The organism is Thalassolituus oleivorans MIL-1 (assembly GCF_000355675.1).
Lineage (GTDB): Bacteria > Pseudomonadota > Gammaproteobacteria > Pseudomonadales > Oceanobacteraceae > Thalassolituus > Thalassolituus oleivorans.
In genome coordinates this window covers 2,478,850-2,536,520 of record NC_020888.1, presented here as the reverse complement: position 1 = coordinate 2,536,520, position 57,671 = coordinate 2,478,850, and the positions used below count along the sequence as shown (strand labels likewise).

The 57,671-nt window shown below is 44.8% G+C and carries 60 protein-coding genes (2 of these 60 only partly in view); 36 read left to right on the top strand and 24 right to left on the bottom strand.

The window, feature by feature from the left end; all coding sequences use genetic code 11:
• From TOL_RS11655 to nikR, 6 genes are all read left to right on the top strand, one after another.
• Positions 1-497, top strand: the 3' portion of a protein-coding gene (locus tag TOL_RS11655; protein ID WP_015487535.1) for an ABC transporter substrate-binding protein. The gene continues 478 nt to the left of window position 1, outside the view; the window shows 497 of its 975 coding nt (coding positions 479-975); its start codon lies off the left edge, out of view; it ends in the stop codon at positions 495-497.
• Between the two features lie 148 nt (positions 498-645).
• Positions 646-1,596: an ABC transporter permease gene (locus TOL_RS11650; protein ID WP_015487534.1), complete on the top strand. Its 951-nt coding sequence runs from the start codon at positions 646-648 to the stop codon at positions 1,594-1,596.
• Between the two features lie 37 nt (positions 1,597-1,633).
• Complete coding sequence (locus TOL_RS11645) at positions 1,634-2,542, top strand: ABC transporter ATP-binding protein (protein ID WP_015487533.1); 909 nt, start codon at positions 1,634-1,636, stop codon at positions 2,540-2,542.
• Positions 2,542-3,315, top strand: a complete 774-nt coding sequence (locus TOL_RS11640) for a creatininase family protein (protein WP_015487532.1) — start codon at positions 2,542-2,544, stop codon at positions 3,313-3,315. Before TOL_RS11645 ends, TOL_RS11640 begins: the two co-directional genes overlap by 1 nt.
• Before the next feature lie 38 nt (positions 3,316-3,353).
• Entirely contained in the window at positions 3,354-4,724 is a 1,371-nt protein-coding gene (glnT, locus tag TOL_RS11635; RefSeq protein ID WP_015487531.1) for a type III glutamate--ammonia ligase, read from the top strand.
• 55 nt (positions 4,725-4,779) lie between these two features.
• On the top strand, positions 4,780-5,229 hold the full coding sequence (gene nikR, locus TOL_RS11630) for a nickel-responsive transcriptional regulator NikR (RefSeq protein WP_015487530.1): 450 nt from the start codon (positions 4,780-4,782) through the stop codon (positions 5,227-5,229).
• On the opposite strand, the gene TOL_RS11625 is transcribed toward nikR, so the two are convergent.
• From TOL_RS11625 to TOL_RS11615, 3 genes are all read right to left on the bottom strand, one after another.
• A complete protein-coding gene (locus TOL_RS11625) occupies positions 5,195-6,130 on the bottom strand; it encodes a LysR family transcriptional regulator (protein ID WP_015487529.1) in 936 nt (311 codons plus the stop codon). The two genes, nikR and TOL_RS11625, sit on opposite strands and share 35 nt — an antisense overlap.
• Before the next feature lie 82 nt (positions 6,131-6,212).
• Entirely contained in the window at positions 6,213-7,115 is a 903-nt protein-coding gene (locus tag TOL_RS11620) for a DMT family transporter (protein WP_015487528.1), read from the bottom strand.
• 130 nt (positions 7,116-7,245) lie between these two features.
• The gene (locus TOL_RS11615) at positions 7,246-7,755 is read right to left on the bottom strand and encodes a glycine cleavage system transcriptional repressor (RefSeq protein ID WP_015487527.1); all 510 of its coding nucleotides are present in this window, start codon (positions 7,753-7,755) and stop codon (positions 7,246-7,248) included.
• Between the two features lie 209 nt (positions 7,756-7,964).
• On the opposite strand from TOL_RS11615, the gene alaC reads away from it, so the two are divergent.
• The 5 genes from alaC to rluF all read left to right on the top strand — a co-directional run bounded on the left by alaC (position 7,965) and on the right by rluF (position 13,240).
• Positions 7,965-9,158, top strand: coding sequence for an alanine transaminase (gene alaC / locus TOL_RS11610; protein WP_015487526.1), 1,194 nt, complete (start codon positions 7,965-7,967; stop codon positions 9,156-9,158).
• A 97-nt stretch (positions 9,159-9,255) separates the two neighbouring features.
• Positions 9,256-10,554, top strand: coding sequence for a homoserine dehydrogenase (locus TOL_RS11605; RefSeq protein ID WP_015487525.1), 1,299 nt, complete (start codon positions 9,256-9,258; stop codon positions 10,552-10,554).
• A gap of 173 nt (positions 10,555-10,727) precedes the next feature.
• Positions 10,728-11,663 (top strand): LysR family transcriptional regulator, encoded by a 936-nt coding sequence (locus tag TOL_RS11600; protein WP_015487524.1) that lies wholly within the window; start codon positions 10,728-10,730, stop codon positions 11,661-11,663.
• Positions 11,664-11,751: 88 nt separating this feature from the next.
• Complete coding sequence (locus tag TOL_RS11595; RefSeq protein WP_015487523.1) at positions 11,752-12,159, top strand: bacteriohemerythrin; 408 nt, start codon at positions 11,752-11,754, stop codon at positions 12,157-12,159.
• 91 nt (positions 12,160-12,250) lie between these two features.
• Positions 12,251-13,240: a 23S rRNA pseudouridine(2604) synthase RluF gene (rluF, locus tag TOL_RS11590; RefSeq protein WP_015487522.1), complete on the top strand. Its 990-nt coding sequence runs from the start codon at positions 12,251-12,253 to the stop codon at positions 13,238-13,240.
• Positions 13,241-13,305: 65 nt separating this feature from the next.
• Here rluF and TOL_RS11585 read toward each other — a convergent pair whose 3' ends face one another.
• On the bottom strand, positions 13,306-14,211 hold the full coding sequence (locus TOL_RS11585; RefSeq protein WP_015487521.1) for a D-hexose-6-phosphate mutarotase: 906 nt from the start codon (positions 14,209-14,211) through the stop codon (positions 13,306-13,308).
• A gap of 117 nt (positions 14,212-14,328) precedes the next feature.
• Between TOL_RS11585 and TOL_RS11580 the strand changes: the two genes are divergently transcribed.
• From TOL_RS11580 to TOL_RS11570, 3 genes are all read left to right on the top strand, one after another.
• Positions 14,329-14,808, top strand: coding sequence for a GreA/GreB family elongation factor (locus TOL_RS11580; protein ID WP_015487520.1), 480 nt, complete (start codon positions 14,329-14,331; stop codon positions 14,806-14,808).
• Positions 14,809-14,908: 100 nt separating this feature from the next.
• Complete coding sequence (locus TOL_RS11575; protein WP_015487519.1) at positions 14,909-15,274, top strand: DUF805 domain-containing protein; 366 nt, start codon at positions 14,909-14,911, stop codon at positions 15,272-15,274.
• 9 nt (positions 15,275-15,283) lie between these two features.
• Entirely contained in the window at positions 15,284-15,589 is a 306-nt protein-coding gene (locus tag TOL_RS11570; protein WP_015487518.1) for a DUF1330 domain-containing protein, read from the top strand.
• A gap of 26 nt (positions 15,590-15,615) precedes the next feature.
• Here TOL_RS11570 and TOL_RS11565 read toward each other — a convergent pair whose 3' ends face one another.
• The 3 genes from TOL_RS11565 to pyrC form a co-directional block, all read right to left on the bottom strand.
• Positions 15,616-15,996, bottom strand: coding sequence for a YacL family protein (locus TOL_RS11565; RefSeq protein WP_015487517.1), 381 nt, complete (start codon positions 15,994-15,996; stop codon positions 15,616-15,618).
• Between the two features lie 110 nt (positions 15,997-16,106).
• Entirely contained in the window at positions 16,107-16,772 is a 666-nt protein-coding gene (gene rnt, locus TOL_RS11560; protein ID WP_015487516.1) for a ribonuclease T, read from the bottom strand.
• A gap of 15 nt (positions 16,773-16,787) precedes the next feature.
• Entirely contained in the window at positions 16,788-17,822 is a 1,035-nt protein-coding gene (gene pyrC / locus TOL_RS11555; protein WP_015487515.1) for a dihydroorotase, read from the bottom strand.
• Between the two features lie 166 nt (positions 17,823-17,988).
• On the opposite strand from pyrC, the gene TOL_RS11550 reads away from it, so the two are divergent.
• The 9 genes from TOL_RS11550 (at position 17,989) to TOL_RS11510 (ending at position 27,099) form a co-directional block, all read left to right on the top strand.
• Positions 17,989-18,933 (top strand): flagellar protein MotY, encoded by a 945-nt coding sequence (locus TOL_RS11550; RefSeq protein WP_015487514.1) that lies wholly within the window; start codon positions 17,989-17,991, stop codon positions 18,931-18,933.
• A 152-nt stretch (positions 18,934-19,085) separates the two neighbouring features.
• Complete coding sequence (locus TOL_RS11545; RefSeq protein WP_015487513.1) at positions 19,086-20,306, top strand: argininosuccinate synthase; 1,221 nt, start codon at positions 19,086-19,088, stop codon at positions 20,304-20,306.
• Between the two features lie 185 nt (positions 20,307-20,491).
• Complete coding sequence (locus TOL_RS11540; RefSeq protein ID WP_015487512.1) at positions 20,492-20,752, top strand: type II toxin-antitoxin system RelE family toxin; 261 nt, start codon at positions 20,492-20,494, stop codon at positions 20,750-20,752.
• Entirely contained in the window at positions 20,736-21,089 is a 354-nt protein-coding gene (locus TOL_RS11535; protein WP_015487511.1) for a helix-turn-helix domain-containing protein, read from the top strand. The genes TOL_RS11540 and TOL_RS11535 overlap by 17 nt, the downstream gene beginning before the upstream one ends.
• 341 nt (positions 21,090-21,430) lie before the next feature.
• The gene (locus TOL_RS11530) at positions 21,431-22,432 is read left to right on the top strand and encodes a DUF4917 family protein (RefSeq protein WP_015487510.1); all 1,002 of its coding nucleotides are present in this window, start codon (positions 21,431-21,433) and stop codon (positions 22,430-22,432) included.
• Positions 22,433-22,551: 119 nt separating this feature from the next.
• Positions 22,552-23,499, top strand: coding sequence for a Hachiman antiphage defense system protein HamA (locus TOL_RS11525; RefSeq protein ID WP_015487509.1), 948 nt, complete (start codon positions 22,552-22,554; stop codon positions 23,497-23,499).
• A 5-nt stretch (positions 23,500-23,504) separates the two neighbouring features.
• Complete coding sequence (locus tag TOL_RS11520; RefSeq protein WP_015487508.1) at positions 23,505-26,099, top strand: DEAD/DEAH box helicase; 2,595 nt, start codon at positions 23,505-23,507, stop codon at positions 26,097-26,099.
• 113 nt (positions 26,100-26,212) lie between these two features.
• The gene (locus tag TOL_RS11515; protein WP_015487507.1) at positions 26,213-26,524 is read left to right on the top strand and encodes a hypothetical protein; all 312 of its coding nucleotides are present in this window, start codon (positions 26,213-26,215) and stop codon (positions 26,522-26,524) included.
• 116 nt (positions 26,525-26,640) lie between these two features.
• On the top strand, positions 26,641-27,099 hold the full coding sequence (locus tag TOL_RS11510; protein ID WP_158505921.1) for a YcxB family protein: 459 nt from the start codon (positions 26,641-26,643) through the stop codon (positions 27,097-27,099).
• A 238-nt stretch (positions 27,100-27,337) separates the two neighbouring features.
• Here the strand turns inward: TOL_RS11510 and TOL_RS11505 are convergent, their stop codons facing one another.
• The gene (locus tag TOL_RS11505) at positions 27,338-28,345 is read right to left on the bottom strand and encodes a transposase (protein ID WP_015487504.1); all 1,008 of its coding nucleotides are present in this window, start codon (positions 28,343-28,345) and stop codon (positions 27,338-27,340) included.
• 198 nt (positions 28,346-28,543) lie between these two features.
• On the opposite strand from TOL_RS11505, the gene TOL_RS11500 reads away from it, so the two are divergent.
• The 3 genes from TOL_RS11500 (at position 28,544) to TOL_RS11490 (ending at position 30,518) form a co-directional block, all read left to right on the top strand.
• Positions 28,544-29,143: a hypothetical protein gene (locus TOL_RS11500; RefSeq protein WP_015487503.1), complete on the top strand. Its 600-nt coding sequence runs from the start codon at positions 28,544-28,546 to the stop codon at positions 29,141-29,143.
• A gap of 103 nt (positions 29,144-29,246) precedes the next feature.
• Positions 29,247-29,597, top strand: a complete 351-nt coding sequence (locus tag TOL_RS11495; protein WP_015487502.1) for a hypothetical protein — start codon at positions 29,247-29,249, stop codon at positions 29,595-29,597.
• A gap of 204 nt (positions 29,598-29,801) precedes the next feature.
• Entirely contained in the window at positions 29,802-30,518 is a 717-nt protein-coding gene (locus TOL_RS11490) for an RluA family pseudouridine synthase (protein ID WP_015487501.1), read from the top strand.
• Positions 30,519-30,611: 93 nt separating this feature from the next.
• Here the strand turns inward: TOL_RS11490 and TOL_RS11485 are convergent, their stop codons facing one another.
• Together TOL_RS11485 and TOL_RS11475 are read right to left on the bottom strand one after the other, a co-directional pair.
• Positions 30,612-31,448, bottom strand: a complete 837-nt coding sequence (locus TOL_RS11485; RefSeq protein WP_015487500.1) for a putative solute-binding protein — start codon at positions 31,446-31,448, stop codon at positions 30,612-30,614.
• 662 nt (positions 31,449-32,110) lie between these two features.
• Entirely contained in the window at positions 32,111-33,028 is a 918-nt protein-coding gene (locus tag TOL_RS11475; protein WP_015487498.1) for a TIGR02285 family protein, read from the bottom strand.
• A 207-nt stretch (positions 33,029-33,235) separates the two neighbouring features.
• Here TOL_RS11475 and TOL_RS11470 point away from each other — a divergent pair, with 207 nt between their 5' ends.
• Positions 33,236-33,952 (top strand): hypothetical protein, encoded by a 717-nt coding sequence (locus TOL_RS11470; protein WP_015487497.1) that lies wholly within the window; start codon positions 33,236-33,238, stop codon positions 33,950-33,952.
• A 67-nt stretch (positions 33,953-34,019) separates the two neighbouring features.
• Entirely contained in the window at positions 34,020-34,235 is a 216-nt protein-coding gene (locus tag TOL_RS11465) for a cysteine-rich CWC family protein (protein ID WP_015487496.1), read from the top strand.
• A 4-nt stretch (positions 34,236-34,239) separates the two neighbouring features.
• On the opposite strand, the gene TOL_RS11460 is transcribed toward TOL_RS11465, so the two are convergent.
• From TOL_RS11460 to TOL_RS11445, 4 genes are all read right to left on the bottom strand, one after another.
• Entirely contained in the window at positions 34,240-34,749 is a 510-nt protein-coding gene (locus tag TOL_RS11460; protein ID WP_015487495.1) for a M48 metallopeptidase family protein, read from the bottom strand.
• 90 nt (positions 34,750-34,839) lie between these two features.
• Positions 34,840-35,073: a TIGR02647 family protein gene (locus TOL_RS11455; RefSeq protein WP_015487494.1), complete on the bottom strand. Its 234-nt coding sequence runs from the start codon at positions 35,071-35,073 to the stop codon at positions 34,840-34,842.
• 121 nt (positions 35,074-35,194) lie between these two features.
• Entirely contained in the window at positions 35,195-36,817 is a 1,623-nt protein-coding gene (locus tag TOL_RS11450; RefSeq protein ID WP_015487493.1) for a phytoene desaturase family protein, read from the bottom strand.
• Positions 36,818-36,924: 107 nt separating this feature from the next.
• Positions 36,925-37,818 carry a LysR family transcriptional regulator gene (locus tag TOL_RS11445; protein WP_015487492.1) on the bottom strand — a complete coding sequence of 298 codons (894 nt, stop codon included), beginning with the start codon at positions 37,816-37,818 and terminating at the stop codon, positions 36,925-36,927.
• 138 nt (positions 37,819-37,956) lie between these two features.
• Here TOL_RS11445 and TOL_RS11440 point away from each other — a divergent pair, with 138 nt between their 5' ends.
• A complete protein-coding gene (locus TOL_RS11440; RefSeq protein ID WP_015487491.1) occupies positions 37,957-38,730 on the top strand; it encodes a ferredoxin--NADP reductase in 774 nt (257 codons plus the stop codon).
• 19 nt (positions 38,731-38,749) lie between these two features.
• Here TOL_RS11440 and TOL_RS11435 read toward each other — a convergent pair whose 3' ends face one another.
• Entirely contained in the window at positions 38,750-39,262 is a 513-nt protein-coding gene (locus tag TOL_RS11435) for a MarR family winged helix-turn-helix transcriptional regulator (protein ID WP_015487490.1), read from the bottom strand.
• A 127-nt stretch (positions 39,263-39,389) separates the two neighbouring features.
• On the opposite strand from TOL_RS11435, the gene TOL_RS11430 reads away from it, so the two are divergent.
• The 4 genes from TOL_RS11430 (at position 39,390) to TOL_RS11415 (ending at position 43,095) form a co-directional block, all read left to right on the top strand.
• The gene (locus TOL_RS11430) at positions 39,390-40,241 is read left to right on the top strand and encodes a DMT family transporter (RefSeq protein WP_015487489.1); all 852 of its coding nucleotides are present in this window, start codon (positions 39,390-39,392) and stop codon (positions 40,239-40,241) included.
• Positions 40,242-40,388: 147 nt separating this feature from the next.
• Entirely contained in the window at positions 40,389-40,838 is a 450-nt protein-coding gene (locus TOL_RS11425; protein ID WP_015487488.1) for a hypothetical protein, read from the top strand.
• Between the two features lie 95 nt (positions 40,839-40,933).
• Entirely contained in the window at positions 40,934-41,938 is a 1,005-nt protein-coding gene (locus TOL_RS11420) for a phospholipase A (protein ID WP_015487487.1), read from the top strand.
• A 41-nt stretch (positions 41,939-41,979) separates the two neighbouring features.
• Positions 41,980-43,095 (top strand): ATP-NAD kinase family protein, encoded by a 1,116-nt coding sequence (locus TOL_RS11415; RefSeq protein WP_015487486.1) that lies wholly within the window; start codon positions 41,980-41,982, stop codon positions 43,093-43,095.
• 12 nt (positions 43,096-43,107) lie between these two features.
• On the opposite strand, the gene TOL_RS11410 is transcribed toward TOL_RS11415, so the two are convergent.
• From TOL_RS11410 to nth, 3 genes are all read right to left on the bottom strand, one after another.
• A complete protein-coding gene (locus TOL_RS11410; protein WP_015487485.1) occupies positions 43,108-44,973 on the bottom strand; it encodes a methyl-accepting chemotaxis protein in 1,866 nt (621 codons plus the stop codon).
• 108 nt (positions 44,974-45,081) lie between these two features.
• Positions 45,082-45,486, bottom strand: coding sequence for a lactoylglutathione lyase (gloA, locus tag TOL_RS11405; RefSeq protein WP_015487484.1), 405 nt, complete (start codon positions 45,484-45,486; stop codon positions 45,082-45,084).
• 26 nt (positions 45,487-45,512) lie between these two features.
• On the bottom strand, positions 45,513-46,148 hold the full coding sequence (nth, locus tag TOL_RS11400) for an endonuclease III (protein ID WP_015487483.1): 636 nt from the start codon (positions 46,146-46,148) through the stop codon (positions 45,513-45,515).
• Positions 46,149-46,311: 163 nt separating this feature from the next.
• Here nth and TOL_RS11395 point away from each other — a divergent pair, with 163 nt between their 5' ends.
• Complete coding sequence (locus tag TOL_RS11395; protein ID WP_015487482.1) at positions 46,312-46,710, top strand: thioesterase family protein; 399 nt, start codon at positions 46,312-46,314, stop codon at positions 46,708-46,710.
• Positions 46,711-46,883: 173 nt separating this feature from the next.
• Complete coding sequence (locus TOL_RS18410; RefSeq protein ID WP_015487480.1) at positions 46,884-48,035, top strand: OmpA family protein; 1,152 nt, start codon at positions 46,884-46,886, stop codon at positions 48,033-48,035.
• 499 nt (positions 48,036-48,534) lie between these two features.
• On the opposite strand, the gene dapD is transcribed toward TOL_RS18410, so the two are convergent.
• The 3 genes from dapD to TOL_RS18405 all read right to left on the bottom strand — a co-directional run bounded on the left by dapD (position 48,535) and on the right by TOL_RS18405 (position 53,107).
• Positions 48,535-49,563, bottom strand: coding sequence for a 2,3,4,5-tetrahydropyridine-2,6-dicarboxylate N-succinyltransferase (dapD, locus tag TOL_RS11385; RefSeq protein ID WP_015487479.1), 1,029 nt, complete (start codon positions 49,561-49,563; stop codon positions 48,535-48,537).
• A gap of 14 nt (positions 49,564-49,577) precedes the next feature.
• On the bottom strand, positions 49,578-49,925 hold the full coding sequence (locus TOL_RS11380) for an ArsC family reductase (RefSeq protein WP_015487478.1): 348 nt from the start codon (positions 49,923-49,925) through the stop codon (positions 49,578-49,580).
• 125 nt (positions 49,926-50,050) lie between these two features.
• Positions 50,051-53,107, bottom strand: a complete 3,057-nt coding sequence (locus TOL_RS18405; RefSeq protein ID WP_158505919.1) for an ATP-binding protein — start codon at positions 53,105-53,107, stop codon at positions 50,051-50,053.
• 298 nt (positions 53,108-53,405) lie between these two features.
• On the opposite strand from TOL_RS18405, the gene TOL_RS11370 reads away from it, so the two are divergent.
• Positions 53,406-55,406 carry a methyl-accepting chemotaxis protein gene (locus tag TOL_RS11370; RefSeq protein WP_015487475.1) on the top strand — a complete coding sequence of 667 codons (2,001 nt, stop codon included), beginning with the start codon at positions 53,406-53,408 and terminating at the stop codon, positions 55,404-55,406.
• A gap of 26 nt (positions 55,407-55,432) precedes the next feature.
• Here TOL_RS11370 and TOL_RS11365 read toward each other — a convergent pair whose 3' ends face one another.
• From TOL_RS11365 to sufT, 3 genes are all read right to left on the bottom strand, one after another.
• The gene (locus tag TOL_RS11365) at positions 55,433-56,098 is read right to left on the bottom strand and encodes an alpha/beta hydrolase (RefSeq protein ID WP_025265148.1); all 666 of its coding nucleotides are present in this window, start codon (positions 56,096-56,098) and stop codon (positions 55,433-55,435) included.
• Positions 56,095-57,351, bottom strand: a complete 1,257-nt coding sequence (locus tag TOL_RS11360; protein ID WP_025265149.1) for an alanine racemase — start codon at positions 57,349-57,351, stop codon at positions 56,095-56,097. Before TOL_RS11360 ends, TOL_RS11365 begins: the two co-directional genes overlap by 4 nt.
• Before the next feature lie 124 nt (positions 57,352-57,475).
• Positions 57,476-57,671, bottom strand: the 3' portion of a protein-coding gene (sufT, locus tag TOL_RS11355) for a putative Fe-S cluster assembly protein SufT (protein ID WP_015487472.1). 332 nt of this gene lie beyond the right edge of the window; 196 of the gene's 528 nt are visible here — the last part of the coding sequence; its start codon lies off the right edge, out of view — the gene reads right to left on this strand; its stop codon occupies positions 57,476-57,478.

Here is a 57,671-nt window from a genome sequence, read left to right as displayed (position 1 = left end):
CGAACGAAACTCCTCAAGTTTTAGCGTCAGGTCAGGTAGACGCTATCGTTGCATGGCAGCCAAACTCAGGTCAGGCATTGACCTTAGTACCAGGTTCTACTCGTATTTATTCAAGTAAAGACGAGCCCGGTCTAATCTACGATGTATTGGCCGTGTCTCCATCTAGCCTTGCAGCACACAAAGACGAATGGACCAAAGTTGCAAAAACTTGGTACAAAGCCGTTGCCTACTTGAATGATCCAAAGACTCGTAAAGAAGCGATTAGCATTATGGCTGCCCGCGTTGGTATTCCTGCTGATGATTATACTGCCTTTATTGAAGGCACAAAGATTCTTTCCTTAGATGAAGCTCTGCCGTTTATGAAAAAAGCAGAAGGCTTTAAGTCTTTATATGGTTCTACCAAAATTGCTGACGAATTTAATGTCAACAACAAGGTATATGAGACCAAGCAGGATCTAGATTCTTATATCGATGCCAGCATTATGGAATCTCTATAATCCATATCGAATAATGAATCACCAGAAATGCTATAACTTAGTTATAGCATTTCACTAATATCCAATATGTTTATCGCTTTTGCTAGTGAGTGAATAGCAGAGCAGTTCTCGTTTTTAATATTTGTATCTACCTTTGCGAGACCTTGGTATGACACTATTTGCTGTAAATAAATCAATAGATCCTCAGGCTCGAAAGATAGTTACGCTATTGAGTTTTGCTTGCCCAATCCTACTTTGGTGTGTGGTGAGTTATGTACCCTTTATATGGCATCCGCAAGTAGAGATCACTAACCCAGGTGGTGTCTCATACTTTCGCGAAGGCATGTTAGTGGACCGCGAAGTCTTTGCTGTAGAAACTAGTACCTGTGAAGCATCAGGGTGTGAGCTTCCTCAAGGTGATCCCGCGAATCCCGTATACCTTCCAGCGCCTCACGAAGTTGTTAGAGCGTTTGTAACGGCATTTACTACCGAGCCGCAGCGTAGAAGTGAGATGTGGTTGCATGAAAGTTTGTGGAGCAGTATTCAGGTCATATTTTGGGGGTTCGTGCTGTCGTCGATTATTGGTATTCCGTTAGGGATTCTGGCAGGCACTTATGACTTCTTTTCTAAGTTAATAGAACCTTTTATTGAATTTTTTCGTTATTTGCCCGCGCCAGCGTTCGGTGCTCTAGCCGTTGCTATATTGGGTATTTATCAAGCACCGAAAATTGCCATTATTTTTATTGGTACCTTTTTTCAGCAAGTATTAGTGGTTGCTAATACCACACGCAAGCTGGATCCAGCCTTGCTGGAGGCGGCACAGACCTTAGGAGCAAAGAATCGCTCTATGCTATTTCGTGTAGTAGTGCCCGGCATTCTGCCTGACCTATACCGTGATATTCGTATTTTATTGGGATGGGCTTGGACCTATCTAATCGTTGCCGAGTTGATTGGTACTAGCTCTGGTATCACGTGGTTTATTACCCAGCAAGCGCGTTATAAGAATTTCGACAATGTATTCGCCGCTATCATTATGATCGGCATTATGGGCATTACGATTGATTTGTTGCTTGCATGGTTAGGGCGTCGATTATTTTCTTGGCAGAAACAAGAATCTTAATCCAACTAACACGGCACTAACGACAGCAGAGTATATTATGACTAAGTTAAATCTACCCGACTACAAGCTGCAAAGTGAAGAAGTTAAAGATCGTTTTGAACGTCTAAAGCAACGCCCTGTAACGCTTGAAGTGAAAAACCTATATAAGCATTTTAATAGCCGGAATGGCCAAGTAACTGCACTAAAAGACATTAATTTAAAAATTCATAAGCGTGAGTTCGTGTGTGTGATTGGTCCATCGGGTTGTGGCAAGTCAACTTTAATTCGCATTCTTGCCGGTTTAGAGCAAGCTTCTACGGGCGAAGTATTGCTTAATGGCAACGCGGTGAGTAAGCCCGGCCCTGAGCGTGGCATGGTATTTCAAGGCTATACCTTGTTTCCTTGGCTGACAGTAAAACGCAACGTGATGTTTGGTTTGATTGAGTCAGGTTATGGTGAAGGCGAGGCAGAAGCTGAAGCACTACAGTGGATCGACTTAATCGGTTTAAAACGTTTTGCAGAAAGCTATCCACATCAATTATCAGGTGGTATGAAGCAGCGCGTCGCCATCGCGCGCGCCTTGGCGAATAAACCTAAAGTGTTACTGATGGATGAACCCTTCGGTGCATTGGATGCGCAAACACGCGCGAAAATGCAGGCCTATTTACTCGAAATCTGGAAGAACATTGATATTACCGTGTTCTTTATTACCCATGATCTTGATGAAGCCATTTATCTTGCCGACCGAATCTTGGTATTAAAAGCCAACCCAGGCGAAGTGCAGGAATTGATAGAAGTACCTGTGCCACACCCGAGAAACCCAGATCAATTGCTGTCGCCAGAATTTTTGGCGACCAAAAAGCGCTTAGAAGAATTAATTCATCCACCAACAACGGATACCGACGAAGATCATCTCAACCTTATGCGCATGGTGCATGTAGATGACGACGTTGGGAGTGTTTTTTAATGCTTCAGCTTAGCCATATGACATGGGAAGAAGTAGGGGCCGCTGTTCAAGGCGGGGTTGAAACGGCCATGTTACCGATTGGCGCAACCGAGCAGCACGGCCCTCATTTAGGTTGTGGCATGGATACAGCCATTGCTCACACTCTGTGTTACGACGTTGCTGAACAAGCGGACATATTGTTATTACCGACCTTACCTTATGGCTGTTCGGTTGGTCACTCTAAACGCTGGCCCGGTACATTGGCTTTAAATCCTAAGACCTTAATTGATGTGGTCAGCGATTTAGGCGATTGGGTTGTGTCTTCAGGAATTCGGCGTTTGTTGCTAGTTAATGGACACGTCACTAACGAAGCGCCGCTGCGCTGTGCCTTAGAAATGCTGCGCGCCCGTCACGACGGATTTATGGTGGCTTTAATCAACACTGCGCAACTTTCACCCAGAGTTAAACAAGCGCATTTTGCCGATGCTAACGATTGGCACGCCAACGATGCAGAAACCGCTTTGATGATGCATTTACATCCTGAGATTGTTCGACCAGAAAAACTCGATGAAGCCGATGATCCAGATCGTACTGGCGGCTGTGTTTTTAGCCATCCAGTGAATCGCACCAGTCTTAATGGCGTGACGGGACAACCGTCATTAGCCACCAAAGAAAAAGGACAAATCCTCTATCAATGGATGCAGGAGGATTTACTTGCCATCGTGCAACGGGCAACGGAAGAAGAAGCCCCTCTCAACCACAGCTATCAAAACTCGATATTCGAGCGGCTGTAACTGGATTTATGAAAGACCTATTCATTAGGTGAAATCACATGATCAACATTAAAACTGATAACGAAATCAGCGAAATTCAACAAGACCTAAAAGATAAAGGCGTGAAATATTGCATGGGAAACTATGTTGATATTCACGGTATTCCTAAAGGCAAAGTCGTTCCGATTACGCATTTACACCATATGGCACATGGTTCAGAGCTTTATACTGGCTACGCGCTTGATGGCTTAGGGCAGCAACCAAACGACGATGAAATCGCCTCAGTTCCCGATTTAGATCACATTATTCAGTTACCTTGGCAGCCAGAAATTGCTTGGATGCCAGCGGATAACACTTTGTATGGTCAGCCCTACAAGCTTAATACTCGCGTTTTATTGAAGTCGGTATTAGAGCAAGCAAAAGAAATGGGCTTTGGTATGAACTTAGGTATTGAAGCCGAAGTTTATCTATTGCGCCAAGACGAAAATGGCAAGTTGAGTGTGCCTGATCCTGACGATAAATTGAAAAAACCGTGTTACGACACGCGCGCTTTTCTAAGCAACTTTAGTTGGCTGGATAAAATGGCGACAAGTATTAATGATTTGGGGTGGGGCTTATATTCCTTCGATCATGAAGATGCTAATGGCCAGTTTGAGTTCGATTTTAACTATGCGGACGCGGTTACCAGTTGTGATCGTTTTACGTTCTTGAAATTAATGGCAAAAGAATATGCGAAGCAAGAAGGTTTGTTAGCGACCTTTATGCCAAAGCCATTTTCGAATAAAACCGGTACTGGCGCGCATTTTAATATGTCGCTTTACGATCTCGAAACGAAAGAAAACTTGTTTCAGTGTAAGCCAGTAGATGATCCTCATGGCTTAGGTTTAACGAAATTAGGCTATCAGTTTATTGCGGGTATTTTGAAACACGGGCCAGCTTTGTGTGCGGTATTTGCACCGACAGTGAACTCTTATAAGCGGTTAGTACGTCAGGGCGACATGCCTTACTTTACGTGGGCACCGGTATTTAACTCGTTTGGTTCTAACAACCGCACCAACTCGGTTCGAGTACCTATGGGTGGTGGTCGTTGTGAATCGCGTAATGCTGATGGTGCAACCAATCCTTATCTTGCGGCAGCGCTAGCGCTGGCGGCGGGTTTAGAAGGCATTCGCGAGAATCTTGATCCGGGTTTACCGCAAGAAAAGAACTTGTATGAGCTAACAGAAGAAGAACGTGCAGAAAAAGGCATTGGCTTTTTACCGCGTACTTTGGATGAAGCGATTGATGCGTTTGAAGCTGATCCCTTTGTGGAGCAGGTTTTAGGCTCAGAGTTGCGCAATGAGTTTATTCGCTATAAACGCGCCGAGTGGAATGAATATCATACCGCGGTGAGTGAGTGGGAAATTCAACGCTATAGCCATTTGTTTTAATGTTCTGAAAACGGCGGCGTTAATATTAACGCCGCTTTGCGAGCTAGGAGCCGCTATGGAAACCGGTAAAGACAAAGTGAGTCGTATCAGTATTTCTATGCCAGAAGCTTTGCTGGAAGGCTTAGATTTAATGGTTGCCAAGCGTGGATTTGAAAGTCGGTCGCAAGCCATATGCGATATGATTAGCCACCAGATTAACGAATACAATCAGCAGCAAGGTTCGACTGTTATGACCGGAACAGTAAATCTAGTTTATAACCATTCAACGCCCGGACTAACGAAAAAACTGCATGATTTGCAATACGAATATATCGATGAAGTGATCAGTAATTTAAATGTGAATCTGACTCACACCAATACATTGTCGATTATTTTAGTCCAAGGTCCCGCCGATCGGTTGAATATGATCGCCGATAAAATGACCACGCTACGAGGGGTCGTGCATGGTCGTTTATTATTAAATTCTTATCTTATTCCGCCGATCCATCCATTGCCAAAGGCTTAGCCTTGGTGGCATCGTTTGGGCAAGAAAATTCTTCTTTGCTCGATAGTAATTCATACAAGGCTTGAGCAGCAGGGCCGACACTGTCCGGGTGGGCTTTTATTAAATATAAATCGGCGTAGCGAGTTGCTTCTTCTTCAAAGGGAATGACCGCTAGGTTGCCCGCAGCTATGTCTTGTTCCACCCAGTGCGATGGTAGCCAGGCAAAGGCTAAACCGCGCTTAACAATATTGACACTGGTGCTGACATGAGTAACGGTCCAACGCTGATTCGCCCCTAGCCAGCCAGAATCAACATTGCGTTTTTTACCACTGTCGCGCAGTACCACTTGGCGGTGTTCGATTAAATCATCGTAACTAACGCGACGATTTAAGGTTTGTAGAGGATGATTAACACTCGTCACCGGAATGAATTCACAACGATAAATGTGCTGACCTTGGCGATCGGTAGGCACTTGAGCGGTTATTAATAAATCGACTTTATCGGCATCTAATAAATCATTGCCACCACTAAGAACAAATTCTTCTAGCTCGATACGCGTATGCGGATAGGATCGGGAGAATTTTTCCAATGCACAAAAAAGCTGTTCGCATGGATAAACCATATCTCGGGCGACACGCAGCAACGACTCCGTGCCGCCGCTTAAAGATGCGGCTACGCGGTCGATGCTTTCGGCTTGATCAAGTAAGCGTTCGGCACGCATCAGTAGGGTTTTTCCTTCGGGCGTCAGAAACGCTTTGCGACCTTCCACTTCTAACAGTTGCACGCCAAGTTGCTCTTGCAGCTTGTGTACACCGTAACTAATCGTCGATTGGCTTTTATAAATAGCGTCTGCCGCTTGGGCGTAGCCACCGTGTTCAACAACTGCGCGAAACATACGCCACTGTTCAAGTGTTGTTTTCATTCTCTCATCCCTACACCAAGTTTAACGAGTGTGGCGGCATGTTTCGAAAAAGTCGAATGATTAACGTAGGACGGATTGTTCTCTAGGAGCGTTTTAACCACTTACGCACAGCGTTCCAGCGATTAACGACTAGCGCTGTAAAAATGAGCGAGCACCCGAACAGTTGGCTAGGTTCCATGCGCTCACCAAACCAAGCGGCGGCAAAAAGTGACGTCCATACGGGTTCAATAATCATAATCACCGCTGCGTGACTGGGGCTCGACATACCTTGGGCATAGGTTTGAATAAAGAAGCGAGCTGCCGTGCCTACGGTAATGCTCAGTCCTAGCCACCACCACATATTGCCAGTCCAATGATCTGGCCAAGTCTCAGTCGCGGCTGATAGGGATAGAGCGACGATGCCAACAATCGAAAGCTGAATGGCACTTAGCGCGAGTGCTGGAACATGGCTTGCCGCGCGACCATTTAAAATAAAGGTGAGTGACAGCAGCAGTGCCGAAATAAAGAAAAATAGCTGGCTCGGTTCTGGCTGGAAGCCATGTTGCAAAGACAGTAAGCCCAATCCCGTAAAAGCCAAGGGCAGGGCGATCCAGTTACTGCGGCTAATGCTATCGCGAAATAACAACCAACTTACCAGTGGTACTAACACGACCGACAAACTGGTGATAAACGAGCCTTCGCCTAAATGCTTCGCAGAAAACAAACCAATTATCCAAAATGACATGGCCGCGCCAAATAATACGCCTACGCCAGCGGAGGCCTTCCACTGTTTTTTGGTTAAACGGGTCAGCGGTTTAAAACCAGGGATGGTTAGTAATAATCCGGCGAGTAAGAAGCGCGTGCCAATAAACAGCAAGGGCGGAAACTCGGCTAACGCTTCTTTCGAAAACATCCAGCTAATGGCCGCCAATACGGTTACAAGTAACAGCAGGAGATCGGCTTTAAATAAGTTTAAAGGCTTATGTAACGAGGTAGAGTGGGACACGAAAGCTGGCCATAGTAGGGAGTATTAATACGGCGCGCAGTATTTCATAGCTGACGTGTTTTGTCTGTCAGAACTCAGCCGATTCGCAGGTGCTTTTCGGCCGAATTCGTTGGTGTGTATCGAGCCTTGTTCAAAGGATCTCGACCATTAAATCATCTGAAATAGCTTCCAACGCGTCGGCCAGATCGTGTGAATCAAACCCTTCAGGCACTCGCAGCTGAGCTTCGCTTTTAAAGATAGGCAGGGCCGACATTTCAGCGCTTTCGCAACTGGTGGTGAGTTCCAATACGTTAACGTTTAAGCGCGCTAATACTTGCGATACTTCACGAACGATCCCCGGACGGTCGTTACCGACCACACTGAGTGTTAAATCTTTGGTGTTGTTGGTATCGCCTGCGCTGTTGCTAAGTTCTGCAATAACCGAAATGCCACGACCACCGAGAGCCGATAACGCACCGATTAAACCGTTGCTGCTTTCTTCTTCAATGCCGACGCGCAAAATCCCCGCGAATTTGCCTGCCATCTGCGCCATGCGGCTTTCTAACCAGTTGCCACCATGTTCGGTAATGGTGGCGGCAAGTTGCTCAACAATACCCGGTTTGTCGTCAGCGATGACGGTTAGAACAAGAAAAGTCGACATAAGATGTCCTTACTAAAATTCAATATGTTGTCGTTATTATGGCAAGACGTTACCACAAGCGAGAAAAAATTCGCACCTAGAGTTAGCAGAAGCAAGATAGTTTCCAAACGGAGGCATTTCTCGATTGAATGGCCGTAATGGATACAGTAGCCTGTCTGGCCAACCTGATAGCGGTTGGATAACTTAAATTATTGAATATGGACTGCATCATGGATACCCGCTTCCCTCGTATAGAACGCCTACCTCCCTACGTCTTTAACGTCATCGGTGAGTTGAAAATGGCGGCGCGAGCGAGAGGCGAGGACATCATTGATATGTCCATGGGCAATCCTGATCAAGATACGCCAAAGCATATCGTCGATAAGCTGGTCGAAACCGCTCAGCGCAGCGGTACGCATCGCTACAGCCAATCCAAAGGTATTCCGCGCTTACGTCGTGCTATGGCCAACTGGTATAAGCGCAAGTTCGATGTCGATCTTGATCCCGAAACTGAAGTCATTACCACTATTGGCTCAAAAGAAGGCTTGGCGCATTTAGCATTAGCGACCTTAGGTCCTGGTGACAATGTACTTGTGCCGAACCCGTCGTACCCGATACATCCTTATGGGTTTGTGATTGCGGGTGCCGATATTCGTCATGTGCCGATGACACCGGATACTAACTTTTTTGAAGAGCTGGAAAAGGCGATCAAAACAACCTGGCCTCGCCCGAAAATGTTGGTGCTTAACTTTCCCGGTAACCCGACGGCAGAATGCGTCGAACTCGAGTTCTTCGAAAAAGTCGTTGCTATGTGCAAAGAATACGAAATCTGGCTAGTCCAAGATCTTGCTTACGCCGATATCGTGTTTGACGGTTATCAGCCGCCATCCGTACTGCAAGTGCCGGGAGCCAAGGATATTGCGGTTGAGTTTTACTCGTTATCCAAGAGTTACAACATGCCCGGTTGGCGCGTTGGCTTCTGTTGTGGCAATAAAGACCTAATTTATGCGCTCGCAAGGATTAAGTCTTATTTAGATTATGGTACATTTACACCTGTCCAAGTTGCTGCGATTGCTGCCTTGGAAGGTGACCAGTCGGTAGTGACTGAAATATGCGAGATGTACCGTGAGCGTCGTGACGTTCTCTGTAAGGGGCTGAACGATGCTGGTTGGGCGGTAAAACCTCCGAAAGCAACCATGTTCGTCTGGGCGCAGATTCCCCCAGCGTATCGCGATATGGGTTCCCTTGAATTCAGTAAAAAGCTGCTTATGGAAGCAGGTGTTGCGGTGTCGCCAGGCATAGGCTTCGGTGAATACGGCGATGATCATGTGCGTTTTGCACTGATCGAAAATGAACAACGAACCCGTCAGGCACTTCGAGGCATTCGCCAGATGTTGCGTAAAGACGGCGTTGCACAGGCTTAAAAGCCACGCAACTAACCAATATGAATGGAAGCCTACGCCTTTATGGCTAAGGTAGGCTTTAGAAATAATTGAACGACAATCTCTAGGAGAGACGACCTTGAAACCGGTAAAAGTAGGTATCTGTGGTTTAGGTACTGTAGGTGGTGGCACCTTCAACGTACTTAGCAAAAATGCAAACGACATTGCACGCCGGGCAGGTCGCGAAATTATTATCGCGCAAGTGGCAACACGTCACCCAAACCCAAATGTTGATACCGGTGATGTAGCCGTTACCGATAACGTGATGGATGTTATTAATAATCCAGAAATCGACATCGTTATCGAATTGATTGGTGGTTACACCATCGCCAAAGAAGTGGTTTTGGGTGCCATTGCCAATGGCAAGCACGTCGTTACCGCTAATAAAGCTTTGATTGCAGTACACGGTGCCGAGATTTTTGCTGCTGCGGAAGCGAAGGGCGTTTCTGTAATGTACGAAGCGGCCGTTGCTGGTGGTATTCCCATCATCAAAGCGATTCGCGAAGGTTTAGCGGCAAACCGGATTAACTGGTTGGCAGGTATCATTAACGGTACTGGTAACTTCATTCTGACCGAAATGCGCGACAAAGGTCGTGACTTTGCCGATGTGCTGAAAGAAGCACAAGAACTTGGCTATGCCGAAGCAGACCCAACGTTCGACGTTGAAGGTATTGATGCGGCGCACAAGCTAACGATTTTGGCGTCTATTGCCTACGGTATTCCGTTGCAATTTGAGCGTTGTTACACCGAAGGCATCAGCAAAATCACTCAAGAAGACGTTGAGTACGCTGATGAACTTGGCTACCGCATTAAGCATTTAGGTATCAGCCGTCGTGGTGAAAATGGTATCGACTTGCGCGTTCACCCAACCATGATTCCTGTGGCACGTCCGATTGCTAAAGTAGACGGCGTGTTGAACGCAGTTATGGTCAATGGCGATGCGGTTGGCGACACGCTGTATGTTGGCGCAGGCGCGGGCGCCGGTCCTACTGCTTCTGCTGTGGTCGCTGATGTCATCGACTTAGCACGTACTATGGATGCACCGGCAACTGCAGCGGTTAATCACCTAGCATTCGACACCATCGAAAAGACGTATGTCCTGCCGATTGAAGATGTAGAAACAGCCTATTACTTGCGCATTCAAGTACAAGATAAGACTGGTGTTTTGGCGAGCGTGGCAACTATTTTGAGTGAGCGTGGTATTAATATCGAAGCTATCATTCAGAAAGAACCAAAAGCAGAAGACGACGTTGCGCAGATTATTCTTCTGACGCACCGCATTGTTGAACGCGATATGAACGCTGCAATTCTGGCTATTGAAAGTTTGCCTAGCACGGTCGGGGAAGTGACCCGTATTCGTGTTGAGCAGCTCGACTGACTTCATCGCAGGTTGTAACAAAAACGGAGCCGCTGGCTCCGTTTTTGTTTTTGTCACCTACCGGTTTTAATCCAGCAAATATCATTTTCATTGATTGAAAAATAGATAGTCATAGCCTTGGTGAATGATCGGGTTTTGGGCATAATAGCCGGCTAATCACTTGGATAGACTTCATGAACATTGATCGCATAGATCTTAATCTTCTCGTGTATCTCGATGTATTGCTGCGCGAAGGCAGCGTTACGCGTGCGGCGCAGCAACTCGGTATCACTCAGCCAGCCATGAGTAACGGCTTACGCCGCTTACGCGATGTATTTGGTGATCCTTTGCTGGTGCGTACATCCGATGGCATGACGCCAACGCAAAGGGCGCAAGAGTTACAGCCTGTCATCCGCAAAGCCTTAGGTGAGTTAGAAGCCGCCTTACAGCCGTTAGAAGAATTCGATGCCATGGTTAGCCATCGCGTATTTCGTATCATGGTGAGCGATTACGCTGAATCGACACTTGTGCCTGAGTTAGTTAAGCGCCTGCGTACCGACGCTCCCGATATTATTCTCGACGTGCTCACGCCATCGGATGTGACATTTAAGGATGTAGAGGCCGGTAAAATCGACATGGCAATTAACCGTTTTGATGAAATGCCACAGTCATTTCACCAAATGACATTATGGAAAGATGATTTTGTCTGTCTGGTAAATCCAGATCATCCACTATCTTCGAACTTTAATCTGGAAGCCTATTTGGCTAGCAAGCATATCTGGGTGAGCAAAACGGGTATGGGCGCAGGTGTTGGTATTGATCCAGAAAAAGTTGTGCGGCTAGGTTGGGTAGATAATGCGTTATCGAAGTTGGGCCACAAGCGCAAAATTTCGGTATTTACGCGTCATTATCAAATGCCGGCTTTACTGGCCTTGAATAACGACCTAGTGGCAACTCTACCGCGCAAAGTGGCAGAGATGCAGGCGGAATCCGCCGCCTTATTAGTGAAAGAGCCACCATTTCCCATTCCTGCTTTTGAGCTGAAAATGGCGTGGTCACCGTTATTGCAACATCATCAAGCGCATCGTTGGTTACGCCGCATGATTGTGGATGTTGCCCAGCACTGCTAATGACGAGTACATCTTGATCATTATCAAGATGCCTTGAGGCTGCATTCTTTACACTATGATTCTTTGTCATAGCCCGTGAGGTGCAGCCATGTCGATGATACTGCTTGATTACCCTCAACTCGCCCAAGACTTCATGAACCGTGAACATGAAACCTTTGTTAACCTCATGATCGAAGCGGAAGACGCGCTGCTCATGGGCCGTTTTACCGTGCAACATTTTCGCCGCTTAGTGCAGCATAGCCAAGAGCATTTCGCGCACGAAGAGCGTGAAATGCTTGCCTATCATTTCCCTGCATACCCAATGCATAAGCAAGAACATGAACGCGTGTTGGCGACCATGATTAGCCTACTTGAAGGCTATGAAGATGATCAGAATATTTTACCGTTACTTAACTATGTGCAAGAAGTACTCCCAGATTGGTTTGCGGGGCATATTACCAGCATGGATAAAGTAACTGCTGAGTTTCTAGCTCGCCAGAAGATCTCTGCAGCCTAAGCGCTTCAGCGCGCGTCGCGATTTTTCGTTATAATCTGCGCCAGTAGACAACAGAGCCAGTGTGACACTGGCTCAAGCGCGCAGGTATTGTATGTTCAGTAAAACTTCCATTCGTTTAAATAAATACATCAGCGAAAGCGGCATATGTTCGCGTCGTGACGCCGACCGCTTTATTGAGCAGGGCAGTGTGTTTATTAATGGTCGTCGTGCCACGATTGGGGATCAAGTCGGTACTGGCGACGAAGTGAAAGTAAACGGCCAACTGATTGAACCGCGCGAAGAAGATCAGCTGGTATTTATCGCCTTAAATAAACCCGTAGGCATTGTCAGTACGACTGAAAGTACCGAAGTTAATAATATTGTCGATTTTGTTGCGCACAGCGTGCGGATTTTCCCGATTGGACGCTTAGATAAAGACTCCCAAGGTTTAATTTTTCTGACCAGTAATGGCGACCTAGTTAATAAAATTCTACGCGCCGGTAATAACCATGAAAAAGAATATTTAGTCACGGTTAACCGCCCAATTACCGATGACTTTATTGACGGTATGAGTGCCGGTGTTCCTATCCTTGGTACAAAAACGAAAAAGTGTAAGGTCGTTAAAGAAGCCGCTAACGTATTTCGCATTACATTAGTGCAGGGGCTTAATCGACAAATTCGTCGTATGTGTGAATTTTTTGATTACGATGTGGTTAAGCTTGAGCGTGTCAGTATTATGAATGTCACCCTCAAAGGCTTGCCAGTGGGTGAGTGGCGCGACTTAACAGAAAAGGAACTGGCGGTACTATTTAAAGCCATCGAGAACTCTTCATCTGAGGCGCCTAATCCAAATGCTGCTAAGCGCAAGTCGCCACGCGCTATGCCAAGCGCGCCATCGGATGGAAAACCAAAGCGTGTTGCTGGCAGTGCGAAGAAGCCCCCGGGGGCTAAACCCGTAAGCGCCAAAGAAACCTACGCGAAAACGAAAGCCAAACCAAAAACCCGTAAAGAAGCCAATATGATGGGTGCTAAAGCAGGTGGCTATCAGGGTAAAACCGGAGGGGCGAAAACCTCTCGGCCTAATAAATCAAAAGGGCGCTGAGCATAAACCAAAGGGCGCTGATTGCGCCCTTATTGTTACTCTCTGTTCATCGCCATAGTCGCGATTTAACGCTGACGTAAACTCAACGTTAACGAGTGGCTCTCATTGGGTTGCAGTGTTACGTAGTCATGCAGGGCATTGGCACTTTCCACGCAAAACATACGTTGCCATGCATCATGTGGAAATTGGCTTAAGCGTTTCGATTTTTCTACCCACGGATTCCAAACCACGGCACTCGCACTGTTACAGTTAAGTTCTAGCGTTTGTTCTGGCGTTACCAATGTTTGTAACGGGCCTGCAGTGTAAATGCGATCCGTTTCTTCGCTAAAGTGAATATCGCCTCGTTGTTGCTTCTCTGACCAGTCGTCTAGCGCATCAACATAGGCGAAGCCGTGAAATCCTTGCACGCGGGTTGCGCTAATATCGCTCGTGGGAAAATAGGTATGCAGCGCTTGAGAAAAGCTAACCGCTTGATCACCCGCTAGAGTAATTAAATTCACTGTTAAGCCTGATTTAGTAAAGGTAAATACAATTTTTGCTGTAGCGCCCCCAGACCAAACTTGGCTATCAACTTCTGGTAGCTCTAATGTGAGTTCAACCGCATCGCTTGATTCGTTGACTGCAGTTAGCTGCCAATCAACCGCACGCGCTATGCCGTGTGCAGGAGCTGAGTGCGGATCAAGAATAAACTCTTGAACCTTATCTGGGTTTCTATCTGGATTACCAAACCAAGGCCAGCACACGGGGATGCCGCCACGTACCGATACGCCTTTACGAAATTCTGCTGTTTCACTTAGCCATAACCAGTCGTTCTTATCATTGGGCTTAAAGCTGAGCAGATGTGCGCCTTGTAGCAATAGATCGGCGCTGAAAAATGGGTGTCGAACTTGGATGCAATCGAGCTCTCCGTACTGAACCTTCTTGGTAAACACCGTGCGTTGCAGAGTTTGTGTCAGGTGTGAGGATGTCATTATATGCTCCAGAGTTGGTCGATAGTCGTAGCTTACAGCAAAGGTGTTGGAGCAAGAAACCTGAGTTGATCCAATTATAAATGCGAGTAAGCTACTCGAAAATAGATTGTGGCCAATATGAATAAACACGCTTTAAAAGACGCCTTGCTAGCAGCACTAGACGCAGAGATCAACGCGGCGCTCTCGTCTGCGAGTACCGCGCATGCGACGGCCTCCGATGCTAATAATAAGCCAGAGAATAAGTACGATACCTTGGCTTTAGAGGCTGCCTATCTCGCTCATGGACAGTCGGAGCGCATACTCGAATTGCAGCAGCGTCGTATTCAACTCGCGCGCTGGCCGATTCCTGTTATCGAGCAAGACGACGTCATTCGCTTGGGCGCGTGCATTACTTTAATTGCTGATGATGATACTGAGCGCACCGTATTCATTGCACCGGTCGGTGGCCACCAAATAGAAAGCCATGGCATTAAGATACTTGTGGTAAGTCCTGATACGCCTTTGGCGAAAGTCTTGATCGGGAAGAGTTTAGATGATGAAGCGGCTTTAACCTTGAGTGGTCGTAAGCAAAATTGGCAAATCACAGACATCAATTAGACAGTTTGCATCTTCTTCAAAGTCTGGCATTATCGGACTACATCAAAATAGCACTACAATAGACAGCTATTTATCTTTTATACGGAAGTAAGGAAAGTACATGGAATGGTATATCGAAGCCCTATCAAAATACGCTGATTTTTCTGGTCGTTCACGTCGTAGAGAGTATTGGTATTTTCACTTATTTAATCTAATTATCTCCATTATTCTTTTCGGTATGAGTGTCTCTTTGGTCAATGTTACTGGCATTGCGGTGTTGGGTTTTTTGTATTTCCTTTATAGCTTATTTATTTTCATCCCATCGTTGGCGTTAATAGTACGACGCTTACACGATACCGGTAGAAGTGGTTGGTGGTTTCTTATTTTCCTCGTTCCTATTATTGGCGCGATTATCTTATTGATATTCACGGTTACGGATAGTAACGAAGGTGATAATAAATACGGTGCATCACCTAAATTATATTGAGGACGTAACATGACATACGAACGCATTATGGGTTTGAACGTTATTGATGATGCAGAATATCAAAAATATCGTGCAGGAATGGAACCTATTTTGAATTCGATGGGCGGTGCATTTGGCTTTGATTTTCGGGTATCGGAAGTGCTGCGTTCTAAGTCGGCTGATCCAATTAATCGAGTATTTACCATCGACTTCCCTAGCGAGGAGGTCATGAATCAGTTTTTTTCTCATCCTGATTACTTGATCTTGAAAGAACAGTATTTGGATCATGCGGTTAATAGTCGAACCATTATTTCTATGCATAAAAAAAGCGACTAAAAAGTCGCTTTTTTTATTGAGTGTGATTAGCTAATAAAGCTTTGCCAAGCCAGCAGTAAATCTTCTAGGTCATCTAAGCCACAGCCTGAGATAGACTCATCTTCATAGATGGTAAGTCCTTCTTCAGCATAATCTAGCCCGTCTTCTGTCGTCTGTTCATTGATTCCGTTATGCATTTCGCTGATATCGGCTTCATCGCGATTAAGGACCAACTGAAAGCGACGACTTTTTACTTCGTATTTTTCACGGGTTCCTGCCTTTAACTCGTCGATAATATCCAGTAGCTGCTGCAACTTAATAATATCAGTGCCGATTTCGCTATTAAGCCAGTTGGCGGTTGTTTCTTGGCCCATATCCAAACTTAACGACGGGTGGCCGTGGTCATCATAGGTAAACTCGTAATCCATGCTGTGTGCTCAATAATTCGCGTTGAAAAGGTCTAGCGGGAAGGACTAAGCCCCTTATTTGCTTAGCAAATAAGGGGCTTTAATTAGGTTTAAATACGTATTTCTATTAATCAGTCTTCCGATACGTCTTCGCCACCGGCCAACGGCCAGCCGCCTAAATCTTTATAACGATTGACGATAAAGCAAAATAATTCAGCCGTTTTGAACGTATCGTAAGCAGCGCTATGAGCAGCACTATTATCGAAATCAATGCCTGCAGTAATACAGGATTTAGCCAGTACGGTTTGCCCAAGCGAAATTGCCGCAATAGACGCTGTATCGAACGATGAAAACGGATGAAATGGATCGCGCTTAATATCGTTACGGGCAATCGCTGCGCGCAAGAAACCATGATCGAAATGGGCATTGTGACCTACCAATACGGCACGGTTACAACCGGCGGCTTTTACTTCGCGGCGAATCACCTGGAACATTTCAGTTAGCGCTTCGATTTCGAACTCTGCATCACGTTCAGGGTCGAACGGATCAATACCGGTAAAATCCAATGCTTCCTTTTCTAAGTTAGCACCATCGAACGGGTGAATATTCGCACTTAACGTTTCGTTTGGGTGCAAATAGCCATCATCATCCATGCGCAAGGTCACCATTGCGATTTCCAATAGGGCATCAGTGTCGGCATTAAAACCACCGGTTTCCACATCAACCACCACAGGTAAAAATCCGCGGAAGCGTTGCGCCATCGGTGACTTTTCTTGCTTATCTTCAGTACCGCTCATGTGTTGCCCTTACTATTAGTCGAGTTTCCAGCGCAATGTTTCACCCGCGCGCAGTGGAATAATTACATCATTGCCAAATGGCATTTCAGACGGTGCTAGCCACGATTCTTTTACTAGCGTGATGGTATCTTGGTTTCGAGGCAGACCGTAATAATCGGGGCCGTAATGGCTCGCAAAGCCTTCGAGTTTATCCAGTGCACCTAAGTCTTCAAAAATCTCTGCATACAATTCAATCGCAGCATAGGCACTAAAACAACCGGCGCAGCCGCACGCAGACTCTTTCGCGCCTTTGGCATGTGGAGCGCTGTCTGTACCCAAAAAGAACTTATTGCTACCACTAACAACCGCATCTTGCAGAGCTTGCTGGTGGATGTTGCGCTTCAAAATAGGTAAGCAGAATAGGTGAGGGCGAATACCACCCACTAACATATGGTTGCGGTTATACGCCAAATGCTGCGGCGTAATCGTGGCAGCAACGTTAGTGCCTTGGCTAAGGACAAATTCCGCGGCTTCTTTGGTGGTGATGTGCTCAACCACTACTTTGAGTTTAGGATGACGACTCATCAGTGGCGCCAAAATCGTATCGAGGAATTCTTTTTCGCGATCAAAAATATCAACGTGGTTTTGGGTAACTTCACCATGCACCAGTAAACGGATATCGCATTCGGTGAGCACGTCGGCTAGCTCATCCAGCTTGCCTAAATCAGTAACACCCGACGCTGAGTTGGTGGTTGCGCCAGCGGGATAAAGTTTAACAGCAACAATATGACCAGCCGCTTTGGCTGCGCGAATCATATCGGGTGTGGTTTTATCGGTAAGATACAACACCATCAGCGGATCAAACGTTGAACCTTTTGGCGCCTGCGCCAAGATGCGCGCGCGATACTCCAGCGCTTGCTCGGCGTTCATAACGGGTGGGTTAAGGTTCGGCATAATGATGGCGCGCTGCATTACCCGAGCGGTTGCGGGCACGGTGTGCTGTAACACAGCGCCATCGCGAACATGCAAATGCCAGTCATCGGGGCGGGTAATGGTCAGACGTTCCGTCATAGAGTAGTAACCTTGGCTAGAATGAAAATAGACGCCCAAGTGAATAATGGCTTGCGACGTGTGGATTGAGGGCATTGTACCGAATTTGTGGCGAAAGCACGGCATACCGGTTTAATTTTTCTTAGCTTTGGCCGATAACCTCACTAATAACCGAATACAGGACGCCATGACGTTGAACTTCAATCGGCCATTTCTAGCCATGATCACGCTTATTCTCTGGGCTGCCAAAGTCTCATCTGGCCCAGCGTTGAGCTATGGCGGCAATGTGGATACCACCATGTGGATGCTCAGTGGATCGGTATTCGAATGCCGCTTTGAGCAACCGATTCCTGATTACGGCCGTGCCGTGTTTAATCATACCGCGGGCGAAGACGTCACTTTTCAGCTAGAAACCAATCGTAATCTAATGGCCTATAGTAAGGCGCAAATCAGCTTGAATCCGCCCCCGTGGCAGCCATCAGGACCGAGTGAATCGCTGGGCTCGGCTGCCATTGTGAAAGATCAACCTAACTTAAGCCTAGATGCCGAACGCACCAATCAGTTTTTACACGCCTTACTCGAAGGCAAATGGCCGACCATTACCCACAAAACCTTCTACGACCAAGATCGTTTTGTACAAGTGCATGTGTCAGCGATTCGATTTGATAAATACTATCAAGACTATATTCGCTGCGTTAATCAGCTGTTGCCGATGAATTTTGAGCAAGTCGCACGCTCAAAAGTACACTTTAAAATAGGGCAGAGCGAGATCGATCCGAAAGACACCGACATGCTCAATCGCATTGTGTTTTATATAAAACACGACCCGCGCGTATTTGCCGTGTATCTCGATGGCCACTCCGACAATATTGGTCGCCGCTACGACAACCGCCAAACCTCGAAGCTGCGGGTCGAAAGTGTAGAGCGCTATTTTATTAAGCAGGGTATTAGCCCAGATATGATCACCACCCGTTTTCACGGCGATCGCTACCCTGTAGCCGATAACAGAACCGCCAAAGGTCGTGCCGAAAACCGCCGAGTGACCATTCGTCTAGAGTTGCGCGAAGACATGCCCATCCCCGACGACCTATTGTTCAAACTGCCAGAAGACGCCACCGTTTTGCCACGTTAAGCCAGTAACAGCCCCAGTCAGCGTGCCATTTGAGCCGTATAAATAACGCTCACTTGGCGTAAGGCCTCGCAATCAGTACAATATGCCCCCTTTGAATTCCTCGCGTTGGCCAACTTAGTTGATCAGCGCCGTTAACCATCCTGGAGATACCCATGTCAGACATCAAAAAAGTGGTGCTGGCGTATTCCGGCGGCCTAGACACCTCCGTAATCGCTAAGTGGCTACAAACTGAATACAACTGTGAAGTAGTAACCTTTACGGCAGACTTGGGTCAGGGCGAAGAAGTTGAACCAGCACGCGCAAAAGCTGAAGCACTGGGCATTAAAGAAATCTTCATCGACGACCTACGTGAAGAATTCGCTCGCGACTTCGTATTCCCAATGTTCCGCGCTAACACCATCTATGAAGGTGAGTATCTGCTAGGTACATCGATCGCGCGTCCATTAATCGCCAAGCGTTTGATCGAAATCGCTAACGAAACTGGTGCAGATGCCATTGCTCACGGTGCGACCGGCAAAGGTAACGACCAAGTACGTTTTGAACTGGGTGCCTATGCACTGAAGCCAGGCGTAAAAGTGATTGCTCCTTGGCGCGAGTGGGACTTAACGTCTCGTGAAACCTTGATGGCCTACTGCGCAGAGCACGACATCAAAGTAGAAAACAAAGCCGGTAAGAAATCGCCATACTCAATGGATGCTAACCTGCTGCACATCTCTTACGAAGGCGACATCCTAGAAAACCCATGGAACGAACCAGAAGAAGACATGTGGTTGTGGTCTGTTTCACCTGAGAATGCGCCGGACGAAGCAGCCTACATCACACTAACTTTCAAAAATGGCGACCCTGTAGCCATCGACGGCGTTGATAAATCACCAGCGACCATCATGGAAGAACTGAACAAGCTTGCTGGCGCACACGGCATTGGCCGCGTCGACATCGTAGAAAACCGCTACGTCGGCATGAAAGCCCGTGGCTGTTACGAAACCCCAGCCGGTACGGTATTGCTAAAAGCACACCGTGCGATTGAATCCATTACACTGGATCGCGAAGCAGCTCACCTAAAAGACGAACTGATGCCACGTTACGCTAACCTGATTTACAACGGTTACTGGTGGTCACCAGAGCGCAAAATGCTGCAAGCCGCCATCGACGAAACCCAAGACGTGGTTAACGGCGACGTGCGCGTGAAACTGTATAAAGGCAACGTGATTGTTGTTGGCCGTCGTTCAGACGATACCTTGTTCGACGAAAAAATCGCCACCTTCGAAGACGATGCTGGCGCTTACGACCAGAAAGACGCAGCAGGCTTTATTAAGCTAAACGCATTGCGTTTACGCACTGCCGCGAAAAAAGGCCGTAGCTTTTTGAAGTAAGATTCAAAAGGTTAAAGCATAAAAAAACCCGCTGCGGCGGGTTTTTTTATGGGTGTTGTTTGGAATAGCGAGTTAAGTAGGCGGTTAAATTTGCATTAATATTAGTAAATATAAGTTTTTATCTAATTTTAATTTTTAATATCTATTATTTTGAGTTAGCATGTTTGTAATACATGGAGGTGTTGATGTTCTCGATTGAGTGGACGAAAACAGCTGTAAAGGAACTGCGGAAGATTCAGCCTGAAAAACAACGTACGGCGATCTTCAAGGCTGTAGACGAATTAAGTGAATGCCCAACAACGGCAACAAATGTGAAAGCACTGAAAGGTCATAAGGCTGGTTATCGCCTGAGGGTAGGCCGATATCGCGTTTTGTTCGATCTAGATGAAGGTGTACGAGTCATAACGATTCAAGAGGTGAGAAAACGAGATGAGCGAACATACTGAAGCCAGGATTAAAACCGAAGCTCAGATTATTAGAGATAGTAGTGGTAAACCTTTGTACGCCGTAGTGCCTTATGATGAATACCAAGCACTTGTTGAAGCTGATGCTCACGTCACTGTTCCTCATGAGGTTGTAGGTCTTATGATTGAAAAAGGTCTAAGTCCTATGGCTGCGTGGCGCAAATACCGAGGATTATCTCAAGTGCAGATGTCAGAAAAATTAGGCGTTACTCAAGGAGCCATTGCTCAGGCAGAGAAGTTCGGAAATAAACCTCATATAGAAACTCTAAGAGCCTGGGCTCGTGCGTTAGATTGTGATGTTGCCCAGTTGACGGAATAGGGTCCGAGTTACGATTAAATAATCGATAGATTTGTAGTTTATATACAGTATATTTTTACTAAAGCAGCAATATAGGCACACTTTACAAATTCAGTTGCACGCTTTGACCCTGAGTGCTAGCTTATTTCCCATCAAATCAGCCAGTTACAAACTTGGTTTACAAGTTAGTGTGCCAAGAGAACTGAAATAGTGTGCTGGCACACTTCCACAGAATGGATTGCAGATGTAATGGAGTATTTCCCTTTTAAATCAATAATTTATGATGCTGGTGGAACTTTGTCAAAACCGGCAAAGTGTGCCGGCATACTATTACGCTGTTAAGCGGGAAGGAGTAATAAGCAGTGCAACATAGAATTTTTGAATGGGAAGAAATTGCCCAGAATTATTACAGTGGTTCATTGCTGCTAGGCAATGGCGCCAGTATGGCTGTTGATGGACGCTTTGGATATACGTCTCTTATCGATCATGCACGTGAGCATGGTCTTCTCACTAATGATATTCACCGACTATTTGATTTTTTTCAGACCTCGGACTTCGAGCTTGTGTTGCGCCTAGTATGGCAAGCTTCTAATGTTAATCGCTCTCTAGCTATTCCCGACGAAAGAACACACGCAGCTTATGTAAGGGTGCGTGAGTGCCTTATCCAGTCAGTAAGGAATGTTCATCCTGAGTATCAGGAAATTTCAGAGGATATACCTGCTATCTATGCTTTCTTGAAACATTTCAGGACAGTGGTTTCTCTGAATTATGATCTGATACTTTACTGGGCCATTATGTATGGTATAGACGTGCGTGATCGTCATGCATTAAAAGACTGTTTTGTTAATGGCCAATTTTACGAGGATTGGCGTCGTTTGCGCGATCCAATCTATGGAGATGCATCGACAACTCTTGCGTTTTACCCTCATGGTAGCTTAGTTCTCTCGCGTAATAACATTGAGTCAGAGTACAAAGTAACAGGCAATGGGAATAGCCTGCTTGAAGCAATACTTCAAGCCTGGCAATCCGAATCAGTGGTACCTTTATTCGTTAGTGAAGGTACATCTCAGCAAAAAATAAATTCAATACGCAGTAGTAGTTATCTAAATACAGTTTACAGAGAAGTTCTCACTTCTTTGGAGCCCTCGTTGGTTATATATGGATGGGGTTTTTGGGAGCAAGACCTTTATATTCTTCAGCGTATTGCTTCATCTCAAATTCGCCATGTTGCTGTTTCGGTGCATGGAAATGATCAAGTCTACTGTAATAGGGTGAGTCATACGATCCAGAACACTCTTGGCGCTAATGTTCAAATACGCTTTTTCCGAAGCAACAGTCCTGGCGCATGGAATAATGTCGCTTAACAAGTTGCTGCACTCGGAAAAATTACTCGCTGCGCTCGCAATTTTCCGGTGAGCCGGGCGTTAGATTGTCTGTATTAACTAGGCGGAATCAATTAGGTATTAATATAAAAGCGATCAATATGGACAAATTGAAGGCGATTAACTGGCCAAGCCTCGTAGCAGGCAAGCACTCATGGATTGACGATCATTTCAAAGTCCACTCCGTTCTTGACGACAAGAAAACCGTCTGTCGATTCTTCTCTCTGGACTTTTCAGGTACTCAGCAAGAGATTCTCTCTCTAACCGAGTCACTGAGTGAATCAATCGAACACTATGTTTTTGATGAGAAGCAGCTTGCGAGCTTTCATAAAGAAGGTAAGGTTCCATTCCAAAAAGCAATGAAATTTTTCGGAAAGACAAATCCAGATATGGATGGTAAGTACGGAGAACTACTCCTATACCTTTTAACAGAAAAATTTCTCCAGACACCTCTTGTGAGTCACAAACTATCTCTTATTACAAATACGAACGATCAAGTCAAAGGCGGCGATGGTATTTTTTTTGGTGACTATAAAGGTGAATTGGCTATTTTAATTGGGGAATCCAAGATTCATCAAGGAGCTGCTGGGGCCATGGAAGACGCGTTAGAGTCACTGGATAGATTTTACGACAACTATAGTTCCGGTCAACTAGGACATGAAATGTTCATTGCTCGGTCAAATATTTCAGAGAATTTTTCATCACTAGATGATGCCGAGAGCCTTTATCAAGCATTTACTCCGGGTACTAAACAGTACAAAGGTTGCGTCAAGGCGCACCCTGTTCTTCTTGTTTTCGAATCAAGTAAAATTAGTACTATCGAAGAGAAGGCCAAGAATAAAGACGAAGCAGAGCAGATGTTCAGCGACTGGCTAACTGGCAGGTCAAAAGAGATACAAAAACTTCTAGGTGATAAATTAAACAAATACTCAGAGCTCAAGAAGGTATACATCGATGTATTTCTTATACCATTGACTAATGTATCTAAGTTCAAACACGCGCTCTATAGAGAAATTCACGGCATAGACTATGTATCAAATGAAAAATAAATAATATGACGCAGATATATTCTCAAGCAGCAAATCATGAAGATTTTATTCGAGTGTTTGACAAGCTATTGGAAAAGCTATTTCTCGAGGATAAAGTAGCAGATAATGTACAGGTTGATCTTGATAATGAAGAGATCAAAAAAGCTACCTGGCTCGCTTCGATAGCTGCTCTTAGTGACGATGATAAAGAGCGCAATATGGCAAATGCTTTTGGAGCGCTGCTCCACCTGACCGATAGAGAAAATGAAATATACAAACGTGCGTGCTATATCTTGCAATCAAGAGCTGGAAACCTTATTACCAGCAGCCATATACCCAAACTCTTCCATAAAGAAAACACACTCAGCGATTATGGAACGCTACTAAATTTTGAACTGGCGGCACACAGAGCACTGCTAGAACACGAATTCTCCGATGACACAAAGATCTTTTTCACTGAGTTTCAGAAAAAGCTTTGGGAGTCTCTTAACTCTGGAGAGAACATAGCTATTTCTGCCCCAACATCAGCGGGTAAATCTTTCATAATTAAGAAATATATTCTGGAGCTGGTACAAGGTGGCGCGAAGAATATCGTTTTCATTGTGCCAACAAAAGCGCTGATAAATCAAGTGAGCAACGCGCTAAAGAGCCAGTTCCACGAAAAAGCGCACGTATATACGACCTACATAGCTAATGAAGAAGATGATCTGGCCACTATCTATGTGCTGACGCCAGAGAGATGTTTGAAACTTCTACAAGACAAAAATATAACGCCACCAGAATTAATATTCATGGATGAAGTACATAATATTGAAGCTGGTTCGAGAGGGGTTATATTTGAGAACATCTTATATAGAGTAACCTCTACTTGGGCTTCTACCCAACTTGTCGTCGCAGGGCCATTCATAAGCTCACTTTCAGATAGTATTAAGAAAATCTGTAATATCTCTATTATTGATCATCAAACACTATCCTCTCCAGTGTTTCAGGTTCGGTCGGCACTTACTTTTTTTCCGAGCAAAAAAATAGCCCAATACAAAATATCAAGCCCAACTCAACGAATTATCTCAGGTGAGATTAAGTTGAAAAAATCACTGTATTCGAAGATAAAAACAAACAAAGGGGAGGCGCTAGAGGTTATTGCAGATATGTTTTCTCCTGAGGATCATAATATTTATTATGCTCCGAAGAAAAACCTTTCAGAGAAATGGGCAAGCAAAATCGCTCCTGTTATCGCCTCAAAGAACCCAAAAATTATCGAGGCGGCCGACTCTAGAGTTAAGGATCTAATCGATTTCTTATCTGAAGAAGTGCATCCAGATTACTCACTCATCCGAACTCTTAGGCTTGGAGTTGCATATCACCATGCAGGGCTTCCAGATATTGCAAGGCAAGAAGTAGAGGAGCTATATTCGGAATCTATTATCAAGAATATTGTTTGCACATCCACTTTGCTACAAGGTGTGAACTTGCCAGCAGACAGACTCATTGTCATAAGTCCTAAAGTGAATTCACAGGATATGCCTGCCTTTGACTTTCTTAATCTTCTTGGTCGCGCAGGCAGAGCCAATACTAAACTTTATGGTGAAATCTACTGTATTGATGTTGTTGATGATGAATGGGGAAGCAAGAAACTTGAAGCTGACGTAAACAAAACTGTTGATACATCTTCAAACCTTTTCCTTCAGAAAAATGAAGATTATCTATCAGTTATTGCCGATATGTCAGGAGATCAGATACGCGAAATGACAGGTGATAAAGATATTTACGGCAACCTATCTTACTTAAGGTCAATATTTAAAACTGACAGAAATCACTTCGACAGGATTCTATCAAGCTCAGGGATTTCATCAGAAAACGTCGAAATCTTTTCTAAAAAAATAGAATCTATGTACAACGGTATAACTATACCTCAAGAACTTATAGCCAAAAATCCGTTTATTGATCCTATCTTGCAAAACAAGCTTTTCGAAGCGATTCAATCGGAAGGGGCAGGAAACTGGCTGATAAGCAAGAAGCCCATGACAAAAGGTGGTAGTGATCTAGATTATGTGGCGTTCCAAGAAAAAAGCTATTACTTTCAGCTATGGAGTGTTTTCGATAGGCTCAATGAAATTTTCAATATCGAATATGAGCTCAATAGTAATGGCTATGCGAACGACAATTACATCAACATAGGAAGACTTGTAAGGGATGCACACCGTTGGATGACTGGAAAAAAGCATAAATTCTTCATTCTTGATCTCATTGGTGAAAACAATAATGATGAGGCAGAAGTCGATAAGGCTGCGAGGCGAGTTACTAGTCACATCAGTACTAACCTAACTTTCATTGCCGTTAAGTACCTGATGCTCTGGTCTGACATGATTTCGTACTTTTTGAGCGACGAAAAAATTGAAGAGAATGCCTATATTCTAAACCTGCATTCTATGCTCGAAATGGGGAGCTACGACCCTGTTGTTCTAGAGTTAATGAGCTGCGGAATAAACAGGTCTGTAGCACTTTCAATCTCTAGCAAGGTCAAGATGATCGATGCTTCTGCAGAAAAAGCGCTAGCCATCATCGATAAAGACAAACTTCCGAACATCTTTAAAAGGCACTTGATGAAGGCTGGATATTAGTTGGCCAAATACTGTATTACTCAATCTAACAAAGCCAAGCAGCATCGCGCACTCCGTGCGCTGGACCTCGCTACGCTCGGCCGCTGTTGGCAGCGTTATAAATATTTGAAACTATGAAGTACCTGAAACAAGTTCTATTCTTCGCGACTTTATTGGTGTTTGGCCTATGGGGTTTTGCCTTCCTTGTTGATGCTATCAATAAGCATGTAGACTACGCCGCCACTGGGATTATTGAAGATTCGTTAGCTTCGAATGCTGCATATGACTTGGATACACTAAGTAAAATTAAGGAGTTATTAGCACGCGGAGAGGTTGAAGAGGCAAATGCTATCATCGACCAGCAAGTTGAGCTCAAGATGGAAATGCTAAAAGCTTGTGTGTCGGAAGCCTGTATCAACCTCAGGGATAGTCGAAATGTGCGATGATATTTATAACAAATGGCCGTTGATGCCACTGAAAAGCGTGGCGGGACGCGCAAAAAGCGCGCGCCCTAAGGCCGGGCGTTATGCGCTAAGAGGTACTGATGACCTGTAGTTACAAATTGACAGAATCTGAAGTCGTGAACGCGATGAAGCTAAACGGAAGAGGCTCCGATAAAACATTGGTGGTACTTGTGGTTATTGGGCTGCTGTTGGTTTTAGTTGGTGCTTTTACCGAGTACAAGACAATGGGGTTTGGTGGTGTTGTTGGTGGGGTAATTGGTTATTTTTCTGTTCTGTTCTTATTGATACCTTTCAACGCCAAGAAACAGTATCGCCAACTCAGGGCGCTAAGAACTGAAATCACCATGCATTTATTGGAGCAAGGAATCAATTTCAAAAGTGAATCGGGAGAAAGTAATTTACGTTGGTCTGATATTCACAAATGGAAGTATGGTAAAGGCATCTATCTCCTGTATACAACGAGCAATATGTTCCATATGGTGCCGTCACGGGCGCTTTCAAATGAAAGTGAATTTAGTAAATTGCTTGGTGAGCATCTTGGTCCTAGAAGCGCATAACAAGCGGCTTCACCGGACAAATGATCTTCCCCCGCTTTAAGAATAAATAAGACAGTCAAGATAAGAGAGTAGCCGGCAATTTACTCTTTTAAATTTTCGCGACAAGATTTTATTGGTGCTGTAGGAGTATGCGGCGGACTTTTCGGTGATATTGCTTAAAATTCGCGATTTTTAGGCGAGATTAAATCTCAGAAGGCTTCTGAATTAGGATGGGGAGTGTTGAATCAGATTGTCGAGGTTACGAAAGCCTTAATTTGCAGGCTTGAATTCCCGCTGTTCGTCGTCGTTCTTTTTGTTTGTCCCAGAAGCAGCTGATTTTTGATTTCACTTCATTGACGGCACCAACAACACCCTTGAATTCAGATTCAAAATTCTGGGTAATATAGAGCCAGTGTTCGGCGTCAATACCTAATCGATTCATAATTGCAGGTTCAGCTTCAGAAATGGAGCCTCGTTTATTTTCTCTGATTTGGCGGCCAGTCCAGTCAACTAATTCCAAGTAGTCCGTCAGGCGCATTGGTATGCCCTCAGGCATATCCTGTTTAGGGTTTCCGGCAAAGTTGAGAAGTTCAGGTACTTGTTGCTGGGGATGGTTGGGGGAGTAGGCTTCTTTTGCTTTCTCAGCACGTTTTTTCACCGATGTATGCTTAGATTCTTCCGGTGTCTTTGCCATGGCTGCGCGCACTGGATTTAAATCGACGTAGGCCATGCATGCGGCTAGAGCTTTTTCATCCAGCAAGGCTTGGGATTTAAATCGGCCTTCCCAGAAATGACCCGTGCACTCATCTTCATCATTTGCTAAGCGCGCGATTGTTTCGTTCAATCGACGCATAAACCAACTAATGCTCATTAGTCGTGAGCGCCACTCTTCGATATTTCGTCGTAGTAATATCCATTGGTCTTCGCGGAGATCTTCGCCACGCTCAAACTGTTGTGAAACGAGGGTGCCTTTATATAACTGATGCCAGCGTTGAACGACTTCAATGTCGGTTAACCCTTTAGACTTGGCTTGGTTTATATGAAGTACGGCGTGGAAGTGATTCGACATTACTGCGTAGGCAGCGATATCAATACAGTAGACCTTGGCTTGTTCTAGCAATAAATGCTCAATCCACCCGCGCCTATGTTCGAAACTACGACCCTCATTGTCAGTCCCGCATAAGAATGCACGCCTTACACAGCGCGAAACGCAGTGGTAGTAGGGTGTGGCTTCGAGTGATATGAGTTCTTTTCTTGGTTTAGGCATCCTAGCCTCCTGCAACTTGCTTCGTATTTTCAAACTAGCGGTATTGACGTTCCTGATCAATCGGGCATTCTTCTTAGGATGACTGTCCGTACACGCAGAAAATTCATGTGTCCGTTTTATCGGGGCAAGATCATCCTTCGGGCTGTACGTGCTAACGCGCGCCGCTGCTTTGGGCGCTAAGTTTCATAGGTTACTACGATGATTCGAAATTACATATTTGCTTTTGCCTTCCTAATAACTCCGCTAATAGCTCAATCTAGTGAATCCGAAGATTGGGGAGGTTTAGAGGTGAATGTTTTTGAGGTAGATCTAACTCTGGTACCTAAAGGTGTATTCGACTTTGCTGGCGAAGATTATCTAAAAGCAAACGAAAAAGCCGTTGTAGTCTCGGCAATAAGTCCTAACCAAGCTCTAAAAAATGGTCTTATTGGTAAATTAGTTTTGGGGGTACTCGATCCAAACTCAAAAAAAATCTCAGAGCGCACCTTTATTCAAAACCAAGAATTTCGGTTATTAGTACAACAACTAGCAGCAATTGGCGATGAACCTGGGCTAAAAGAATACATAAGCACTCAAAACCCTGAATTTGTTGCAGCAATAGATCAACGAACAGCTAATCCTATGGGTAACGTCCCCAATGAGGATATTATCGGTTTTTACATCATCAAGAACGGAAAAATCGATTCATTTAATCAAAACAAAAACTATAAACTAGTGACTAAAGATGGTGTTGCTAAGTTCACGCCGGGCGTTGTAAAACAATTGCAGGAGCTTATTAATCGTGCAAGTGAAATTTAGTAAACGGCTCCATCGGACAAATGTTCGCTGTCACTATTTTGCGTGGGCACGCAGGAGTTCCGCTATGAAATCTTTTTCGGTTAGCTGAGCGTTACACACTCTTATGAATTATCAATGCTGCTATTGTAAAGAAGAATTTCCTGCCATCGAGGCGATTGATGGGTATCAGGAAGGCTACAAAGTTGGATTTCTCTGCCCTAAGTGCGGGAAAAATATCCAAGATAATCCAATGAATGAAGAGTGGGTTTTTTCTAGTAACTCATCAAAAATATTTTTCGTTATCTTTGTGGGTTACTTTCTTCTAGCGTGGATATTTCTAGAGGTTTCTGGGCTTAATACTTGGGTAGATTACGCTGCTGTTTTAGGCGGGGTGATTCCATTTTTAATTTATGGCCATATAAAATATCCCAAAGATATGTACTCACCAACTATTGGAACTAAGCCGGTGAAGTAGTGCATTTCTTTGCATATTGAACACGGCTTTATTTCTTTCTTCTGAGATATGCAATCACATTTTACTCAGATTACACGAGAAATAAGTGATCAGTCTTGTGAGCGAGCTGTGCTGCAAGAACGAGTCGAGGAAGCCATAACTAAAGAGGGTATAATGCAGACCGTCGTCATAATGACCATAAAAACCGATATCAGAGAATAATAAATGTCTCTTAAAGAGCCGCCAGAGTACTCCCTTGTTGATGATTTCGTGGCACCTGCATGCAGTGATTTTGTTGAGATTTTGTATCAGGACGACGATATTCTATTGATCAACAAACCGAGTGGTCTGCTGAGTTTGTCGGGTAAAAATCCCCTGAATTGGGATTCCGTGCACTATCGGTTAGTCCACGGCCAAGAGGAGATGAGTCCTGCATTCCCTCATGCCAAATTACCGCATCGACTAGATTTTGGTACATCCGGCATTATGGTGGTGGGCTTGAATGCGCAGGCGGCGCAGCATCTCAATAAGCAGTTTCATGCTGGTACTGTACGCAAGCGTTATATTGCCGTGTTGGATGGTTGGCTCGCAGAAGATCACGGGCAGATCTGCGCAGCGATAGCGAAGGATAAAACTCAGTTTCCTCGGGTTAAAATATGCGACAGCAAGGGTAAGGTAGCAATCAGCGACTACGTGGTTTTGCAGCGCCTAGAGCGACCGCGTCGCAGCCTAGTACAGTTTTCTCCGGTTACTGGGCGTACACATCAGTTACGGATTCATAGCCAGCTGATAGGGCATCCCATACTTGGCTGTGATTTGTATAACAATGATCACAGTCAGCAGATGGCGGACAGGCTGCAACTGCATGCCAGCGATTTGTATTTTAAGCATCCTACCAGTGGCGAACACTGTCATGGGAAAAGTGCTTGCCAATTTAGCTAATATTAGCGAGTAACCTTCTGTTATTGGTAAGCCATTGGTTGTTAGCTTAGCCCTGTAGCTCAATTTTGAAGGTTGGTATTTACGGCAGTTTGGTTACTCGGTCGGGTTAATACACTCGCTGCGCTCAGGATTGAATTTACAACGAATCTTACGAGCAATGCGTAACATAGTTGCATCGTAATAACCCTCATCCCGCAAAGCTATTCGTACTTCACGAGTGGCTTCGCTTAATTTCTCGGTCTCACTATCAGGCGTTTCTATCCAAAAATCTTCAGGAACTAGAGCCATTTCCTTATCGACACGGGCGGAATAGTTATCAAATTTTAATAGAAAATCTTCGCGTAGCATTTGTGCTAAAGGATCTGGAAATAACTCGGAACGACCAATGAACTGCATGGTCGACTGAGATATAGGATTGCGTAATACACCGGTGTCAGAACTGATTTGACCACTCCCCATAACGAGATAAGCAATGGCAGGAGATAGCATAGAAACGACGTTGTTATCGGCATAGCTTTGCACGTTCGCCATCATGTCGCCTTCCACTGGAACAGCGCCGAACTTTTTAGTCAGTGCTCTCATTCCCGGTTCGACGGTTTGAACTGCAACGCGTTTGTTTTTAATACTGGATAGCGATTTAAACGATTTATCATCCATAAATGCATAGTTTCCACCAATGGTTGCAACACCCATGACCGTATATTGTCCATCGGACATAAAGCGGTTCATTTTGGGGCTGGTAAATACCTGCATTAGTAGCTGTAAATGCTTACGTTCGGGCAATGCTCCGACCGCCTCAATCGTGCCTGAGAATTTATTAAACTCCATCGCTACTGCACCACGAATTAAAATGGCGTCGCAGGTCGTTTCCGTTTTGAAATTTTGAACTAGTTCTCGTTCATTATTAAAAATGGAAACTTCCAAATCCATTCCATAGTGAAGCGATCTGAGCGCTTGATCTTCAACTGTATTGGCAATAGGTCCAGACTTTCCAAGAGGGTCTCATATGCAGATATGTCGTGTAATGCGTCCATTTGTAGTGAGGTGACTATAGAGCGTCTTGAGTGCTTTTATTCGCTTTTCTAACGGTATGTTCTGATTCATTACCGTAGCTTCGAGCCTAGCATTCTTTGCGGACGAATCATTACTACCAAGTGATGATTCGTCAGCAGCCCAAGTAACAGAGTTGCACATTAAAACTAAAACATATGCCAGAATAATTTTGGTGGTCATATTGTATCCATTATTATTATTTTCGGTCTTATATGGCCAAGCTAATGGCAGCCAACGATTGCGCTTTATCGGTGCTTTTAATCATCCGGTAGAGGATACCTTTTTGATTAGATTAGAGAAGACAGACGCGGGAATATGTCTTGGTTTGGTACATCTTCGACCCATACTGTTACAAAAGTCAGTTGGCGAATTCGTTTTTTATCGATAATCCCTGATGACTTAATCGGCAAAAAGAATTGTGGTTAGGCAGGCGACACGATTAGTCGCGGCCATATTTAACCGATCTTCAGCCGTTTTCTAACGAGATATGTATTCGGGATGATTATTAATTTCTTATTATTTGATTAAGAGTGATTATTTTATTTAGATTTGGGTTGGTATTCTTTCCCCAATGATTCCTCTAAGACTTTATCGAAGGCGGTCCAGTAATGTACTTCGTCTCCGACTGGTACAAGCCAGTCAGCCACCGCTCGGCGATAGCCGCGGGAATGTAGAACATGGTCCAGTATGGTATTGATGGATTTTATAGCCATTTTTCCTTCTGCTGAATTGGTGCAACCGATAGCACCCAGTATGTAGTCACCTCGTGTTTCTTTTATCGGAATAAAACGTAATTGATTTGGATAATCACCTTCATCCACATAGTGGTTCAGCACAAACTCATATTCGATAAGAATATCAAAACGTCCTTCGCTTAACATAGTAAGGACGCCTTCGGTTTCCGTTGAACCGGAACGGGTGTTGAGTACGACGTTGTCGTTATACTTGGTTAACAACTTGTCGATTTTAGTGCTGTAGGTTCTTCCTGCTATATGACCGAGCGAAACTTTATGCTCACTAATAAGGTCTTCTAAAGATACAGTTCCATCAGCATTAATTGGCAAACTTTCGGCAAATTTATTCGTCGTTATGATGCCGTGCGGCATATACATAGCGTTGGGGCTAGAAAGGATATATTGATCGTTTATTGGGGTTTCGTAGATCATGGTTGCAAAGCACAATGGGCTGTATTCTGCCCATGTATGTTCCAGTCGGCTGAGTGGAACGAGAAAAGTTCGATGATGATACTCAGGTAAGTTTCGTTCGATTATGGTTTGTATTTGGTCGCCAAAGCCATTCTGGCAATTACCTTTGGCAATATAAAAAGGCGGGGCATCATTTTTCACCCAAGTAATGGTTTTCTGTTCGATGTTCTCACTTTCAGCCGTATAGCCTGTTAGTGTATAAAATGCGCTAAAAAATGCCAATATACTGATGCCTATTGGGTTCCTGAACATCTTATGTCCCTTGAGTTCGTTAGTTACTTGAGGTTATGTCAAGGTTCATGACAGTGTCAATTATTGAGTATCTTGATACTTACGGCTCTGTGGCTTATTAAGCCAGCTTTATTGACTCGTATGGTGACTAAATCTATTGTGATTCTCGCTCTTTAATAAGACGTGGAGAGCGATCTTATAAATAATAAATTGAAAGGAATCTCTAATATGATTTTACTTATCCGTAAGTTATCGCTTGCTGCCGTATTTGCTTGCTCAACTTTATTAGTCGGTTGTGGCGGTGATGTATTGTCGAGTGAAGAGTTAGTGTCGCTATTCCCTGAAGTTGGTCCTGAAAGTACTCGTGCGGAGAACACAGATATCTTGTGTCCATTTCAACGTATGTTGAAGCGCTCTGGGTTATACGATAATGCTGAAGATGGCGAAGCTACGTCGCTTAAGGTAAAAACCGGTTTGGCATCGGAAGCTGCAGAGGTGTTTGGCTGCGATAAGGGCAGTTGTGGAAGCATCATCACACTGGCAAGTATTGCTCAGTGGAATTTAGGCAAATTAGATTTATCTCGTTTACATGAAGCCGGTTCGTTGCTGTCGCATGATTGTGGTTTGACGTTCGAATTTGGTGGTACAAGCGTGAGTGATAGCCAACGTCAGTTCACGTTAGATCGCTTATTGGCGCTGGCCAATACGGAAGGGCAATTGCAGTTCGATGACCTCATAACGGTTAAGCAAGAAATCTGTGAGAGCCAAGGTGTAGAGATGACAGTTGGCGGCGAGACTGAAGTTAAATTGATCTATGCCTATCTTGGTGGTGTAGAGCGGTCTTTCATTGATCACAGCGATGTCGTTCGCTTACTTCATGCTACGATGCCTGCCTATAAAACATCGGCTATGGTTGATCTCGATTTAATCGGCCAAGTGCAATAGCCTTTTGTTGGTTATCTAGGTTTGATTTGCCCGCTTAGGCGGGCATTTTTATGATAGGAAATAGTCGATGCCGACGCCCAATATTGATCCTGCTTTATGTCCTTTATGTAAAACCTCAAATGCTTGTGGTGTTGAGGCTGGTAAGTCGACATGTTGGTGTATGGCAGCAGATTTATCAGTACCGCAGGCGCTTATTGATTCATTACCGGATGAATTGCAAGGTAGGGCTTGTATCTGTGAGGCTTGCGTTCGGCGCTTTTTAGCGACAACTCAGGCGCAATAACCAATCACCACAAGTCGCCATATTGTTCTTTGTGACACAAGTAGAGTCGCACATCTAATTCGAGTTGAAAGTAGTTCGGCTCCATATATTGGCAAAGTTTATAAAATGCCTTGTTATGATCCTTTTCGCGTAAATGCGCCAATTCGTGAACAATAATCATGCGTAAAAAGGCTTCCGGCGTGTTGCGAAACAATGTGGATATGCGGATTTCATGTTTGGCTTTTAGTTTATTGCCTTGAATACGGCTTATAAAAGTATGCAAACCAAGTGCGTGATCGACCACATGAATTTTATCGTCGTATATGACTTTGCTAATGGGCGGAGATGAGCGCAGGTACTCATTTTTAATTTCTTGAGCGTAGGCATAGAGCAAGTTTGCAGAAGAAAGGGTATGTTTGTCTGGGTGCCGTTTTTTGATGATTTCGCCAAGCTTATTGGCCGCAAGAAGCTCGCTGGCCTGATGCTGGACGTCAGCAGAGTAGGCCATTAGGTAACGTAACGCGCGCGGATTCATAAGAAAAGTGGCCATTTAATACATACGGAAGCCACAGTATAAGAGATTCGCCTCTGCAAAACACGGAGCAGAGGCTTATGGGCTGGTATCCTATCCCTTGATAATTAGCAGTAAATTCTGGGCGTGCTCGGCGGCATTGCGTCCTAGTTCTGTTAGGTAGCCACCATCTGCTTGGCTGATTAGGCCTTTGTTGAATAGTCGCTCGGTGGCAGCAATGACATCTGGCGCGGCTGATGAATGAATCTTGATGCCTTCTTGAGTGGTCGAAAGGTTGAAACGAGCAAGGATGTTCAGTTCTGCGGTTATGTCGGGTGTGTAGGGCATAGTTCGATCCTTTTTATGATTCTTGTCATCGTGTTTTCGGATTTCAGTGTACTTGAAAATCCGTTGATACCTATCTGACTTTAGTCAATTCTTCTCAGGATTGCGATCTATGCCCGTTCCTTTAACCAACAAACATCTTCTTGGCTAACCCAAGTCCCTTCCAGCCACTAAGGCTTACTGTGGTTATTAAGCCGCCGATCATAGCGCCAGCAACGCCACAGGTCATGATGTCTTGTCCTGTAAGATATAACCCCGGAATCTGAGTTTTGGGCTTTAGCCAATCTTGCTCAAAGCGGCTTGGGGTATGATCTAGACCATAAATTTCGCCTTCGCTGTAGCGGCAGAAATAATCGGTTGAGAGCGGGGTGGATAGCTCGTAGTAATCAATTTTTCCACGCAAGTGTGGCAATTTTTCGTAGAGTTTTTCCAGCAGGCGCAGGGAATAAGCCTCTTTCTTTGCTTCGTAGTCATCACCACGCTTGCCCCACGGCTTATCTTTCCACTCTGAGTACCACTCGAATGGTCCAGGTGCGACTATCTCAATCGTCGCCCGGCCCGGATAACGGCTGGCGAAGCTTGGATCTTTAGCTGATGGAAATGAGATGTACACGAGCGGCACGTCGTGGTCGTCAGGAGAGACTAAAAACTCACTAACGTGTTTAGCATAATCGGCCCCGGGGTATATCCATAAATTGGTTTTTGGCAGTTGCAAATTTTCTGCGGTGTCTTTTATGCCAATATATAAGCACACGCTGGCCATAGAGCGGCGCACATGCGTGAGTTTTTCTTGGTAATAATCTTTGCTGGGCGCGTTGTCTGGCAGCAGAGGGCCGAAGGTATTGTACACACCGGCATTACTGATAATTGCGGGGGCGAAAATATGCTCGCCATCCGCCATTTCAACCCCTACCGCAGCACCATTTTTAATGATGATTTGTTTAACATCGGCGTAGGTAAATACGTCACCGCCACTTTGCTGAATAACGGGAATTATATTTTTCGCCATTTCCGACGCGCCACCAATCGGATAATAACCACCGTATAAATAGTGGCGAGCGATTAGGGCATGAATAATAAAACTCGACTCATTCGGTGGTAGGCCGTTGTCACCCCATTGACCTGTGAGTGCGGCGATGAGCTCTTGATTTTTGGTCAGAGTTTCTAGTACTTCTTGGGTAGTCTTACGAACAAATCTAGGTGCTTTTTTACTTTGCCAGCGATTAAATGTTCGGGCGATAAATTCGGGTAGTATTTTTCCAATGGTAATGCCCGGCATTACTTTTGCGACTTGGGCTAAATAATCGAGATAAGTATCGATTGCTTGTTCTTCACCAGGGAAATTTCTCTTTAATTCATCACTAAATGCTTTAGGACCAGCCATTAAATTAATTTGGCGATCACCAATAAACAAGCGATCGTAGTTATCCGCGAGTGGCGCCCATTTAAGTTTGCCATCGGTAATGTAGTCGAAAAGGCGTTTGCTCAGAGTATGATTTGCACCCACATCGCCGATGTAATGCACGCCTACATCCCACTCGTAGCCGTTGCGATCATAGCTATGAGTAAATCCCCCAGCGGTATAATGCTGCTCGAGCACAGCGACTTTTTTTCCCATTTTGCTTAGGCAGGCGGCGGTTGTTAAGCCACCAATGCCGGAGCCTATAACGATGGCTTCGTAGGGACCGTTTAAGCGGTTAGCGCGATAACGACGGCCTATCCGTAGGGTGCTCGGTTGCGTGCTCATAAATGACTCTCAATTAATTATTCTTGTATCAACTCAGCATGGCCCTTTTCTAACGACCTAGAAATACCTCGATCAGATGATTTAATGATCAAGTAGCACAGATGCCGTTAGCTGGTTTTGGTCATACACAAGTCGATCCAAGCTTGAATGCCAGCGCTGCGGTACTTTTGCTTATGCACAATTAAATATAATTGGCGGCGAAAATTTCTGGTGGGTGTATGTAGCTGCGTCAGGTTGCCGCGTTTAAAGGCGTCTTCTAAGGTAATTAACGATAAACAGCCCACTCCGAGTTGCGCTTCAACGGCACGTTTAATGGCTTCTGTGTGTTGTAACTGCAAGGCGATGTGTAATTTGGGCAAGATACCGTGCATAGCCCGATCAAACGCTTGGCGAGTTCCCGAGCCACTTTCGCGCAAAATCCAACGAGGGGTGAGTAAATCGTCGTCGGTAAGTGGCCGTGCATTTTGCAACTTAGCGAGTGGGTGACTAGGGTCGCAGAACACGGCTAGTGAATCTTCGCGCCAAGGGATGACATCGAGTTCTGGGTGATGTAATTCGCCTTCAATGAGGCCAATATCCAGTTCAAAATTCAGCACACGTTCGGCAATGTGCTCAGTATTGGCAACATCTAAGGTGACGGGGGCGTCGGGGTGGTCGTTCATATACTCAGCCATTAAGCCAACAGCTAGATAGTTACCGATGGATAGGGTGGCGCCAACATTTAATGGCCCAGCCTCAGCATGGCGAATAAGCGCTTGCTCAAAGTCTTGGGCGAGTGCCATGAGGGCTTCTGCCTTTGGTCGAACTAATCGGCCTTGTTCATTGAGTTGCAGACGTTTACCGACACGATCAAACAACTGCACTTCGAACTGTGTTTCAAAATCCTTAAGTGCACTGCTAGCCGCACTCTGCGACATGGCCAAATGATTGGCGGCGCGGGTGAGGTTACCTGTGTGAGCAATGGCGAGGAAAACTTCCAACTGGCGTAGCGTATAGCGCATAAGTGATTCCAAGTTCCAATGTTACTTGATCGGTAAAACCGAATACCGATATCAAAACAAGTCATTTTACCGATAGTTTGCCGAGGCGTAACCTGTTTAGCAAGTAATCAATTTGTTGTAATTTTTCACGAGGCGAACATGAGTAATTTGATCCGCGAAACCGTTACCAGCGTGCATCACTGGAATGACACCTTGTTCAGCTTTACGACGACTCGTAATCAAGGGCTGCGTTTCAAAAACGGTCACTTCACAATGATCGGCTTGGAGATAAACGATAAGCCGCTATTACGCGCTTACAGCATAGCCAGTGCAAACTATGAAGAAGAGATGGAATTCTTTTCTATTAAAGTTCAAGACGGCCCGTTGACTCAACATCTACAAAAATTAGCCGTGGGTGATGAGGTGCTGGTGGGTACTAAGCCCGTGGGCACGTTAGTGACGGATCATTTATTGCCGGGTAAGAATTTATACTTGCTGAGCACAGGTACTGGATTAGCACCTTTTTTAAGCATTATTAAAGACCCTGATGTGTATGAGCAGTTTGATAAAGTGATTCTGACTCATGGCGTGCGTAATATTTCTGAGTTGGCGTACCGTGATCGTATCGAGAACGAATTACCAAACAACGAATATTTTGGCGATATCGTGCGCGAAAAACTGCTGTATTACCCAACGGTTACCCGTGAAGAGTTCCGCAATCAGGGCCGTTTAACCGATTTGCTTACTAGCGGTAAGTTAACGGCGGACTTAGGATTGGAAGATCTTAATCCTGAAACCGATCGTTTTATGTTGTGCGGTAGCCCTGCCATGTTGGCAGACTTTACGAAAATTCTTGATGAGCGTGGCTTTAAAGAAACCCGCAGTGGTGATTTAGGCCACTACGTGATTGAACGAGCTTTTGTAGAAAAGTGAGAGGAGTTGGCTGTGGGCGTTATTCAAACGCTGACAGCCACTTTTTAAGCAAGGTGTTCAATTGTGTTTGATCTTCTTGTGTTAGGTTATTTAGCAGTTCATTTTCTATTTTTAAGTGCTCTACGATCATTTGATCAATGAGTGCTTTACCGTCTTTTGATAATTGTACGAGTAAACTACGCCGATCATTTTGATCGTGGATACGCTCAATCAATCCCGCTTTTTCAAGACGATTCAGGCGATTAGTCATTGCCCCTGATGTCAACATCGCCGAGCGGAATAATGCCGTTGGCGTCATGCAATAGGGGTCGCCATTTCTCAGCAATGTCGCTAGTACATCAAATTCGCCGGTCGCGAGGCCAAACTGCTGGTGGACAGTTTCGATTGCAGTTCGCAAATGCTGATGTAGACGATAAATCCTTCCAATTGGCAGCATAGGGTTTGGGTTTAGATCGGGTCTTTCTCGTTGCCATTGTTTGGCAATCTCATCGACATGATCATGAGTTGATGCAAGTGATTCGTCATCTGTCATCGGTGGCTGCTCTTATCTGGATAGACCGTAAAATTATGCCGTTAGATTTATCTTAATGTAAAGGTAATTGCTTCTTGGTAGGTAAGCATTTATCTTTTAGTAAAGAATCTTTATATGAAGGTAAATCATGCAGCAGCAATCACAAAGTACACTATCGATTTGGCTGATGGCTTTGATGGCGCCAATGATTTGGGGAACGACTTATTCGGTTACTCAACGCTGGCTGGTGGGGGTTGATCCTTTTTGGCTAGCCGCATTAAGGATCAGTATTCCTGGGTGCTTAATGGTATGGATGGTTCCCAAGTCGGTATGGATCCAATTCGGTTGGCGTATTGCTTTACTAAGTATGCTAAATATCGCCATTTTTACTTCGCTGCTATTTATTGCTATCGGGCGTTTGCCTGGGGGAATTGCAGCGACCTTGGTTGCCACGTTACCTCTGCAAGTCATTATGATTCGCGCGATTTTTGGTATACGCCCAGAGATGCATCATGTGTTTGCTGCTATCGGTGGCGTGGTTGGGGTCGCATGCTTAGTTTGGCAATCGACAGAATCGTTAGATTCATGGGGGGTTGTGGCGGCTTTGTCGGCGAGCTTTATTATGGCGTGCGGTATTTTGCTGACAGCGCGTTGGATTAAGGATATTCCGCCGCTGCAATTTACCAGTGCCCAGCTGTTTATTTCTGGGGTGGTTTTGCTGCTCTACGTAATTCTTAGTGGTCGCGAGGTTCCCGATATTACGCCAAGTGGCATGCTAGCATTGGCTTGGCTGGGGCCTATTGGTATGGGTATGGGCTATTGGCTGTGGTTTCGGGCGATGAAGGCTATTCCAATTCAACGGCTGAGTTTTTTGGGATTGGTCAATCCTGTTGTCGCAGTGCTTGTTGGAGTATTTTTTATGTCAGAAGAGATTAGCACGGGACAGCTCTTTGGCATGTGCTTGGTTTTGTTATGCGTTGTGGTAGGTCAACGGAAGTAGTGTTCTTTGGGGGACGAACTAAGCTGAGCAAATTTGGCACTAATTCTGCTCTATCTTTCTAAATCTTGGTTTTTGACGAATTTTCGTCAGAATTTCGTCGAGCTTTAAGTGCTCGAGCGCCATAAAAAGAATGATAGAGGTGGTTATATGGCAGGTCACGGTAAAGTTAGCTCAGTATTGGATTGCTTGCAGGGCGCATTAGAGATTGCTCGTTTGTTTCGTGCATCGGGCTATGTGCTTGATAAAAGCGAAATGAAGCGTCTTTTGGCTGAGCTGGTTGGCTCCATTTCTGAAGCGAAGATGGAACTGTCGATATTGCAGGGCAATGTTGAAGATAAAGACGCCGAGCTGATTCGCTTGAATGAGGTCTTAACCTATCGCGGCAATATGCGCCGTCGCGGCGATGCGTACTACCGGACATTGGATGGCAAGCCCTATGGCCAGCCGTATTGTTCCTATTGCTGGGAGAAGGACAGCCAGCAATATCACTTACACAATCGCATTCTGAGCAAGGAAGTTCGCGTTTGCCCGCATTGCAAAAATGAGTTTCAAGCGGCGCGCACCCCATATTTCGAAGCCGACAAACTTGCCGTATGAATGGCCAGTGTGTGAATTCTTAATTCTCCATAGCGGCTGACCTACTTGGCCGCTATCATTAGCGCTAATTTCGTTTGCTAATAGTCGTTGATGACATGCGTATTTTTTTGTCGGTGCCCCTTTTACTACTTTTTTCATCACTGGTTCTAGCGGCAGACGCGAGTAAGCTTCCTGTGTTCGGTGTACCTGATGTTGAACCGGATATTGCGACAGAATCACAAAGCATCGAAGTACTGTCCGCTGATGAACTCGATCCACAGATTCGTCAGTTTCCTGAGTTGGTTGAAAAAATACGCACAGAACGTTTAGCCTCTGATAATCCTTATGTTCTTCTTCCGCATAAACCGAACTATTTACTGCCGCTGACTTATCAAACTCGCCCGAGTGACAAAGAACTTGAGCGGGCGTTAACGAGCATTGCTGATGAGCCTGTTAGTCGTGAAAATGGTTATCAGCATCTTGAGGCCGTTATGCAGTTCAGCGTTAAAACGACATTGGCCGAAGACCTGCTGGGGAAATTGAGTACCATCGAGTTCGGTTATACCAACCGATCATTTTGGCAGGTGTATAATTCCGCGATATCAAAGCCGTTTCGTGAAACTAATCATGAACCTGAGCTTATGTTTAATTGGCAGTTGAAGAACTATCCGGTAGAAAGGCTGGGATTATCAATCAATCATCAGTCCAATGGACAAACAAGTACCCTGTCTCGTAGTTGGAATAGGATCATCGGCGAGGCTACGATGCTGATACCCGATGGCGTTTTGAATTTGCGTGCCTGGTGGCGTATTCCAGAAAAAAATTCGTCAGATCCTGAAGACCCCAGTGATGATGATAACCCAGATATTGAAGAGTATTTAGGTTACGGCGAGCTGATGTATTTGCACGTAATGCAGCATCATCAGTTTTCAGCAACGGTGCGTAATAATTTAAATTGGAATGAAAACCGAGGTTCATTGGAGCTTGGCTGGAGCTTTCCAATATCACGAAAAATGAAAGGCTACGTACAGTATTTTAACGGCTATGGTGAAAGCTTAATCGATTATAATCGTTACCAAGAACGCTTCGGTATTGGTATTAAGTTAAGTGATTGGTTCTAGCGTTATTAATCATCCTTATTTCATCTGTTTAGAGAAACTGCATGTTGACCTTTGGTCTGATTATTAACCCTTTTGCGGGTATTGGCGGTGCTGTTGGCTTGAAGGGGAGCGATGGCGAAGCGGTGGTGGCAGAAGCTTTTGCTCGTGGTGCTGAACAGCGCTCTGGAGCACGTACTGAGCAGGCTTTAGAAGTACTTTTGCCTTACCGAGATCATTGTCGATTTATCACTTGTCCAGATGATATGGGCGCGAATTTATTAGAGAAGCTCGGCTTTGATTATCAAACTTTGCCGATATCTATGGCTCTGCCTACTTCTGCCCAGCAAACTCGCGAAGCTGCTGAACTCATGCTGTCGGCAAAACCGGACGTTCTTGTTTTTGCTGGTGGCGATGGCACTGCGCGCGATATTTGCGCCGTGATCGGCGAGCAACTTCCTGTACTCGGCATCCCCGCAGGCGTCAAAATTCATTCCGGTGTTTACGGTGTTACTCCCGCGGCGAGTGGTGAGGTGCTACGTCATTTGTTGGACGGCAAGCTGGTGGATATTCGCGAAGCGGAAGTTCGTGATCTCGATGAAGATGCTTTCCGACAGAATCAGGTTCGCGCTAAACACTATGGCGATATGCGGGTTCCTCAGGCAGGGCATTTTGTCCAAGCGGTGAAGCAAGGTGGCGTCGAGGATGAATCGTTAGTGGTTGCCGATATCGCTGCGGATATCATCAATTCGATGGATGACGACGTTGTTTATTTGATCGGTTCAGGTAAAACGACTCTGGCGATTATGGATGAACTCGGTTTAGACAATACTTTGCTCGGCGTCGATGCCGTATTGAATCGTGAATTAATCGCTCGAGATATCAACGAGCAACAGATATGGGCACTGATGCAAGATCATGTTGCTTGCAAAGCAGTCGTCAGTAGCATGGGCGGGCAGGGGCACGTATTTGGGCGCGGTAATCAGCAGTTTAGCCCCCGAATTTTAAGAGCGTTGGGTAAAGACAATATAGTAATTATCTCGACTAAAACGAAAATTACAGCGCTGAATGGGCGGCCACTGATTATTGACAGTGGTGATGCCACTCTCGATCAAGAGTGGCACGGGACGGTTGAGATTGTTACCGGCTATAACGACAGAATTGTCTATCCCATCGCTTGATGGCCGCGCACTTTAATCAACCTTAAAGCGCGCAATGTTATGCGATAGGCTAACTGATAGCTCTTTTAGCTGTGTACCAGCACCTGAGGCATCTTGTGCCTGATTGTGGCATGAAACTGCCAGTTCATTGATTCGCACCACATTACGATTGATCTCTGCTGCGGCAACCGTTTGCTCCTCGGCTGCCGTTGCAACCTGTGTGTTCAAATCATTAATGGCACTAATATTGGTGTAAATACTGTCGAAAATAATGGCCGATTCGCGTGTTTTTTCAATCCCTGACTGCGCTCGTTCGCGCGACCGCGTGACCGTAGTAACAACACCCGCTGTTCCTTTCTGAAATTCGCCAATGGTGCTGCGAATAGATTCGGTAGATTCTTGGGTACGACTTGCTAGCGTTCTTACTTCGTCGGCTACTACCGCAAAGCCTCGACCTTGTTCACCAGCCCGCGCAGCTTCGATTGCTGCGTTCAAGGCCAGCAAATTTGTTTGTTCGGCGATAGCGCTAATTACGCTTAAGATTTCTCCGATGCTTTCGCTATCGGCTTGCAGCTTAGAGATTGCATCGGTGGCTTGCATAATGTCGTTGTTTAGGGCGTCGATTTCATCACGAGCGGTATTGGCAACGAGTTTGCCGCGCGCAATTTCAGAATGAACTTCATTTACTGATTGCGCAGCGTGATTGGCATTGTTTGCAACGTTATTGATGGTTTCTGTCATTTCACTAATTGCGGTTACTGCATGAGTAATTTCCTGTTGCTGTAAGTTACTGGCTTTAGAAACCTCATTGGTAACGTGCGTGAGCGTTACCGATGCATTCGATACAGAATTCGATGTGTTTTTAACAGCAACAGTCGTATCGCAGAGTACTCCCAGCAAATGATCGAAGGAACTCGACAAAGAACCAATTTCATCACGCGAATTAAAGTTGACTCTTTGGGTGAGGTCGAGACTCTGGGAAATATCACGAATTTTGTTAGTAATCAATTGAATGGGTAAATAGATAGTGCGAGATACCATGGTGATTAAAACAACACTAATACCAATAATAGCGGTGATGACGATGCCAATAGTTATAAAAACATTAGTTTGAAGTTGAGTTACCGCGTCTCTTAAAGCATTTTGCATGATGTTTAACGCTTCTTCGGTGGCATGAATCTGGGTACGCATATCACCCATTAAACCTTCAGTTGGGCTCAGGCCTACAGCTTCTTGTTCCGCAACTAAGGTCAGAAATTCGGTTTCATAGTTCTTCAGTGAGGCATTAAGGTGGGTCAAATTTTGCTCTTGAATTAACTGACGGAACTCTGCAATCTGGCTAATAAATTTGTCGCGATACTTTAAATCGAGACGCAGCATGAAATCTTTTTCATGGCGACGAAGCATAAGGACTTGATAGAGCACATCGTATTGGTTGTCGGCCTTCGCAGTGTTTTCAATTTGATGCACAGCCTCACGCAATCGCCCATAACGACCCGTCGTTGGGGTTAAACCAATATCGTTTTTCTTACTAACTAGGGTGTTAAACTGAACAGCGTATACTGCAATGATATCGCGTAGTTGGGTAACCGGCGTGGTTATCAAATTTAACGTTTTGAGTTCGTCTAATAAGCTGGCGATATGAGACTGTGTTGCCGTGACGCTATCGTTAAATTTGGCCTGATAAGATACATCGTTGCGGGCTAGAAAGTCCTTTTCATGGCGACGTAATAGCAGGATATCGCTTTCGATTTTCTCAATATTGATCTGTGTTTCACTAAGGAGTTTGGTTTTCATAAGCTGTTGAACACTGGCAAATGCCATGATTCCAAGCCCCACAATGACCAGTCCAATGATAACGCTGTGGCGCATCTTGATGTTTAGGTTATCTAATAGCATGTCCAAAATCCTCTACGTAGTGTAATTAGCCTAGCAGGCCAAAAAGCAATGTGCAGAGAATCTTGACAAAGGCAGGAAAGTCGTCGCTTGACACGACGACCTGCTAAATTACATTTCGATAGGATAGGCCGGTTTTTTTTGAATCAGTTCTATTTTGTAGCCGTCGGGGTCTTCAACAAATGCAATTACCGTGGTTCCTCCTTTGACAGGCCCAGCTTCGCGAGTGATTTTGCCGCCAGCAGCGCGTATGGTGTCGCATGTCTCTGCGGCATCGTCGACTTCGATGGCAATATGACCGTAGCCACTGCCCAAGTCGTAGCTGCTTTGATCCCAGTTATAGGTAAGCTCTAATACAGCGCCTTCTGATTCAGATTGAAATCCGACGAACGCTAGGGTGTATCGGTATGCTTCATTGTCGCTGCGGCGTAGTAGCTTCATCCCCATAATTTGGGTGTAGAAATGGATTGAAGCGTCGAGGTCGCCTACACGCAACATAGTGTGCAAAATTCTCATGGTTAAATCCTCTACTGGTTAAATATTTAATCGACCGTTTTATCTTTAAATTCGCACAAGTCTTCTATTAAGCATGAGCCACACTTGGGCTTTCTGGCGACACATACATATCGACCGTGAAGTATGAGCCAATGATGTGCATCCATTAAGTATTCGTTCGGAACTAAGCGCAAGAGCCTTTGCTCCACTTCATCAACGTTTTTTCCAGGCGCAATCTTGGTACGATTTGAGACTCTAAATATATGGGTATCAACCGCCATCGCAATTTGCCCAAAAGCGGTATTCAATACAACGTTGGCTGTTTTACGTCCAACTCCGGGCAAGGCAACGAGGTCATCGCGGTTATCCGGCACGATACTGTTGTGTCGTTCGATGAGCAGTTCAGCCATCTTGATGACGTTCTTGGCTTTGCTATTAAATAAGCCAATCGTTTTGATGTACTCTTTCAAGCCTTCTTCGCCCAATCGCAGCATAGCTTCTGGGGTATTAGCGATAGGAAAGAGCTTGCGTGTTGCTTTATTGACACTTACGTCGGTAGCTTGAGCGGATAGCGTAACGGCCACTAATAATTCATAGGGTGAGCTGTATTCCAGTTCGGTAACAGGGGTCGGATTTTCCGCCTTAAGTCGGTTGAATATTTCGATGCGTTTTTGTTTATTCATAAAAGTAGATGCTAGCAATTTCAATTGATGTAATGGTATCACAGCCTTGAATCGTCGCTTCTTCACACTTTATTATTAATTTTATCATTAGTGCGCGACATTGAGATCGAGATGCATTAACTTACACGGCAGATCCATTCCTGCCAGCAGTTGAGTTTTCGCTATGCACATTGGGCAATCCTACGTTTTTAACTACCGCGTTACCGAATCAGATACCTGCGCCTTGACCGCGACCGATCAGGTTAAAGTTCTTTCAACCCCGCAGATTGTGGCTTTGATGGAACATTCTGCCCGCGAGCTATTGCAGCCTGCATTAGTGGATGGGGAAGCACTGATCGTACAGACCAGTATTCTGTCGGTCATTTCCCCCGTGAGTTTGGGAGCCGAGCTGATTATTGAGGCCAGCTTTCAGGGTGTATTACATGGTCTGTACGAGACGGATATTTCGATCTCAGATCTAGCAGGTGTTGTGGCACGCGCACAGTTGGTGCTGTCACCAGGTAACACCAAAGACTACTATCAAGCTGCGCTGAAACGTCAGCGCGGTATTTCTGCTGTTTGAGTTGAAATAGGCCGGCATTTTTAAAAAATGTCGTTTAGGTCATTAATGCTAAGTAAAGTTCCTGCAAACTAATGTTCAGAGCATTACAAAACTACACATTCTGGATGTCTTTTTCTGTCAATTCGGTATTATGCGCCAAGTTCGAATTTGTACCGTGTAAACAAGGAGAGAACATGAATAAGCACCCAATTTTTAAAGGAAGTTTAATCGCATTAATCTCGATTGCTTCTATGTCAGCTATTGCCAATGAAAATACCTATATTACCTTCGGTGCAGGCCATTTTGACAACGATCCGTTCGGCGATGTCTACGATGATCAAGGTATTCGCGCTCGTCACAGCTATGAAATAGAAGCATCACTAGGCTATATGCTTAGCAATAATTTCGCGGTAGAAGGCTCCGTTGTGATGCCATCTCCGACTCAAGCGTCTGAACGTGCTGACATCAACCAGTTTCGTTTAAGTGGTTTGTACTTTTTCGGTGAAAAAGCATTGAAGCCATACTTAGCACTGGGTTTGGGCCAAGAAGAGTTCGAAAAAGATGGTTCTCCGTCGCTCGACTCTCGAGGTGGCTTTTTGTCGCTAGGTGCCGGTTTGCAGTACGACATGAACGATGAGTTTTTTGGTCGTGTGGAAGCACGTATCGATGATCTACAAGACAATATTTCCTACCATGCCGTATACATGTTGGAAGTCGGTTATCGCTTTGGCATCGAAAGCAGTGAGCGTGTTGCGAGCTATGATGCGAAAGAATCAACCGTTGCTGCTAGTGACTTTTCTTCAGAGTACTATGATGGTTGCTGCGCCGAGACTAACGCTGAAGATTCTACCTCTGCAGAAGCTATGCAATTAGACACTCAGGAACTTGCTGCCTTGCCAGCGACTGCCGCAGGCTCGAATGACGATGACCACGACGGCATTGCCAACGATCTTGATCAGTGTGCACTGACTGCTGAAGGCTTAACGGTTGATGAAACTGGCTGTGCTAAATTCACAGGTTCTATCAGTAATGTCTTGTTCGATGTCGAGTCGTCTAAGTTAACAGTATCGATGAAGAAGATGCTGGACGATGCTGCGAGCGAGCTAGCACAATATTCAAATGCTTCTATCACTGTGTCTGCCTTCACCGATAACACAGGTCCTGAGACGTTTAATAAAAACCTCAGCCAAGATCGTGCTAACAGTGTGCGTTCTTACCTAATGAAGAAGGGTGTGAGTGCAGATCGTATCGACGCGAAAGGGTTTGGTGAAACCAGTCCTGTTGCGAGCAATGATACTGCTGAAGGTCGTGCTCAAAACCGCCGTGCGGTATTCGACATTAAGTAATATCTCTTGATGTTCGTAAAATAAAAAGCCTCGATTCAATCGGGGCTTTTTTGTATCGGCATTGTGGTTTTTGGGGTTGGGAAATGAAGAGGGCCTAACACATGTTATGTTAGGCCCGAGCAGGGAGTGTCTGAGCTTTATTCTTGTATTCGTCACCGTTGTTATCTTTATTCTATCGGTGACGTTGCTCTTTTTATTACTGCTGTTGTTATCGTGGTGAGAGGCTGTTTCGCTTCTTCTAATTCTAATGTTAGTCCTGTTTTTTCGGTTTACATTGGCTGTAAGCAAATCGACACAAATAGCCACCTACTGAGATACATATCAGTACAGGGGTTTACAACCGTTCAAAATAATAAATAGGTCAAAACATTGACTGAAAAGCTGACGAGCTACTTAAAAGATTACGAAAGGAGTTGAGATGACGCGAGGCCAAAACTGTGTTTACAGTTTTAGCCTCGTAGAGGCCTAACGACTGTTAGACCTATCGAGATGAGCGCGCTTAGTTATTCGCGTGCAATTCCTCGTTCAATGCAATGGCACTCTTGTTGGTCACACACTCAACGGCACCAGAGATTGAATTACGACGGAACAGCAGGTCAGACTTACCGGCAAGGTCGCGGCCTTTAACGGTATCGACAACTTGCTTTTGATCATCTAACACTTGGATCTTAGTGCCAGCAGTAACGTACAAACCTGATTCCACCGTGCAACGATCACCTAGTGGAATACCGATACCGGCGTTCGCGCCCAGTAAACATTTTTCGCCGACAGAAATGATGATGTTGCCACCACCGGATAGGGTGCCCATTGTGGAACAACCGCCGCCTAGATCTGAGCCGTCACCGACAACAACTCCTGCTGATATACGGCCTTCAACCATAGAAACACCCAAGGTACCGGCGTTAAAGTTAACAAAGCCTTCATGCATGATGGTTGTGCCTTCGCCGATGTGTGCACCTAAACGTACGCGCGCAGTGTGCGCAATGCGTGTGCCGCTTGGTACGATGTAGTCGGTCATACGTGGGAACTTATCAACGCTGTTAACGCTAAGTAATTCGCCATTTAAACGCGCTTTCAGCTGTGCTTCTGGAAGTTCGGCTAGATCAATTGCACCTTGGTTGGTCCAAGCAACATTCGGAAGTAAACCAAACATACCGGCCAGATTAACGCCATGTGGTTTAACCAAACGATGCGACAGGAGATGCAACTTCAGATAGACCTCTGGGGTACTGGTCGCTTGCGCATCGGTGTCTAAGATCGTCACTGTGATTGGACGAACACTCTCGGTACATGCGCGGGCTAGCGCCGCTTGTTCTGGGGCGATTGCATCAATGGCATCTGCAAAAGCAGTGAGCTCGCCACCATCGACATCAAGTGCCACGTTGCCACCTTCGTAACCCAAGGTTTCAAGAGCGGCTGTAACTAAGCTATCAGCAGGATTTAATAGTGGTTTTTGGAAGTACACTTCCAACCATTCGCCTTTGCTATTTTTAGTACCTACACCGATGGCTAGTGCAAATGCTGTCATGGGAATTCCTCACATTATTTCTGTAGTAGATGTTTGTATTCGTCGGCTTTAAAACCAAGATGTCGAGTGCTGCCTGTATCCAATAGCGGACGCTTAATGATCGACGGGTTCTCTAGCATAATGGCCCGAGCAGATGCTTCATCAATAGCTTCTTTAACACCGTCTGGTAGCTTGCGCCACGTCGTGCCGCGACGGTTGATTAAGGCGTCCCAGCCTAGGTTAGCCATCCAAGTGTCTAATAAGTCTGCGGGCAAGCCATCTTTTTTATAATCATGAAACTCATAAGCGACACCGGCATCATCAAGCCAAGCGCGGGCCTTTTTCATGGTGTCGCAGTTTTTTATGCCGTAGAGGGTAATCATATCCAGTCCTACAGGGCTATGTTCTTAAGTCTGGCTTAATGAGATAGGCCATTTGCGGATGCGAAGGATACCAGAAGGCAGAGAGAGGTTCAGCCCAAAGAGGGGGAATTGGCGTGTTGAAGCAGTTATAGACCTAGTTCGCGCTCAGCAAGGTTCACAAACAAATGATATTCGGTCTCTAATGACTCATATAACGAGTTATCTTTGGCGCTTCGCAACTCTTCTTCGTTTGCCGACTCAAGCTGCAGTGCAATTTGAGCAACTTTAATGGCGCCAACGGTCAATGCTGGGCTTTTTAACTTGTGGGCTTGGCGATGGATGGCATCGATATCCAATTTGTCTAAGGCTAACTTCAATGACGTTAAAGTTTCCGGGCTCGTTTCGCGGAAGATATCGTAAATGCTTGCCAGTAGTTCTTGGCTGTTGTTTAGCCTAGATAATGCCCCTTCTTTATCCCAAATAGACTCAGTATCTATCTCAGCTTTTTTAATGGGTGCTGAAATGCCCTCTGTGCTGTCTATATAAAGCTGGAGTTTGAGTATTAATTGCTCGAAGTCGACAGGTTTGGCTAAGTAGTCTGTCATGCCTGCGGCTAAACATTTCTCTTTTTCACCCTGCATGGCAGCTGCTGTTAACGCAATGATAGGGATGTGCACATACTTTTGGCCCGCTTCACCATTTCGAATGCATTGAGTCGCCTGATAACCATCTAGCTCCGGCATTTGACAATCCATTAAGATAATATCAATGGAATTATCGTTTGTTGTGTTTAATATCCGCAGAGCATCGATACCATTGACGGCTTCTAAAATAGTGGCATTGTGGGCTTCTAATAATCCAGTAATAATTGCTCTATTGGTACGGTTATCATCTACCACAAGTATGGTTTGGTCGGCTAAGAACTCAACTGTGTTTGATTTGCTAGAATCGGTTGCGATTGAAATATCAGCATGCGGTTGCGCTAACGGTATTGTAAATGAGAATGTACTCCCGCGCCCCTTTTCACTCGTAACCGTTAGTTCGCCGCCAAGTAAGTGAAGAAGTTGTTTGCTAATGGAAAGTCCTAATCCTGTGCCTCCATACAATCTCGATGTGCTGGATGTTGCCTGAGTGAATTTCTCGAATATATAGTTTAATTTCTCTTCCTCTATACCTATTCCTGTATCAATAACCGAACATTTAAATTCAATTTTTCCATCCGGTCTTACCTGCGTGTTAGCTTTTAGAGTAATGGTGCCAGTATCGGTAAATTTTATCGCATTGCTTAACAAGTTATTAATGACTTGTTTAATTCTATGCGGATCTGAATGAACGTGCTCTGATTTTACTTCACTTGTATCACATACTAACTGCAGGTCTTTATCGTTTGCTGCCGTGCTTATATTAGATGTCGTTGTATGTAGTAAATTAATTAAATTGAAATCGACATTGTCTATAGTGAGTTTTCCGGCTTCAATTCTTGAGAAGTCCAATATGTCATTAATCAGCTGTGTTAACAGAGAGGCGCTGGACTTTGCTATATGCAGGTTTTCTTCTTGGCGCGGCGTTAGTGGGCCATTAGCAAGTAAATTTAGCATTCCTAAAACGCCATTTAGTGGCGTTCGAATCTCATGACTCATCGTTGCGAGGAAGTCACTTTTAGTTTTGTTTGCTTTATCTGCAATTTTCAATGCATTTTGTAGTTCTGATGTTCTTTCTTGAACTTTTTCCTCTAACAGACGATTGGATATTTCCAATGATTTTCGGTATTCAAAAACGATTGTATTGTCATGGATTAATAGTACTAAATCGATTTCTCTTGTATCTAATTTTTGTATCTTCGTTAAGGTAATATTGAAGTGTCTAGTCTCTCTATTCAAGCTGGTAATGCTTATCAGGAATTCTGCTCTTGGTTCGCCATTATCTAGTATTTTTTGAGCTGTAATAATACCTTCCTGAACTTCCGGTATTAGGTCGAAAATAGATTTTCCTTCAAAATCCTCTAAACTTGATTTTAGTCGGAATAATGATTTTGCGGCGTTATTGTATCTTTTTATGCTGTACTTAGGGTTTAGGGTTACTATGCATTCTGATATGGCATTTACAATGGTTTCATAGCGTATTTCTGCTTCGTCTTTTACACGAATGGCTGTGATAGATCTCTGATAGATTATGGCGGTAAATATAACAATCAAGAATAGAGCGAATGAAACAGCCTGATAGCCAATGAGATGTTTTAGCACGTTTTCTATAATTGTCGATTCAGTAATGGTATTAACAACATATAAATAGCGTTCTTTACTTTGGGTGTTGTACTTTATTTTGACACCATGACTAAACAGAACTTCTCCATTTGGTTTTTCTACCGTGCTTATTGCATAGGGGGCTTCCTCAATAGGCGTTTTGAAGTAGCCCTGCCAAGAGTCAAACAGAGAGTTTTTATGCTCGAAAGAAAAGTCTAAGTGCGAATCAGGATGTAACAAAAACTTATGATCGCCATTTAATAAGTAGGTGTCATAACCTTCGGTCTGTGAACGGAAACTATTTAAGAAATCAGTTGCATCAATGTTGATTATGACGAATCCGAGTAGCGTCATGTTTTGATCAAAAGTACCTATGGCAATTCGATAAGTCGGCCACTCTGGGAAGTCAATCATCCCATGCTCTTTGTTTAATTCAATCTCTGAAATGAGTACTGATCCAGGAGTTAGTTTTATGGCTTCTTTAAAGTACTGGGTATCACCTTTTTGTTGTAATTCCGATTTTTCGGCGATCTTTATATTACCGTTAGAACGCTCGACTCTTACTATTTCTCTCCCGTTATCATTAGTGCCAATATAGCGTATTTGTCTTATTTGAGAGTTTGCTTGGATATAGGCATGGAATATTACTGCTAAGCGATCTTCCCATTCCTCGACAGATAGGTCGTTTTTTGAGTCGTTTTCTTGCTTTTTGGCATTAAGTACTATTTCTTGAATTGACGGTAAGTTATTCAAAAATAGAGCTTTTTTTCTATCTGATTCGAAGGTGTCTTTTATATTTTTTACGATGATTTCTAAGTGATACTTATCGTCATTGATAAGTTCGGATTTGGTTGTGTTGTAAATATAAGTAATTTGAAGAATTGAAATAATTATGTATAGGGTGAATATTGAGCCGATTAATATGAACAAATTCTTGTTCTTTAAGAAGATCCTCCACATGTACATACCTATATTTCTGAGTGTAAATCAAGGATGGAAATAAACATAAATTTTCTACTAATCATAAGAGATTAGGAGGTAATTGCTGGTTGAACAAGATTGTTTTTCCGCTACTTGGCATAGATTACCTTCGTTGATGTGCTCAGATATCTTAGATCTAGTTTAGGCTACTTCTTTGTGCCGATATTGTGGGAATAGGACATTTTTAAGTAATTGGCCTGTTTGGAGTTGTTTTGGCTGGTGATGAAGCCAGCATCTACTAGGCTCAATTGTCTAGCTATTGTCGTCGAGGCGTTTCATGAGTTGGTTAAAGTCACTGCCGATCAAGTACAAGCTGCTGTTACTGATAGTGGCTCCTTTGTTGGCGATTACTTACTTCGAATTACGTGACATTACTAAGACATCAGGCCAGCTTAGTGAGCTTGAGGCGGTTCAAACACTGGTCGAGCTCACCTCTATCAATAGCCAATTGGCGCATGAGCTACAGAAAGAACGAGGAATGACTGCCGGATTTATTGGCACATCGGGCGCTAAATTTGGTGACACTTTAGTCACGCAACGACAGAACGTTGATATTCAGATACAGCGTTGGCAAGGCTACGTCGCTAAGGCCAATCTTGGACAATTTACTGATGTTGAGAGCCGAGTAGTCGCTGTGCGGGCTAAAATAGAAGCGTTAAAGTCGACTCGAATCGCGGTTCAACAGTTGTCCTTGCCCTTAGGAGAGGCACTAGCTTTCTTTACCACAACAATTAGTGATCTACTGATCGTACCAGCTCTAGCGACGGCTTACACAACTCAGGGTGATCTATCTCGAGGGTTGCAATCTTACTACAATTTTTTGCAGGGTAAGGAGCGAGCGGGCATTGAGCGCGCAGTATTGAGTAACGTGTTTGGTGCTGATGCATTCGGGGACGGCCTTTATCAACACTTCGTACGCCTTGTCTCTGAGCAAGATGTGTTTTTTGAAAATTATGTCCGCTTTACGGATCTGGAATCTGCAGCCGCTTTTGAAAAATTCTTAACGAGTGACGAAAACACTGCTGTTGCTAACTATCGTATTCTTGCCAATGATAAGGCGCAAACAGGTGGATTTAGTGTTGCTTCTCCAGATTGGTTTAAAGCTGCCACAGCGCGTATTAACGCACTCAAGGCTATTGATGATCAGTTAAATGCGAAGCTGATACAGTCGGCTCAGCGGGAACTGAGTGTGGCTAAAACGAATCTGAGTCAAAATGTACTGATTGCACTGGTTATAGTCGGTATCACCCTGGCATTAGCGATTCAAATATCCTCCATGATTTATCGTCAAATTCACGAACTAACGAGTGTTATCGGGAATGCGGCCGCTCATTTATCGCTGCATAAACGCGTTAAAGTTCTCTTAGATGATGAGCTAGGCGCGGCTGCAAAGGCATTCAATGGTATGCAGGAGCGTATGGCAAGCACCGTAACAGCGATTAATGCTATAGCGCGGCAGCTATCACTGACCGCCATGCAGAACCAGATGACTATTTCGCTTAGCTCTAAGGGTATGCATAAACAGCAAGAAGACACTGGGGCGGCGGTGGTCGCAGTCACTCAATTAGAACAGGCGACTAGAGAGATTGCTAAGCATATTCAACGTGTTGCTGACCAATCCGATCGCGCCAATGATGTAATCCATAGTAGTGCTAGGGTTATCGACCGGAGTGTTAAACAAGCGGATACCTTAAATACCAGCATGGGTGATGTTGCCAAAGTCATTCGTGAATTACACGACAGTAGTGATGCTATTGGTGGTGTTTTGGGTGTCATTAAATCGATTGCAGAACAGACCAATCTGTTGGCATTGAATGCTGCAATTGAGGCAGCTCGTGCGGGGGATCAGGGCAGAGGCTTCGCTGTGGTCGCCGATGAAGTAAGAACATTAGCGCAAAGAACACAAGATTCGACGGCAGAAATCGAAGTAATTGTCGGTAAATTTCAGAAAGACTCGAAGCTAGCATTTAATGCCGTCGATGCTTCGCAAAAAATTGTTACCGAAGGTGTGGATTTATCGAATACCTTGCATCGCGAATTGAATCAAATTCGCGATGTTATTCAGGATATTCGCGATATGTCTGATCAAGTAGCTGCAGCTGCGGAGGAGCAAGTGTCGGCCAATATAGAAGTGGGCGGCAGTATGAATAATATTTTTAAAATATCTAAACATACCGTTGCCACTGCTACATTTATGGGAAAAACCGCGAAAGAACAGCGCGAAATGGCAAAAGCTTTAAGCCAGCAGACAGGGCAATTTGATTTAGGTGTAGAGTAGGCGATAGCGCTTGCATCTGGGGCTAATCAGCGTTGTAAACACCTGCGAATAAATTCTGCAATAATGTCTACCTCCTCATTGCACACTTCATGTGCCATCTCTAGTCGATGGCTCTGTAGTGTATATCCTAATTTTTGTAACGCGATTAGGGTATCGTCGGCCAAGGGTATTGGTACGACCATATCCTCAGTGCCATGAACTAATAATATGGGCAGTTCGCTATGAGATACGTGTTTTGGTGCCTTGATCAAATAGGTCGACAACGCCATTAAACCGGCTAAGGCCTTGGGATGGGTTAATGCACATTCCAAGGCCACGGCGCCACCTTGTGAAAATCCGGCTAATAGGATGCGGTTGGCTGCAATACCAAGCGCTATCTGTTGATTTATTAGTTCGTTTATTTGCGCGCAAATTTCAGTCACATGTTGTGGGTTAACAACACGTGAAGGGTTAACAGCTAATATGTCGTACCAACACGGCATAGGCACACCGCCGTTGATAAAAACCGGCCTAATCGGTGCTTGTGGAAATATCCAACGAATAGCGTGTTCAGCTAAAACAGGACTAAGCATCTTTCCTATGGGATAAAAGTCGGATGCATCTGCACCTAGGCCATGGAGCCAAATAATACAGCTATCTGCCTGTTTTTCAGGCTCAATAGATAGCATTTTTAATGAGTTGTTTGTCTTCATTTTAATGGGTAAATTTCGGCTGTAGGGATATCAGAATATACTGGCGGTTGTTCGATGTCGTTCTCTTGAAACACATTCCACCAAGCGGAGATTCTGCCATCTTCATAAACACCTATGGTACCAAATTGTAGGAATACCGATTCGCTCTGCTGCGGAGTCATAAAAATAAAGTCATCTTGCTTTATATCGCTATCCACCGGAATGCCATACATTTCTTGATTGCTTGAGCGACCAAAAATTTTGCAATGTTGGGTATCTTCAGGGTAACAAGGATCTGCAAGCCAGTTGCCGCCATAGATAAAACAAGCCCGCTTCGGCAATACACCAATAATACGCAACATGGTTGAAATGGCAGGTGTTAACGGAATTTCTGGTTTAGAAATATTTTTTAGTATCGGTGCAGCGATAAAGGCTGCCTTCTGGTGATGCTCTAATGTTTCGGCGGAAAAATTAGAGGGCATTACTAAGGCCGCGCCCGCAGCAATTTCATTCACGAGTTTAGAATTGTGGTACAGGGTGTAGGTGGTACTACCGCCAGTATTGATGCAGAGATTGTCGAGAATATGATCGCCCAGCTCTGCTTTTGCGGCACTTAAAAAATTTGCGTAGCGCCCTTGAGTATCGGCGAAAGCGCTTTTTATACCGCCTAATATCATTGGCATTTTGGTGATATGGGCTTCGTAACCCATTAAGCCACTGAGCGTAAGATAATTAGAGCGACGAATAAATCGGAGGGCTGCAGTGAAGTCGGCAGTATTACGAAACCCTCCTCGATGCAAACCAACGTCGATTTCCAAGCATACGCGTAGACGCAGATTACGTTGGCTTGCAAGATATTCATATTGCTCTAGCCGTTCGATGCTATCGATTAGCCATTGGAGTTGTAATTCGGGTGCAAAGCACATGCTACTTGTTTGCCCTGAATGCCAATCGTAGAACTCCTGAGCGGCGCGCACAGGCATAGGTTTGCCCATCAAAATGTCGGACGATGGAATATGATTAACCAATTGCAGTAAGAACGGCAGGTGAAAGCACATAAGGCGCTGGGTTCCCGTTCTCCGCATAACATACTGGAGTAGCGGGATAGATGGCAGCGACTTCGTTACAAGGCGATATTCAAAGCCTTTGTTCAAAACATCTATTACGTGATCAATGTTTCTGTCGAGGCGTGCTCTATCTATGATTAGAGTCGGGGTGCAGACACCGGCGGTGTGTAATGCTGCAGTGATACCTTTAAAATACGCGTCGCTCATCAGGAACCCGAACCAATTAACATTATTATTATTGTTGTTATTACGACAACACTATAATGCCAGCGAAGCGAATAATCCACGATTATGCCCATTTGGGCCAATCTCTGTATGAGCGACAGTGATCTTAGAAGAACAAGCCTGCTTCTAGCTGAGCTTCTTCGGTCATCATGTCACGATGCCAAGGGGGATCGAAAACCAGTTCGACGCTGACTTTAGTAACGTTTGGTACCTTAGCCACGCGGTACTTGACGTCAGAGATTAACACTGGACCCATACCACAGGTGGGTGCCGTCAAAGTCATATCAATCACGACTTCAGTT

Coding starts and splice junctions, on each gene's coding strand:
- TOL_RS11650 (WP_015487534.1), top strand. CDS start 646: ATGACACTATTTGCTGTAAATAAATCAATAGATCCTCAGGCTCGAAAG.
- TOL_RS11645 (WP_015487533.1), top strand. CDS start 1,634: ATGACTAAGTTAAATCTACCCGACTACAAGCTGCAAAGTGAAGAAGTT.
- TOL_RS11640 (WP_015487532.1), top strand. CDS start 2,542: ATGCTTCAGCTTAGCCATATGACATGGGAAGAAGTAGGGGCCGCTGTT.
- glnT (WP_015487531.1), top strand. CDS start 3,354: ATGATCAACATTAAAACTGATAACGAAATCAGCGAAATTCAACAAGAC.
- nikR (WP_015487530.1), top strand. CDS start 4,780: ATGGAAACCGGTAAAGACAAAGTGAGTCGTATCAGTATTTCTATGCCA.
- TOL_RS11625 (WP_015487529.1), bottom strand. CDS start 6,130: ATGAAAACAACACTTGAACAGTGGCGTATGTTTCGCGCAGTTGTTGAA.
- TOL_RS11615 (WP_015487527.1), bottom strand. CDS start 7,755: ATGTCGACTTTTCTTGTTCTAACCGTCATCGCTGACGACAAACCGGGT.
- alaC (WP_015487526.1), top strand. CDS start 7,965: ATGGATACCCGCTTCCCTCGTATAGAACGCCTACCTCCCTACGTCTTT.
- TOL_RS11600 (WP_015487524.1), top strand. CDS start 10,728: ATGAACATTGATCGCATAGATCTTAATCTTCTCGTGTATCTCGATGTA.
- TOL_RS11595 (WP_015487523.1), top strand. CDS start 11,752: ATGTCGATGATACTGCTTGATTACCCTCAACTCGCCCAAGACTTCATG.
- rluF (WP_015487522.1), top strand. CDS start 12,251: ATGTTCAGTAAAACTTCCATTCGTTTAAATAAATACATCAGCGAAAGC.
- TOL_RS11585 (WP_015487521.1), bottom strand. CDS start 14,211: ATGACATCCTCACACCTGACACAAACTCTGCAACGCACGGTGTTTACC.
- TOL_RS11580 (WP_015487520.1), top strand. CDS start 14,329: ATGAATAAACACGCTTTAAAAGACGCCTTGCTAGCAGCACTAGACGCA.
- TOL_RS11575 (WP_015487519.1), top strand. CDS start 14,909: ATGGAATGGTATATCGAAGCCCTATCAAAATACGCTGATTTTTCTGGT.
- TOL_RS11570 (WP_015487518.1), top strand. CDS start 15,284: ATGACATACGAACGCATTATGGGTTTGAACGTTATTGATGATGCAGAA.
- TOL_RS11565 (WP_015487517.1), bottom strand. CDS start 15,996: ATGGATTACGAGTTTACCTATGATGACCACGGCCACCCGTCGTTAAGT.
- rnt (WP_015487516.1), bottom strand. CDS start 16,772: ATGAGCGGTACTGAAGATAAGCAAGAAAAGTCACCGATGGCGCAACGC.
- pyrC (WP_015487515.1), bottom strand. CDS start 17,822: ATGACGGAACGTCTGACCATTACCCGCCCCGATGACTGGCATTTGCAT.
- TOL_RS11550 (WP_015487514.1), top strand. CDS start 17,989: ATGACGTTGAACTTCAATCGGCCATTTCTAGCCATGATCACGCTTATT.
- TOL_RS11545 (WP_015487513.1), top strand. CDS start 19,086: ATGTCAGACATCAAAAAAGTGGTGCTGGCGTATTCCGGCGGCCTAGAC.
- TOL_RS11540 (WP_015487512.1), top strand. CDS start 20,492: ATGTTCTCGATTGAGTGGACGAAAACAGCTGTAAAGGAACTGCGGAAG.
- TOL_RS11535 (WP_015487511.1), top strand. CDS start 20,736: ATGAGCGAACATACTGAAGCCAGGATTAAAACCGAAGCTCAGATTATT.
- TOL_RS11525 (WP_015487509.1), top strand. CDS start 22,552: ATGGACAAATTGAAGGCGATTAACTGGCCAAGCCTCGTAGCAGGCAAG.
- TOL_RS11520 (WP_015487508.1), top strand. CDS start 23,505: ATGACGCAGATATATTCTCAAGCAGCAAATCATGAAGATTTTATTCGA.
- TOL_RS11515 (WP_015487507.1), top strand. CDS start 26,213: ATGAAGTACCTGAAACAAGTTCTATTCTTCGCGACTTTATTGGTGTTT.
- TOL_RS11505 (WP_015487504.1), bottom strand. CDS start 28,345: ATGCCTAAACCAAGAAAAGAACTCATATCACTCGAAGCCACACCCTAC.
- TOL_RS11500 (WP_015487503.1), top strand. CDS start 28,544: ATGATTCGAAATTACATATTTGCTTTTGCCTTCCTAATAACTCCGCTA.
- TOL_RS11495 (WP_015487502.1), top strand. CDS start 29,247: ATGAATTATCAATGCTGCTATTGTAAAGAAGAATTTCCTGCCATCGAG.
- TOL_RS11490 (WP_015487501.1), top strand. CDS start 29,802: ATGTCTCTTAAAGAGCCGCCAGAGTACTCCCTTGTTGATGATTTCGTG.
- TOL_RS11485 (WP_015487500.1), bottom strand. CDS start 31,448: ATGGATTTGGAAGTTTCCATTTTTAATAATGAACGAGAACTAGTTCAA.
- TOL_RS11475 (WP_015487498.1), bottom strand. CDS start 33,028: ATGTTCAGGAACCCAATAGGCATCAGTATATTGGCATTTTTTAGCGCA.
- TOL_RS11470 (WP_015487497.1), top strand. CDS start 33,236: ATGATTTTACTTATCCGTAAGTTATCGCTTGCTGCCGTATTTGCTTGC.
- TOL_RS11465 (WP_015487496.1), top strand. CDS start 34,020: ATGCCGACGCCCAATATTGATCCTGCTTTATGTCCTTTATGTAAAACC.
- TOL_RS11460 (WP_015487495.1), bottom strand. CDS start 34,749: ATGAATCCGCGCGCGTTACGTTACCTAATGGCCTACTCTGCTGACGTC.
- TOL_RS11455 (WP_015487494.1), bottom strand. CDS start 35,073: ATGCCCTACACACCCGACATAACCGCAGAACTGAACATCCTTGCTCGT.
- TOL_RS11450 (WP_015487493.1), bottom strand. CDS start 36,817: ATGAGCACGCAACCGAGCACCCTACGGATAGGCCGTCGTTATCGCGCT.
- TOL_RS11445 (WP_015487492.1), bottom strand. CDS start 37,818: ATGCGCTATACGCTACGCCAGTTGGAAGTTTTCCTCGCCATTGCTCAC.
- TOL_RS11440 (WP_015487491.1), top strand. CDS start 37,957: ATGAGTAATTTGATCCGCGAAACCGTTACCAGCGTGCATCACTGGAAT.
- TOL_RS11435 (WP_015487490.1), bottom strand. CDS start 39,262: ATGACAGATGACGAATCACTTGCATCAACTCATGATCATGTCGATGAG.
- TOL_RS11430 (WP_015487489.1), top strand. CDS start 39,390: ATGCAGCAGCAATCACAAAGTACACTATCGATTTGGCTGATGGCTTTG.
- TOL_RS11425 (WP_015487488.1), top strand. CDS start 40,389: ATGGCAGGTCACGGTAAAGTTAGCTCAGTATTGGATTGCTTGCAGGGC.
- TOL_RS11420 (WP_015487487.1), top strand. CDS start 40,934: ATGCGTATTTTTTTGTCGGTGCCCCTTTTACTACTTTTTTCATCACTG.
- TOL_RS11415 (WP_015487486.1), top strand. CDS start 41,980: ATGTTGACCTTTGGTCTGATTATTAACCCTTTTGCGGGTATTGGCGGT.
- TOL_RS11410 (WP_015487485.1), bottom strand. CDS start 44,973: ATGCTATTAGATAACCTAAACATCAAGATGCGCCACAGCGTTATCATT.
- gloA (WP_015487484.1), bottom strand. CDS start 45,486: ATGAGAATTTTGCACACTATGTTGCGTGTAGGCGACCTCGACGCTTCA.
- nth (WP_015487483.1), bottom strand. CDS start 46,148: ATGAATAAACAAAAACGCATCGAAATATTCAACCGACTTAAGGCGGAA.
- TOL_RS11395 (WP_015487482.1), top strand. CDS start 46,312: ATGCACATTGGGCAATCCTACGTTTTTAACTACCGCGTTACCGAATCA.
- TOL_RS18410 (WP_015487480.1), top strand. CDS start 46,884: ATGAATAAGCACCCAATTTTTAAAGGAAGTTTAATCGCATTAATCTCG.
- dapD (WP_015487479.1), bottom strand. CDS start 49,563: ATGACAGCATTTGCACTAGCCATCGGTGTAGGTACTAAAAATAGCAAA.
- TOL_RS11380 (WP_015487478.1), bottom strand. CDS start 49,925: ATGATTACCCTCTACGGCATAAAAAACTGCGACACCATGAAAAAGGCC.
- TOL_RS18405 (WP_158505919.1), bottom strand. CDS start 53,107: ATGTGGAGGATCTTCTTAAAGAACAAGAATTTGTTCATATTAATCGGC.
- TOL_RS11370 (WP_015487475.1), top strand. CDS start 53,406: ATGAGTTGGTTAAAGTCACTGCCGATCAAGTACAAGCTGCTGTTACTG.
- TOL_RS11365 (WP_025265148.1), bottom strand. CDS start 56,098: ATGAAGACAAACAACTCATTAAAAATGCTATCTATTGAGCCTGAAAAA.
- TOL_RS11360 (WP_025265149.1), bottom strand. CDS start 57,351: ATGAGCGACGCGTATTTTAAAGGTATCACTGCAGCATTACACACCGCC.